This window comes from Gordonia otitidis (assembly GCF_020735545.1).
In the GTDB taxonomy this organism is placed as follows: Bacteria; Actinomycetota; Actinomycetes; order Mycobacteriales; family Mycobacteriaceae; genus Gordonia; species Gordonia otitidis.
The window spans coordinates 403,700-461,241 of record NZ_CP085974.1 but is presented as its reverse complement, the minus strand read 5'-3'; the positions used below and the strand labels follow the sequence as shown (position 1 = coordinate 461,241).

The 57,542-nt window shown below is 65.6% G+C and carries 51 protein-coding genes and 1 riboswitch (1 of these 52 cut by a window edge); of the genes, 24 read left to right on the top strand and 27 right to left on the bottom strand.

The features are described from left to right. From LK459_RS02020 to LK459_RS02010, 3 genes are all read right to left on the bottom strand, one after another. Positions 1 to 473: the 5' end (the start) of an FtsX-like permease family protein gene (locus tag LK459_RS02020; protein WP_227921470.1), read on the bottom strand. 613 nt of this gene lie to the left of the window's left edge; 473 of the gene's 1,086 nt are visible here — the first part of the coding sequence; the start codon lies at positions 471 to 473; the stop codon falls past the left edge of the window. 116 nt (positions 474 to 589) lie between these two features. After that, on the bottom strand, positions 590 to 1,177 hold the full coding sequence (locus tag LK459_RS02015) for a TetR/AcrR family transcriptional regulator (protein ID WP_227921468.1): 588 nt from the start codon (positions 1,175 to 1,177) through the stop codon (positions 590 to 592). Further along, positions 1,170 to 1,817, bottom strand: a complete 648-nt coding sequence (locus LK459_RS02010; protein WP_007238737.1) for a TetR/AcrR family transcriptional regulator — start codon at positions 1,815 to 1,817, stop codon at positions 1,170 to 1,172. The genes LK459_RS02015 and LK459_RS02010 overlap by 8 nt, the downstream gene beginning before the upstream one ends. Before the next feature lie 117 nt (positions 1,818 to 1,934). On the opposite strand from LK459_RS02010, the gene LK459_RS02005 reads away from it, so the two are divergent. The 4 genes from LK459_RS02005 (at position 1,935) to LK459_RS01990 (ending at position 8,382) form a co-directional block, all read left to right on the top strand. Next, complete coding sequence (locus tag LK459_RS02005; RefSeq protein WP_227921467.1) at positions 1,935 to 5,027, top strand: MMPL family transporter; 3,093 nt, start codon at positions 1,935 to 1,937, stop codon at positions 5,025 to 5,027. Next, positions 5,024 to 5,770 (top strand): dienelactone hydrolase family protein, encoded by a 747-nt coding sequence (locus LK459_RS02000; RefSeq protein ID WP_007238735.1) that lies wholly within the window; start codon positions 5,024 to 5,026, stop codon positions 5,768 to 5,770. Before LK459_RS02005 ends, LK459_RS02000 begins: the two co-directional genes overlap by 4 nt. Positions 5,771 to 5,950: 180 nt before the next feature. After that, a complete protein-coding gene (locus tag LK459_RS01995; protein WP_007238734.1) occupies positions 5,951 to 6,799 on the top strand; it encodes a hypothetical protein in 849 nt (282 codons plus the stop codon). After that, positions 6,799 to 8,382: a DNA polymerase Y family protein gene (locus LK459_RS01990; RefSeq protein WP_227921465.1), complete on the top strand. Its 1,584-nt coding sequence runs from the start codon at positions 6,799 to 6,801 to the stop codon at positions 8,380 to 8,382. The genes LK459_RS01995 and LK459_RS01990 overlap by 1 nt, the downstream gene beginning before the upstream one ends. Before the next feature lie 479 nt (positions 8,383 to 8,861). Here the strand turns inward: LK459_RS01990 and LK459_RS01985 are convergent, their stop codons facing one another. Together LK459_RS01985 and LK459_RS01980 are read right to left on the bottom strand one after the other, a co-directional pair. Then, the gene (locus tag LK459_RS01985) at positions 8,862 to 9,932 is read right to left on the bottom strand and encodes an alanine racemase (RefSeq protein ID WP_227921463.1); all 1,071 of its coding nucleotides are present in this window, start codon (positions 9,930 to 9,932) and stop codon (positions 8,862 to 8,864) included. Beyond that, positions 9,929 to 11,848, bottom strand: coding sequence for an SDR family oxidoreductase (locus LK459_RS01980; RefSeq protein ID WP_227921462.1), 1,920 nt, complete (start codon positions 11,846 to 11,848; stop codon positions 9,929 to 9,931). Before LK459_RS01980 ends, LK459_RS01985 begins: the two co-directional genes overlap by 4 nt. 168 nt (positions 11,849 to 12,016) lie before the next feature. On the opposite strand from LK459_RS01980, the gene LK459_RS01975 reads away from it, so the two are divergent. The 3 genes from LK459_RS01975 to LK459_RS01965 are packed head-to-tail and all read left to right on the top strand — an operon-like array spanning position 12,017 to position 14,445. After that, the gene (locus tag LK459_RS01975; protein ID WP_227921460.1) at positions 12,017 to 12,445 is read left to right on the top strand and encodes a MarR family winged helix-turn-helix transcriptional regulator; all 429 of its coding nucleotides are present in this window, start codon (positions 12,017 to 12,019) and stop codon (positions 12,443 to 12,445) included. Between the two features lie 24 nt (positions 12,446 to 12,469). Then, positions 12,470 to 13,045 (top strand): cysteine hydrolase family protein, encoded by a 576-nt coding sequence (locus tag LK459_RS01970; protein WP_007238729.1) that lies wholly within the window; start codon positions 12,470 to 12,472, stop codon positions 13,043 to 13,045. Between the two features lie 5 nt (positions 13,046 to 13,050). Further along, on the top strand, positions 13,051 to 14,445 hold the full coding sequence (locus LK459_RS01965; RefSeq protein ID WP_227921459.1) for an MFS transporter: 1,395 nt from the start codon (positions 13,051 to 13,053) through the stop codon (positions 14,443 to 14,445). A gap of 31 nt (positions 14,446 to 14,476) precedes the next feature. Here the strand turns inward: LK459_RS01965 and LK459_RS01960 are convergent, their stop codons facing one another. Continuing rightward, positions 14,477 to 15,670, bottom strand: a complete 1,194-nt coding sequence (locus LK459_RS01960) for an MFS transporter (protein ID WP_227921457.1) — start codon at positions 15,668 to 15,670, stop codon at positions 14,477 to 14,479. A 25-nt stretch (positions 15,671 to 15,695) separates the two neighbouring features. Here LK459_RS01960 and LK459_RS01955 point away from each other — a divergent pair, with 25 nt between their 5' ends. The 3 genes from LK459_RS01955 to LK459_RS01945 are packed head-to-tail and all read left to right on the top strand — an operon-like array spanning position 15,696 to position 19,892. After that, complete coding sequence (locus tag LK459_RS01955; RefSeq protein WP_227921455.1) at positions 15,696 to 16,286, top strand: TetR/AcrR family transcriptional regulator; 591 nt, start codon at positions 15,696 to 15,698, stop codon at positions 16,284 to 16,286. Positions 16,287 to 16,342: 56 nt separating this feature from the next. Continuing rightward, positions 16,343 to 19,609: an error-prone DNA polymerase gene (locus LK459_RS01950; RefSeq protein WP_227921453.1), complete on the top strand. Its 3,267-nt coding sequence runs from the start codon at positions 16,343 to 16,345 to the stop codon at positions 19,607 to 19,609. A gap of 55 nt (positions 19,610 to 19,664) precedes the next feature. Then, positions 19,665 to 19,892 (top strand): DUF167 domain-containing protein, encoded by a 228-nt coding sequence (locus LK459_RS01945; protein ID WP_005174076.1) that lies wholly within the window; start codon positions 19,665 to 19,667, stop codon positions 19,890 to 19,892. Between the two features lie 121 nt (positions 19,893 to 20,013). Here LK459_RS01945 and LK459_RS01940 read toward each other — a convergent pair whose 3' ends face one another. Next, complete coding sequence (locus tag LK459_RS01940; RefSeq protein WP_227921451.1) at positions 20,014 to 20,478, bottom strand: tRNA (cytidine(34)-2'-O)-methyltransferase; 465 nt, start codon at positions 20,476 to 20,478, stop codon at positions 20,014 to 20,016. A 188-nt stretch (positions 20,479 to 20,666) separates the two neighbouring features. Next, the gene (locus tag LK459_RS01935; RefSeq protein WP_227923533.1) at positions 20,667 to 21,593 is read right to left on the bottom strand and encodes a serine/threonine dehydratase; all 927 of its coding nucleotides are present in this window, start codon (positions 21,591 to 21,593) and stop codon (positions 20,667 to 20,669) included. Between the two features lie 85 nt (positions 21,594 to 21,678). Here LK459_RS01935 and LK459_RS01930 point away from each other — a divergent pair. The 4 genes from LK459_RS01930 to LK459_RS01915 all read left to right on the top strand — a co-directional run bounded on the left by LK459_RS01930 (position 21,679) and on the right by LK459_RS01915 (position 25,986). Beyond that, positions 21,679 to 22,823, top strand: a protein-coding gene (locus LK459_RS01930; protein WP_373279128.1) for an IS3 family transposase whose coding sequence is annotated in 2 segments (ribosomal slippage) — positions 21,679 to 21,946 and positions 21,946 to 22,823 — 1,146 coding nt in all. Because the reading frame shifts where the segments join, the coding sequence is not laid out codon by codon here. A gap of 178 nt (positions 22,824 to 23,001) precedes the next feature. Next, on the top strand, positions 23,002 to 23,898 hold the full coding sequence (locus tag LK459_RS01925) for a bifunctional methylenetetrahydrofolate dehydrogenase/methenyltetrahydrofolate cyclohydrolase (protein ID WP_007238721.1): 897 nt from the start codon (positions 23,002 to 23,004) through the stop codon (positions 23,896 to 23,898). Then, complete coding sequence (locus tag LK459_RS01920) at positions 23,895 to 24,218, top strand: DUF3017 domain-containing protein (RefSeq protein WP_227921450.1); 324 nt, start codon at positions 23,895 to 23,897, stop codon at positions 24,216 to 24,218. The genes LK459_RS01925 and LK459_RS01920 overlap by 4 nt, the downstream gene beginning before the upstream one ends. A gap of 244 nt (positions 24,219 to 24,462) precedes the next feature. Next, a complete protein-coding gene (locus LK459_RS01915; RefSeq protein WP_227921448.1) occupies positions 24,463 to 25,986 on the top strand; it encodes a hypothetical protein in 1,524 nt (507 codons plus the stop codon). A 65-nt stretch (positions 25,987 to 26,051) separates the two neighbouring features. Here the strand turns inward: LK459_RS01915 and metX are convergent, their stop codons facing one another. Beyond that, positions 26,052 to 27,200 (bottom strand): homoserine O-acetyltransferase MetX, encoded by a 1,149-nt coding sequence (gene metX / locus LK459_RS01910; protein WP_227921447.1) that lies wholly within the window; start codon positions 27,198 to 27,200, stop codon positions 26,052 to 26,054. Positions 27,201 to 27,232: 32 nt separating this feature from the next. Further along, positions 27,233 to 28,555, bottom strand: a complete 1,323-nt coding sequence (locus tag LK459_RS01905) for a bifunctional o-acetylhomoserine/o-acetylserine sulfhydrylase (RefSeq protein ID WP_039993966.1) — start codon at positions 28,553 to 28,555, stop codon at positions 27,233 to 27,235. 63 nt (positions 28,556 to 28,618) lie between these two features. Then, positions 28,619 to 28,740, bottom strand: a riboswitch (SAM riboswitch). Positions 28,741 to 29,043: 303 nt separating this feature from the next. On the opposite strand from LK459_RS01905, the gene LK459_RS23130 reads away from it, so the two are divergent. Beyond that, the gene (locus LK459_RS23130; RefSeq protein WP_265416854.1) at positions 29,044 to 30,867 is read left to right on the top strand and encodes a cutinase family protein; all 1,824 of its coding nucleotides are present in this window, start codon (positions 29,044 to 29,046) and stop codon (positions 30,865 to 30,867) included. A 112-nt stretch (positions 30,868 to 30,979) separates the two neighbouring features. After that, complete coding sequence (locus LK459_RS01895; RefSeq protein WP_227921445.1) at positions 30,980 to 32,257, top strand: MFS transporter; 1,278 nt, start codon at positions 30,980 to 30,982, stop codon at positions 32,255 to 32,257. Between the two features lie 12 nt (positions 32,258 to 32,269). Here the strand turns inward: LK459_RS01895 and bfr are convergent, their stop codons facing one another. Both bfr and LK459_RS01885 read right to left on the bottom strand, forming a co-directional pair. Beyond that, complete coding sequence (gene bfr, locus LK459_RS01890) at positions 32,270 to 32,755, bottom strand: bacterioferritin (protein ID WP_007238714.1); 486 nt, start codon at positions 32,753 to 32,755, stop codon at positions 32,270 to 32,272. A gap of 95 nt (positions 32,756 to 32,850) precedes the next feature. Continuing rightward, positions 32,851 to 33,042, bottom strand: a complete 192-nt coding sequence (locus tag LK459_RS01885; protein WP_083835901.1) for a (2Fe-2S)-binding protein — start codon at positions 33,040 to 33,042, stop codon at positions 32,851 to 32,853. Positions 33,043 to 33,185: 143 nt separating this feature from the next. Here LK459_RS01885 and LK459_RS01880 point away from each other — a divergent pair, with 143 nt between their 5' ends. The 3 genes from LK459_RS01880 (at position 33,186) to LK459_RS01870 (ending at position 36,257) form a co-directional block, all read left to right on the top strand. Continuing rightward, a complete protein-coding gene (locus LK459_RS01880; RefSeq protein ID WP_227921440.1) occupies positions 33,186 to 34,031 on the top strand; it encodes an exodeoxyribonuclease III in 846 nt (281 codons plus the stop codon). A 45-nt stretch (positions 34,032 to 34,076) separates the two neighbouring features. After that, positions 34,077 to 35,129, top strand: a complete 1,053-nt coding sequence (gene trpS / locus LK459_RS01875; protein ID WP_227921438.1) for a tryptophan--tRNA ligase — start codon at positions 34,077 to 34,079, stop codon at positions 35,127 to 35,129. A 69-nt stretch (positions 35,130 to 35,198) separates the two neighbouring features. Further along, the gene (locus LK459_RS01870; RefSeq protein WP_007238711.1) at positions 35,199 to 36,257 is read left to right on the top strand and encodes a YhjD/YihY/BrkB family envelope integrity protein; all 1,059 of its coding nucleotides are present in this window, start codon (positions 35,199 to 35,201) and stop codon (positions 36,255 to 36,257) included. A 41-nt stretch (positions 36,258 to 36,298) separates the two neighbouring features. On the opposite strand, the gene LK459_RS01865 is transcribed toward LK459_RS01870, so the two are convergent. The 3 genes from LK459_RS01865 to LK459_RS01855 form a co-directional block, all read right to left on the bottom strand. Then, positions 36,299 to 37,636, bottom strand: coding sequence for a D-alanyl-D-alanine carboxypeptidase family protein (locus LK459_RS01865; protein ID WP_227921436.1), 1,338 nt, complete (start codon positions 37,634 to 37,636; stop codon positions 36,299 to 36,301). A gap of 75 nt (positions 37,637 to 37,711) precedes the next feature. Continuing rightward, positions 37,712 to 39,085 (bottom strand): aspartate aminotransferase family protein, encoded by a 1,374-nt coding sequence (locus LK459_RS01860; RefSeq protein ID WP_227921435.1) that lies wholly within the window; start codon positions 39,083 to 39,085, stop codon positions 37,712 to 37,714. Continuing rightward, positions 39,082 to 39,534 (bottom strand): Lrp/AsnC family transcriptional regulator, encoded by a 453-nt coding sequence (locus LK459_RS01855; RefSeq protein WP_227923531.1) that lies wholly within the window; start codon positions 39,532 to 39,534, stop codon positions 39,082 to 39,084. The genes LK459_RS01860 and LK459_RS01855 overlap by 4 nt, the downstream gene beginning before the upstream one ends. Before the next feature lie 116 nt (positions 39,535 to 39,650). Here LK459_RS01855 and LK459_RS01850 point away from each other — a divergent pair, with 116 nt between their 5' ends. Together LK459_RS01850 and LK459_RS01845 are read left to right on the top strand one after the other, a co-directional pair. Then, a complete protein-coding gene (locus tag LK459_RS01850) occupies positions 39,651 to 41,159 on the top strand; it encodes a gamma-aminobutyraldehyde dehydrogenase (protein WP_407648698.1) in 1,509 nt (502 codons plus the stop codon). Then, positions 41,156 to 42,577, top strand: coding sequence for an NAD(P)/FAD-dependent oxidoreductase (locus LK459_RS01845; protein ID WP_227921432.1), 1,422 nt, complete (start codon positions 41,156 to 41,158; stop codon positions 42,575 to 42,577). Before LK459_RS01850 ends, LK459_RS01845 begins: the two co-directional genes overlap by 4 nt. A 63-nt stretch (positions 42,578 to 42,640) precedes the next feature. Here LK459_RS01845 and LK459_RS01840 read toward each other — a convergent pair whose 3' ends face one another. From LK459_RS01840 to sdhC, 9 genes are all read right to left on the bottom strand, one after another. Then, entirely contained in the window at positions 42,641 to 43,561 is a 921-nt protein-coding gene (locus LK459_RS01840) for an NAD-dependent epimerase/dehydratase family protein (protein ID WP_227921430.1), read from the bottom strand. Between the two features lie 349 nt (positions 43,562 to 43,910). Then, positions 43,911 to 44,678: a type 1 glutamine amidotransferase gene (locus tag LK459_RS01835; protein ID WP_227921428.1), complete on the bottom strand. Its 768-nt coding sequence runs from the start codon at positions 44,676 to 44,678 to the stop codon at positions 43,911 to 43,913. Further along, on the bottom strand, positions 44,675 to 45,556 hold the full coding sequence (locus LK459_RS01830) for a universal stress protein (RefSeq protein WP_227921427.1): 882 nt from the start codon (positions 45,554 to 45,556) through the stop codon (positions 44,675 to 44,677). Before LK459_RS01830 ends, LK459_RS01835 begins: the two co-directional genes overlap by 4 nt. Continuing rightward, positions 45,546 to 47,051, bottom strand: a complete 1,506-nt coding sequence (locus tag LK459_RS01825) for an APC family permease (RefSeq protein WP_227921425.1) — start codon at positions 47,049 to 47,051, stop codon at positions 45,546 to 45,548. The genes LK459_RS01830 and LK459_RS01825 overlap by 11 nt, the downstream gene beginning before the upstream one ends. A gap of 675 nt (positions 47,052 to 47,726) precedes the next feature. Continuing rightward, positions 47,727 to 48,146, bottom strand: a complete 420-nt coding sequence (locus tag LK459_RS01820) for a hypothetical protein (protein ID WP_227921423.1) — start codon at positions 48,144 to 48,146, stop codon at positions 47,727 to 47,729. Positions 48,147 to 48,314: 168 nt separating this feature from the next. Then, complete coding sequence (locus LK459_RS01815; protein ID WP_005174040.1) at positions 48,315 to 49,097, bottom strand: succinate dehydrogenase iron-sulfur subunit; 783 nt, start codon at positions 49,095 to 49,097, stop codon at positions 48,315 to 48,317. Next, positions 49,097 to 50,857 carry a succinate dehydrogenase flavoprotein subunit gene (gene sdhA / locus LK459_RS01810; protein WP_005174038.1) on the bottom strand — a complete coding sequence of 587 codons (1,761 nt, stop codon included), beginning with the start codon at positions 50,855 to 50,857 and terminating at the stop codon, positions 49,097 to 49,099. Before sdhA ends, LK459_RS01815 begins: the two co-directional genes overlap by 1 nt. Before the next feature lie 14 nt (positions 50,858 to 50,871). Then, complete coding sequence (locus tag LK459_RS01805; RefSeq protein ID WP_007240753.1) at positions 50,872 to 51,330, bottom strand: succinate dehydrogenase hydrophobic membrane anchor subunit; 459 nt, start codon at positions 51,328 to 51,330, stop codon at positions 50,872 to 50,874. A gap of 11 nt (positions 51,331 to 51,341) precedes the next feature. Further along, positions 51,342 to 51,749: a succinate dehydrogenase, cytochrome b556 subunit gene (sdhC, locus tag LK459_RS01800; protein WP_083835989.1), complete on the bottom strand. Its 408-nt coding sequence runs from the start codon at positions 51,747 to 51,749 to the stop codon at positions 51,342 to 51,344. Between the two features lie 220 nt (positions 51,750 to 51,969). On the opposite strand from sdhC, the gene LK459_RS01795 reads away from it, so the two are divergent. The 3 genes from LK459_RS01795 to LK459_RS01785 are packed head-to-tail and all read left to right on the top strand — an operon-like array spanning position 51,970 to position 54,856. Beyond that, positions 51,970 to 52,371: a cytidine deaminase gene (locus tag LK459_RS01795; RefSeq protein ID WP_227921421.1), complete on the top strand. Its 402-nt coding sequence runs from the start codon at positions 51,970 to 51,972 to the stop codon at positions 52,369 to 52,371. Then, positions 52,368 to 53,675: a thymidine phosphorylase gene (locus LK459_RS01790; RefSeq protein ID WP_227921419.1), complete on the top strand. Its 1,308-nt coding sequence runs from the start codon at positions 52,368 to 52,370 to the stop codon at positions 53,673 to 53,675. The genes LK459_RS01795 and LK459_RS01790 overlap by 4 nt, the downstream gene beginning before the upstream one ends. Beyond that, a complete protein-coding gene (locus LK459_RS01785; RefSeq protein ID WP_227921418.1) occupies positions 53,675 to 54,856 on the top strand; it encodes an adenosine deaminase in 1,182 nt (393 codons plus the stop codon). The genes LK459_RS01790 and LK459_RS01785 overlap by 1 nt, the downstream gene beginning before the upstream one ends. Here LK459_RS01785 and LK459_RS01780 read toward each other — a convergent pair whose 3' ends face one another. Genes LK459_RS01780 through LK459_RS01770 form a run of 3 tightly spaced genes read right to left on the bottom strand, consistent with a single transcriptional unit; the run spans position 54,857 to position 57,472 of the window. Next, entirely contained in the window at positions 54,857 to 56,149 is a 1,293-nt protein-coding gene (locus tag LK459_RS01780) for a hypothetical protein (protein ID WP_007240758.1), read from the bottom strand. Positions 56,150 to 56,207: 58 nt separating this feature from the next. Then, positions 56,208 to 57,158, bottom strand: coding sequence for a C40 family peptidase (locus LK459_RS01775; RefSeq protein WP_227921416.1), 951 nt, complete (start codon positions 57,156 to 57,158; stop codon positions 56,208 to 56,210). Continuing rightward, positions 57,155 to 57,472 (bottom strand): type VII secretion target, encoded by a 318-nt coding sequence (locus LK459_RS01770; protein WP_227921414.1) that lies wholly within the window; start codon positions 57,470 to 57,472, stop codon positions 57,155 to 57,157. Before LK459_RS01770 ends, LK459_RS01775 begins: the two co-directional genes overlap by 4 nt. Between the last annotated feature and the right edge of the window lie 70 nt (positions 57,473 to 57,542).

Here is a 57,542-nt window from a genome sequence, read left to right as displayed (position 1 = left end):
AGTCCGACGTCGGAGTTGTCGATCCTGATGGAATCGCCGATACGAATCCCGCTGTTCGCCAAGCCCTCGGAGACCACCACCTCGCCCGGTGCCGCGACCTGCCGGCCATGGGTGGTCGCCGGAAGCAGGGGACTGTGCGGTTCGGCTCCGATCACGGCCATGTCGACCGACGAGTCGTCGGACGTCTCGCCGTGGAAGATCCCGATGCCGAGCGGGTGTGCGTTCACACCGGAGTGTCGAGCCCAAGCCGAGACCTGATCCCCGGTCAGCACGCTGCGGGTGAAATCGGATGTCCCCTTGGCGAAGACCATTGAGTCGGTGGGCATGGCCCGCAGTGCGGATACGGTGTCGTTGCCGAGGCCGATGGTGAAGCCGGAGACCATTCCGACCAGGGCGGAGACCAGGGCAATCACCACACCCATCAACATGAATCGGCCCCAGGCCGCGCGTAACTCGTGGAGAGCGACAAACATTCGGGTTCCTTCTTAGAGACATACTGTCGCTAAGTGAATCTACACATGGGGACACCGTGTCCCCAAAATTCTGTGTGCGAGATCTCCCGAGGCGCTGGGGTCGGAACGTCGAATCGTCAGTCAGGCATGCAGGCGTCGAGCACCGCGCCGACGGTCTTGCGTGCATGGTCGATGACCTCGGACACCGGTTGCCCGGCGTCGACGCGGCCGATGCAGGCGTCGACGATGGCGCCGACGGTGGCCTCGGTGAGGTCTGTGTCGAGCACACCGAGGGCGGCGATGGCCTCGTGGAGGGTATCGGTGATCTGTTCGTGTAGGGCCATGACTCTGCTACGCGCGTTGTCGGACAGGTGAATTCGAGAGATGGCGGTGCGCCAGGCGTGTCGGCCGTCAGCCGCGAACTCGAGGTTGGCCTCCGCGTAGGTGAGGATGGCTGTGCGCGGGTCGGGTGCTTCGGCCACGCGCTCCGTCACGGCGGTCGACCAGTCGGTGAACCCACGCTCGAGCACCATCTCGATCAGATCGTCGACCGAGGACACGTAGCGGTAGATGCTGTTGCGCGCGATGCCGGCCTCCGCGGCGATGCCCGCGGCGGTGAGCGTGGCATCCGGTCCGGACAAGAGGAGCCGTTCGGTGCCGTCGAGGAGCTGGGCCATGACGGCGGCGCGGTGTTCGGCGACCGACCCGGCCTTGATCCTAGGCATCAGGCAGGAGGGCTTTGGTGAATCTGCGCACGAAGTCGGTGGCGCCCTCTTCCGTGCTGAGATCGGTGCTGGTGGTGGGGTTCAATGCGAGTGACAGTGACACCCGAACGGTGATCTCGCTGACCATGAGCAGGTGGTTCCAGTCGGCCTCGGCGATCTCATCGTCGGCGGCGTACAGCTGTGTCCGCCACATCTGCGCGCAGAACTGCGTCGCGTAGGTCACGATGTCGTCGCGGGAGACCACGTCCATGAGCAACTCGCGGTCGGTCTCGCGCAGGCGTGCGATCAGTGGATTGGTGCGGACCTCGTTGATGATGTGACGGACGGCCGCTACCATTCCGGACTCGAGATCTGGTGCGGCGGAACGCAATTCCAGTATTTCTAGGAGGAACTTCTGGACCTCCCGCGCACCCACCGCGCGTCGCAGATCGTCCTTGGTTGCGAAGTGGCGGTACACGGTGGCACGGGCGACGCCTGCCCGCTTGGCGACGTCGGCCATCGTCAACCGCTGCCATCCGATCGTGAGGATCACGCCGACGGCGGCCTCGAGGACGTCGGTGACCGCGGACGGTTGTTCGGAATCGACATCGGGCGTCATGAGGAGTTGGCGTATCGCCGACATCGCATCGTCGTTGCTCATGAGCCCTTCTTGTCCTCGATTACGCACGATGCTACCGTCTCGATCAATGAGTCATTTTGTGTCTAAATGTCTCGCGAGAGGGTGGGGATGCGACGTCGACCGCGTATGGGGAGAAGCGTGACGGCACGATCGGTGCTCGCGGCCCCCGGCCGTCTGGCGGCGGCCTACCCATGGTGGGTCGTGGGTTTCTGGGTCGTCGTGGTCGGTGCCCTCAACATCGCGATACCCCAGATCGAGCAGACGGCGGCAGAGAAGTCAGCCGCGATCGTGCCTGCGGATCTGCCGTCGACACAGGCGATCGCCGATATGGCGCGTGACTTCGGCAATGATCCCTCCACGGCGGTCGGGTCGGTGGTGATGGCAGGCGATAACGTGATCGGACCTGCAGAAGAGCGCTATTACTCCGCGGTCGTGCAGCGGCTGCTCGACGACCGGGAGCACGTCTCGTACGTGCTGGACATGTTCGGGAACCCGGCGACGCGCGACTACGCGGTCAGCCCCGACGGCAAGGCGATCACGCTGCTGGTCGCCGAACGGGGAGCCATCGGTACTGCGGCGGCACATCGCGCCACCGAAGCGGTGCGTCATCATCTCGATGCTGTCGAGAAGCCCGCGGGTCTGCAGACCCATTTCTCGGGTCCCGCGCCGGTCGTCGTCGACGAGTTCACGTCCTTGGACACATCGATGGTCGTGATCACCGCGGTGTCGGTCCTGTTGATCACGGTGCTCATGGTGATGTCGTATCGCTCGGTGATCGCCGCGCTGGTGCCGCTCCTGACGATCGGTGTGTCGTTGGCGGCGTCGCGTGCCGTGGTGTCCGGGTTGGGAGACAACGGGGCACTCGCGTTGTCGACGCTGACCGTCACGTTGATGACCGCGCTGGTGTTGGCCGCGGGTACCGACTACGCCATCTTCCAGATGGCCGCCTATCACGACGGCAGACGGAAGGGGCTCTCGTCCCGGTCGGCTGTCGGGTTCGCCGGGCTCAGTGTCGGGGAGGTACTCACGGCGTCGGCACTCACCATTGCGGCGTCGGCCACGGCGATGCTCATGGCCCGCAACGGGATGTTCACCACCTCGGGTCCGCCGATTGCGATCGGACTCGTCGTCACGCTCGCTGTCGCACTGACATTCACTCCCGCGATGATGGCCATTCTCGGCCGACACGGCAGGATCGAACCACGGCCTTCCCGAGACTTCATCTGGCGCCGCCGCGGTCGCTTCATCCTGCGCCGCTCCGGCGCGTTGGCGGGAGCGTCGTTGCTGTTGCTGATCCTGCTGGCGGTACCCGTCGTGACCTTCCGCGCCAACGGCGACGACAACGCCATGCAGCTGCATCCCACCGACAGCTCCCGCGGGTACGATCTCGTCGCGAAACACTATGGCGCAAATGAAATCGTCCCGGAGTTCCTGATCATCCGCAGCGATCACGACATGCGTACCACCACCGATCTCGCCGCGCTCGATCGCGTTGCCTCAGCGGTCACCGACCTCCCGAACGTCGCGTACGTACGCTCGTTGACCAGGCCCGACGGTCGCCAACTGCCCGAATCGGCCATCGGATACCAGGCGGCACTGATCGCTGGTCGACTCGCCGACGCCGGAACCCAGATCGGAGACGCCCGACCGGATCTGGAGCGACTGACACAGGGCATGACCGCGCTTCGTGACGGTGCGGTCGAGTCGACCAAGCAACTGCCCGAGCTGGTGTCGGGCGTCAACCAGGTTGTCGACCTGTCGAACTCGGTTCTCGATCTGCTTCCCCTGGCCGACAACATCGCTACCGCCCGGACCGCTGACGGTCAGTCGTTGGCCCAGGTACTCGCGCGATTGGAACCGCAACTGTCGTCACTGCAGACGCTGGTGTCGACGCTGAACTCACAGCGGCAGGCCATCGATTCGCTCTCACGGGCGCTCGCTCCGTATGCGTCCCCGCAACCCTCCGCGCAGTGTCTGAGTTCGCCGCTCTGTATGCAGGGGCGATCGCTGTTCGCGCAACTCGACGGCATGTCGAATCATGCGCTGAGCGCGGCGTTCACGGCGGCGCAGAACGCGGCGAACCTCGATCCCGACGACCTGCGGACGGTGTCGTCGGTCATGCCCGATCTGCGCGCCGGACTCTCGGCCATCTCCACCCTCACTGCATCATTGGGCGGGCGCTCGCCGGAGTCCATCCGCTCGGACCTCACACGACTGCGCGACGGTATGGGACAGCTCACGTCGGGTATGGATCAACTGGCACAGGGGCTTTCGGAAGCCAAGACCGGGACCGACACCGTCGTGTCGATGACCGACCAACTCCGCAGCGGACTCGACGAGGCCTCCGGATATCTCTCGGAGATGGGTAAGGCGACGTCGCAGGGCCCCGGCGCGGGGTTCTATCTGCCGCGCAGTGCATTCGAGGATCCACGGCTGGTGGCGGGGTCGAAGATGCTCATGTCGTCCGACGGCCGGGTGGCTCGTATGCTTGTGATCCCGTCGGGAAATCCTTACGGTGAGCAGGCGACCAGCCATGTATCCGACATCTCGACGACTGCCGAACAGTCTCTGAAGGGCAGTGGCCTGTCACACGCACGTGTGGATGCGACCGGACTGACGTCGATCACCTCGGACCTCATCGCGCAGTCGGAGAAGGACTTCCTGATGTTCGGGATCGTTGCGCTTGCAGCGGTGTTCGTCATCCTGGTCGCTCTGTTGCGCAGCCTGCTCGCGCCCTTCATCCTGGTCGCAACGGTGTTGCTGTCGTTTCTCAGTGCCGCAGGCATCAGTGTGCTCGTGTGGCAACACATCATCGGTATCGGGCTGCACTGGTCGGTGCTACCCGTCTCGTTCATGAGTCTGGTGGCCGTCGGCGCCGACTACAGCATGCTGTTCGCCTCGCGTGTTCGGGAAAACTCCTCGAGCGGAACGACGTCGGCGATTCTACGGACGTTCGGTAGCACCGGCCGGGTCATCACCACGGCAGGGATCGTCTTCGCCGTCACGATGTTCGCGCTCATGAGCGGTTCGGTCATCCTCCTCCTACAGACCGGATTCACCATCGGCATCGGACTGCTGCTCGACATCGCCGTGGTGCGGACGGTGCTGGTCCCGTCGGTACTGCATGTGCTCGGCTCACGGATCTGGTGGCCGTCGTCCGGTGGCGGGCTCGCGGTATCCGACTCCGCCACGTCGACCTCCCCGTCTTCTCCGAAAGGAACATCATCATGACCGCGAACACCATCGTCGAGTCGCTCGTCGTCGACTGTGACGAGTCGCTGCCTGCGGCTGCGGGCGACTCAACGAGTGTCGAGGCGCTGATGGCCCGACCCGCCGATTCGGACGGTCCGCTGCCGGCTGTCCTTGTGGTGCATGACATCACCGGTGCCGAGGACGACATCGTGCGCACGCTACGTATCGTCGCCGACCACGGGTACCTGGCGCTGGCGCCGCTGCTGTTCACCGCCGGTACGAATCGTGCCGCGTGCATCGTGTCCACGATGCGGTCACTGGTCTCGGGGCGTGGACCGGTGTTCGCGATTCTCGAGAGCGCTCGACGTCGTCTGGCCTCTGACCCGCTGTCCACCGGTGAGGTGGCCATCGTCGGATTCTGCATGGGCGGCGGGTTCGCGCTTCTCGAGGGCGATGCACGGTACGTTGCGGCAGCGCCGTTCTACGGAAGCCTCACCACCTACCGTGCCGTCACGGCGGACACCTGCCCGGTGGTGGCATCGTTCGGCGCGCGCGATCCGCTGATCCCGTTCGGCGAATCGCGTCTGCGGCGTGTCCTCGACAAGCACAAGATCCCCTCGGACATCAAGACCTATTCCGGGGTCGGGCACAGCTTCGCCAATCGCATCGATTCGGTTCCCGACGCGGTGCTGCGAGTCGTCGGGATGCACTACGACGAGGATGCGGCGTCGGATGCCTGGGCCCGCGTGTTCGCCTTTCTCGATGCACGATTCTCCGCCTGAGTCGCGCTGAGTCGCGCCCCGTCTGACTGTCCGGCACCTGCGCTGTTGCGTCTTGTCGGAGGGGCGTCGTACGATCGCCGTATCGAAAAAACGTTCGATCCGACTCGGTGATCCGAGCGACCGACGGCGCAGCAACTTCCCGGCTCGCCACGCATCATCCACGCTGGCCAGGAGGTTTTCATGAGTGTTTTGCCGTTGGCTCATCCGTGCCCGTCGCAGGGCGCCGGGGAGGGTTCGGATGGCGATGATCGCGCCGATACGCTCGCCCGGTTACGCAAACGCATGGCGGTGCTGTCGGGGATGCCTGATCGCCCCTCCGCCGACCGTTCGGCTGAGGTCGACGACAGTCTCCCGCTACCCGATGTCCTCGCAGATCTGTTGCCGCGAGGCCAATCCGCGGGACGCGGGGGGATTGCACGGGGGAGTGTGGTCGGCTGCTCCGGCGCGCGTTCGCTGGTGGTCGCGATGATCGCCGCGGTGAGTCGCGGTGGTGGTCAGGTGGGCATCGTCGGACTGCCGTGGCTCAATCTGTTGTCGGCCGCCGAGATGGGCGCTGACCTCGCCCGCATCGCGACGGTGCCCGATCCGGGTGTCGATCCGGTGGAGATCGCCTCGGTGCTCCTCGACGGGATGGATCTGGTCGTCCTGGGTCTGCGCGGCGTCGACGTCGCGCCCGCGCGCTGCAGGGTGGTGAGCGGGCGGGTGCGGCAGCACTCGTCGGCGCTGATGGTCGTCGACGGGCACTGGCCGGGCGCCCAGATCCGGATGGAGGCGTCGGTGCTGACCTACCGTCACGTGCCGGGTGGTGTCGGTGCCGACCTCGCCGCGGCGCGTCGCGGGCACGGCAGGATCGGCGGACTGCGGTTACAGGTCACCGCCACCGGGCGCGACCGTCGATCACGCAGCGCCGACGTCGATCTGAGTGCCGTCGGCTCATCCGGCGGGCCGGGAGGTCTCGTGGGTCTGACACGTCCGGTCGAGCCTGCAGCGGGTGCGATGGATTCGGCACTCACCGCGGTGGCTAACTGATGGGGCGGATCATGGCCCTGTGGTGCCCGGACTGGCCTGCGACGGCAGCGGCGGCCGACGAGGATCTCCCCCCTGCGCACCCGATCGCGGTGCTCTCGGCCAACCGGGTCACCGCGTGCTCCGCCACCGCGCGTGCGGCCGGGGTCCGGCGCGGTATGCGGAAAAGGCATGCGCAGGCGGTGTGCCCGGAGATGCAGGTGTTCCCTGCCGACGTCGATCGCGACGCACGCTTCTTCGAACCGGTGGTGGCAGCGGTCGCCGAGGTGGTCGCGGTGGTCGAGGTGTTGCGGCCGGGTCTGCTGGTGATGCCGGCCGACGGGGCGGCCAGACATCACGGGGGAGAGGCGTCGCTCGCAGAACAGCTCATCGACCAGGTCTCGGTCTGCGGAGTGGAATCCCAGGTCGGTGTCGCCGACGAGATGTTCACCGCGGTGGTCGCCGCCCGTCGCGGACAGCATGTGGATCCGGGCGGCGACCGCGCCTATCTGGCGGAGCTGCCGGTGGCCGAACTCAACGCCGAACCGAGCCTGTCGTGCCCGGAACGCACCGAGTTCGTCGACCTGCTACGACGACTCGGCCTGGTCACCATCGGCGATTTCGCTGCCATGCCCGCGCGCGACGTCGCCACCCGGTTCTCCGCCGACGCCGCGGTGGCACACCGATTGGCCAACGCGCTGCCTGATCGGCGGCCCGCGGGGATCGTCGCCGCACCGGAACTGGTCGTCGACTACGTCTGCGACCCGCCGATCGACCGGATCGACTCGGCGGCCTTCGCGGGCCGACGGCTCGCCGACATGCTGCATCGCAGGCTCTCCGATGTGCCCGCGGCGTGCACCAAGCTCAAGGTCGAAGCCATCACCGAACGTGGACAACGACATTCGCGGATATGGCGGTGTGCGCAGCCACTCACACCCGACGCCACAGCCGATCGGATTCGCTGGCAGTTGGAAGGATGGTTGACCGGCGCGGGGCGTGGTAGAAACCGCGGCGACACACGTCCGGATTCGCCCATCGCGATGCTGCGACTCGAACCGGTCGAGACGGTCGATGCCGGGGCGCTGCACTACGCGCTGACGGGCGCGGGGTTACCCGGCGAATCGGAGGTCTCCGAGCGTGCCCGCAGGTCGTTGGAACGTGTGCAGGGACTGTTGGGCGGCGATTCCGTGCAGGTGCCCGTGCGCAGCGGTGGCCGCGGACCGTCGGATCAGATCACCTTGATCCCGCTGGGCGACGAGAAGATCCCCGAACACGACCCGAAGGCCCCCTGGCCCGGGCGGGTTCCCCAGCCCGCACCCACGGTGATGTCTCGTACCCCGGTGTCATTGATCGACGCGTCGGGGCAGCCGGTCACCGTCACCGGTCGTGGGGCGTTCTCCGAAGAACCCGCCGTCGTGCGTATGGCGCGCAGCGGGAAGGGTGCGGTCCTCGACACCTGGGAGCTGAGCTGGTGGGCCGGGCCGTGGCCCGCGGGTATGGACGACACCGGGATCATCGCCAGAGTCCAAGTGCTCCTGGAGGATTCGCGCGCGCTGCTGCTCTACTACCGAGCGGGCGGGTGGCTGGTCGAGGGTGTGTACGAGTAGCGCGGCCGCTTCGGCTCGTGGGCGCGCGCTGGCGGACAGAAAGTAGGGGAAGGGTTTCTTCCGCGGGTTCTTGACACAGGGTCGCGGTTCTTCCGCGGGTTTCTGACCTTTCCGCGTGTTGTTTCGCGGGGAAGGGTGCAAAACCCACGGAAGGGCTTCTTCCCTGGGTTTCTGCAGGGGGTTTGGCGAGCGGTGCGGCCGCCCTGAGCAGTGCGGGGCCTTGGCTGTCACTCTTCCGCGGGTTTTGTCGCTGGGCCGGCACTCTTCCGCGGGTTTTGTCGCTGGGCCGGCACTCTTCCGCGGGTTTTGTCAGTGGGCCGCGGTTCTTCCGCGGGTTTCTGACCTTTCCGCGTGTTGTTTCGCGGGGAAGGGTGCAAAACCCGCGGAAGGAATCCTTCCCCGAGTTTCTGCACTGCCCCGCACCACCCGAACCCCGCCTCCGCGGCACCCCCGTTCCGCGCGGCACCCCCGTTCCGCGCTCAGCTGTTGGCGCCGCGGGCGATCACCGGCCAGCGGTCCGCGGCGCCGCCGGAACGCGCCTCGTCGACGACCAACTCATCGACGAGATTGACCGCGGTGCAGACATGATTGGGTATGACGCGCACGGTGGCGCCGAGTTCGGGGACGACGGCGCTGGGCGGGTACTCGACCACGGCGTGGTGTTCGGAGAGCCCGACGATCCGCGCGTCCGGCTCGTCGAGTACCCGACCATGACCACTGGCCCACGCGGGACGGTCGGCCCCGATGATCTTGCTGCCCGCGTCGAGCACCACGCGGTGCCCATCGCGATGGACGACGCTGCTCACCGCGGTCAGCGCGACGTCGTCGAATCCGCAGACCCCGAGTTCGATCTGCTGGGCGTCGTAGAACGGGTACACGCCAGGGCGGATCTCGGTCAGGACGCCGCTGTCCCCGGCGAACTCGACCGTGGGCGTGGAACCCCCACTCCGCACACGCGGTTCGATGCCGACCGAACGCAGCCTGTCGGCGGCTTCGGCGAGCGCTGCGACCTCCTGTCGTGCCGCGTCGCTGCGTGCATCGCCGGGACCGTATCCGTGGCCCGGGAAAGTGAACACCCCGATAACGTCGAGGCCGGCGTCGCGCGCAGCGGCTGCGACCTCACCCGCGGACTCGGGGCCGACCCCGGTGCGGTGCTGGCCCGAATCCACCTCGACCAGCACCTCGACATCGCTCCTGCTCACCTCCGCCGCCATCCGCTGCGCACCCGCAACCGAGTCGGCGGCGAGCCGCAGAGCCGACCGCTGTGCCAGCGCGCGCAGGCGCGCACCCTTGTGCTCGGTCACCCACAGCGGGTACGCGATGAACAGATCAGCGAAGCCCGCCGCGGCGAAGGCTTCTGCCTCTCCGATGGTTGCCACGGTGAGACCCACTGCGCCGCTGTCGATCTGGCGGCGTGCGAGCTCGGTTGTCTTGTGTGTCTTGGCGTGTGGACGCAGGTCGACTCCCGTGCGGCGCGCCTGATCGGCAACCGCCTGGAGATTGCGATCGACGCGTGTGGTGTCGACGACGAGGTACGGGGTATCGGTCACCGCTCAACGGTACCGAGCGCAGCGGCCGACTCGTCGACGAGGAGATACTCCTGGTGCAGGATGCGTGAGGTCAGCCGTGGTGTGAACTTCCGTCCGAACTCGGCGAGCTGACCGAGGGGCGGGCTGATGCGTGCCGGATGCCGCAGAATTCCTTCCAGTACTTTCGACGCCGCCTTGTCGACGCTCCACACGCCGGCGGAGTTCTGGTAGGCCTCGGTCGGCGCGATCATGCGGGTACGTACCAGTGGCAGCCGCACATTGGTGAACGTCACATGGTCAGACAGGGTTTCGACGCCTGTCGACTCGCTGAACGCCTCCAACGCGGCTTTCGACGCCGCGTATGCGCCGAAACGCGCGCCGCGGGTCTGCACGGCGATGGAGGACACGTTGACCACACGACCGGACCGCCGCTCGATCATGTGCGGAAGCAGCGCGAGTACCAGATTGACCGCCCCGAAGTAGTTCACGGCCATGACGCGGTGGTAGTCGTGTGAGCGATCAACGGAATGAAGTGTCGAACGTCGAATGGACCGCCCGGCGTTGTTCACCAGAACGTCGACGTGTCCGTGCTCTGAGATGATGGTCTTCACCAGGGTCCGCACCGCCTCCTCGTCGGTGATGTCGCACTGATAGGCGTAGACCCTTCCTGCCGGCAGTCCTGACTTGGGTTGGGTGCCTTCGAGTTCGGTCACGGCCGCGTGCAGGTCGTCGACGTCGCGCGCGACCACGTACACGTCGGCACCCCGAGCCACACACATGCGCGCCGTCGCTTTGCCGATTCCGCTCGAGCCGCCCGTGATCAGAATGTGTTTCCCGACGAGTGGCCCGCGCGGATCGGCTCGCCGGTGACGCGATGGGTCGAGGTGCGCGGTCCAGAACTCCCAGAGACGCGGGCCGTAGTCGTCGAGGTCGGGAAGTGTGACGCCGAGCCTGCCCAGTAGGGCGAGAGTCTGAGCGGAACGGAAGTCCGCGGTCATCCGCATGCCGTCGAGTAATGCGGGCGGTATACCGGCCTGTGACGCGATGAGATCGCGTATGGGTGCGATCGGTCCGAATCCGGTCATCGCAAGAGCGGGTGCCACGATTCGATTGCTCACCACGCCAACACCTTTGGGTGACCCGATCGCAGGTGCCAGCGCGTTGTACATTCCCATGACCCCACGGTCACAGGAATCGCCGAGGTGAAACACCTGCCCACCGCGCAGTGGGTCATGGTCGACGAGTGTCACGATGGCCTCTGCAACGAAATCGACCGGAACCAGATTGAGTCGACCGAGGTCGGGCATCGGAAGAGGAAGCCTCGACGGCAACATGCCGAGAAGTGCAAGGAGCGGGAAGAAGTAGTAAGGCCCGTCGACCTTGTCCATCGCGCCTGTCCGTGAATCGCCGACGACCACCGACGGCCGGTATACCCGCCACCGCAATCCCGCACGGTCACGGACGAGTTTCTCCGCCTCGAACTTGGTCCGGTGATACGGAGTCGGAAATCCCTGCCCCAGGTCGAAATCAGTCTCGGTGAACACGCCGTCGTGATCGCCGGACACGGCGATCGACGACACATGATGCAGCATCGCGTCGTGCTCGACGGCGAAGTCGATGACGCGCGCGGTGCCATCGACGTTGGCGCGCTGCTGGCTCTCGGCGTCGGCGGTCATGTCGTAGATCGCGGCGAGGTGAATCACATGATCGATCTGGGGGAGTTCGTCGTCGGCGACTCCGAGACCGGGGGAGGTGAGGTCTCCGACGACCGGATGCAGCCGATCGGAGGCTGCATCGGAAAAGACCGCGTCGAATCGTGGTCGTGATCCCGCACGCACCAACGCGTACACCTGCGCGTCGGGATGTGTGTCGAGCAGTTTGCCGATCACTCGACGTCCGATGAATCCGGTGCCGCCGGTGATGAAGTACGTGGTCATGACAGCCTTCCGAGTCCGGGCCGCAGCCCCGGCTCACTTCTTACTACACGGTAAGGAACAGGTCTGTTCACCTTGACACTTACACCGACAGATGGCAACGACGATGTCGAACGGACACCGTTAATCAGGAAACTAATCAGTTAGCTGACTATTCGGTATGCTTAGGAGGTGTCCGAGAATCCTGCCGTGGTGGCCGCCTCGCTCCGTCCTGTGCTGGCAGCACTGAACCGCCGTCTGCGTGCACAGGGTGCAATCGGCGATCTCACCCGATCACAGACCAACGTCCTGGGCCGACTCGAGCGTGAGGGGCCGACGACGGCCAACGCGCTCGCGCGTGCGGAGGGTGTCCGCCCGCAGTCGATGTCGACAACCGTTGCCGCACTGGTCGACCAGGGGTTGGTGATCGGCACACCGCACCCCGGCGATCGTCGGAAGACGCTGCTGGCTCTCTCGGACGAGGCACGCGAGATGTACGCGCGTGGACGACTTGCCCGCGAGGACTGGCTCGCCGACCGGATCGAGCACGTCCTCACCGAGGACGAGCGTGACCAGATCGTCACCGCGACAGAACTTCTCCGTCGAATTGCGGAATCCTGACCCTCATCTGACAAGGAGTCGACAATGGCCATGACTACTCTCGACCCGCACACCGCGCTGATCGTGATCGACATGCAGCGCGGGATCGCGCTACGCGACAATCTCGCTCCGCATCCGGCATCGGAGATCATCGACAGGGCGGGCCGACTCGTCGACAGATTCCGCAAGTACGGTCGTCTCGTGGTGCTGGTGAACGTCGACGCAGTCCCGCCGGGGCGAACTGATCGCAACGCGGGTGCCCCCAGGCCACGATTATCGAAGGAGTCGACCGAGTTCATCGACGAGTTCGCACCCGAACCAACAGATCTGGTGGTGACCAAGCACTCGCGGAGTGCATTCGCCGGTACCGGCCTCGCTGACGACCTGCGTTCGCGAGGGATAACCCAGGTGGTCGTCGTCGGAATCGCCAGCGGTGCAGGGGTCGAATCGACCGCCCGCGACGCACACGAGGCCGGGTTCAACGTGACATTGCCGACGGATGCGATGACGGATTCGGTCGGCGAACGCCATGCGCACAGCGTGCGCGAGGTGTTTCCCCAGATCGCCGAGACTGGTTCGACTGCAGAGCTTCTCGGACTCCTCGACGCCGTCGCACAGTGAGCGCGGTGACCACCGGCGACGCCGGTGTGGCGCAGCGCAATCCCTTCGGCTGGCGGTTCACCGGGCCGCTGTTGATGGGGTCGACGCTCAACCCGATCAACAGTTCCATGATCGCGACCGCGCTGGTGGGGATCGGTGTCGACTTCCATCGTGGTCCGGCGCAGACGACGATCCTCATCTCGGTGCTCTACCTCTGCAGCGCTGTGGCGCAGCCGACTATGGGAAAGCTCGCGGCCGTCTTCGGTCCGCGCCGGGTGTTCGTGTCCGGGTTGGTCGTTCTGCTCGCGGCCGGGATCGTCGGAGCTGCCGCGCCGGCCTTCTGGTGTCTTCTGCTCTCCCGTGCGCTGATCGGTATCGGCACGTCGGCCGCGTATCCGACGGCGATGGCACTCGTGCGGTCGCGAGCCGACTCCTTCGGCACCGGCGTGCCGAGCCGGATACTCGGCGGCTTCTCGATCGCGGCACAGGTGATCGCCGTGATCGGTCTGCCTCTGGGAGGTGTACTGACCGGTGTCTTCGGTTGGCGCGCTGTGTTCTTCGTCAACATCCCCGTCGCACTGATCACCATGGCGTGGGCGCTGCGCAGTATTCCCCGAGACGGGGCGGTCCATGTGGGTGGTGTCCGAGGCCTTGTCCGCGTCGTCGACGTCGTGGGGGTAGTGCTTTTCGCGGTGACCGTCGTTGTGGCACTCGAGTTCTTGGCGCGGCTGACAGAACCGCGGTGGTGGTTGCTCGTCATCGTCGCCGTGTCGGGGCTGTTGCTGGTCCTATGGGAACTACGTGCTGCACAACCGCTCATCGACGTACGGATGCTCGCGTCGAATACCCCGCTTGTCCGCACCTATCTGCGGCAGGCCCTGGCCGGTCTCGGTTCCTACACGGCGATGTACGGCATCAGTCAGTGGATGGAGCAGTCCGCGGGCTACACCGCCGCGCAGGTCGGACTCATCCTCATCCCGTACTCCGCGCTCAGTGTTGTGTGCGCGCGAGTCAACTCGACGCACGGCTGGGTGCGAATTCCGTTGATCCTCACAGGTTTCTGCTTTGTCGGCGCCGGGGTCACCGCCGTGGCGATCCATCATTCCTCTGGGCTGTGGATCCTGCTCACGATGACCTTCCTGTTCGGCGTGGCCAACGGATTGAGCGGCTACGCCAACCAGGCGACGCTCTACACGCAGAGCCCGTCGGAGTCGATTGGTGTGGCATCCGGGCTGTACCGGACGTTCATGTACTTCGGGGCGATCTTCTCCTCGAGCCTCATCGGTATCGCCTTCGGGGCCCGCGCCACCGATGGTGGACTACACGTCGCGGGCTGGGCGATCGTGGTCATCGGGTCGGTGTTGATCGCCATGACGTTGGCGGATCGTCGGATTCCGAAAGCGGTGGCAGCCAACGGATGACCGAGCCGCAGATGCCTGATCGGCTGATCTTCTACACGCCGACCTCCTGAACCGTCGCAGCTGGTCGGACGGTGTGTCGTGTCGCCGGAATGATGGCCAGGGCCGAAAACGTCACGGCCACAAGGAACGCAGTCGTGTACCCGGCACTCGTGATGACGGTCCCGAGAACGGACGACCCCGCCGCCTGCCCGAGCACCAGCGCAATGAACAGGAGAGCGGTCCCAGCGGCGGCGTTCCCGGGACTCAAGGCTGTTGTCCACGAGATGAGAGCCGACGTTCCCGCGGTGAAGCCCCATCCGAACAGTACGCAGGCGATCACTGTGGCGATGGCCGAAGAGGTGGCGAGCGTGAGCGCCAAAATCGTTGCCGCGAGAACGAGACAACTGATCGTCCACGCTGTCGTCGGCGCGCGGCGTGCCATGAGTCGCGACGTCGGAATCACTGCGGTCGCGCCGATTCCGAGTGCGATCCACGCGACGATCGTGCCCTGGGAACTCTGGCCTCCGGAGTCGACGAGCAGGCTGCGGCCATAGGTCCACACCGCGCTCGAGCCTGCACCCATGCCGATCGCGGACGCGATCGCACGACGATGCATCGCCAACCATGTTCGTGACAATCCTCGCGGCCCATCGTGTGCGGTTGCGGTGCCTGGCACCGCGGCGATCCTCGCGAGTACGAACATGACCGACACGATGATCACGGTGACGCCGCCGACAAGAGTCCATGCCGTGCGCCACGCCGGTAGCAGAGCCAGCGCCAGGGCGCCCGCTGCCATCAGGCCGGGGCCGGTTCCCGCGTTGATCATCGACTGTGCGGTGTCGACGCGCACCGGTCGGATGCCGCGCTGTGCGACGGTCACCATGGCGGGTGAAGCGAAACCCGCCCCGGCCGAACTGAGTACGGCAGATAGTCCGAAGAGCGCGACGTCGTGTGTCGAGGCCATCGTCCAGACTCCGGCGACCGCGGTTATCCCGGCGGCGGCGATCAGCAGGCCGGGCTGTCGTGACCACCAGAAACCAGCCGCCGCTGCCACGCAATACACCAGCGATGATCCCGACGAGATGTACCCGGCCGTGGCGGGATCGAGGCCGAGTTCGTGCTGGATGTCGGGAAGGAACAACCCGTAGGCCAGACGCACGAGGCCGTACGTCGCGGCGATCGTGCATGTGCCTACGGCGACGATCGACGACTCGCGAATCCCCAAAAACGAAAACGATCGTTTCATGTTCACCGAGTCTAGAGTGATGTCCATGCCGGTGCGCAAGAGTTCCGAGCGCAAATTGCTCGACGCGGTCGACGAGTTGACGGCGACGCAGAGCATCGCCAGCACCCCCGTCGACGTGATCCTGGCTACGGCCGGTGTCTCTCCGGCCACGCTGTATCGCGGATTCCGCAGCAAGGAGAACCTCATCGCGGCCGCCCTCGAGCGTCGACACCAGCGATGGGTGGGGGTCTGGGACAAGGCGATCGACGCCGCGGGGGCAGATGGGACGCAACGTCTGCTTGCTGTGTTCGACGCGCTCGACGCCTTCCGTGCGCAACCGGACGGCGCGCGATGGTGTGCGTTCCTCGGGGCTGCGGCCGACTACTCCGACCCCGAGCCCGAGATCGACGCCGCGATCCGACGCGACACCGACCATCTCAGGCGCACGCTCGCGGGGCTGGCGGTCGAGTTGCCATGCGCGGATCCCGACGATGTCGCCGAGGGGTTGCTCCTGATCGTGACCGGAGAGCTCGCCATGAGGCTGCGTGAGACGGATCCGCGCGCGTCGTCGGCGACGGCGCGTCACGTCGCCGAAGTGTTCGTCGCGGCCTCGATGGCGTCAGTGCGGGCGGAATGAGCGAACCAGGCTGAACGCCAGCACCCGTCGTCGAACGTATGTTCTATGATGGACGGGTGGGTTGGAACCAGGGCCCGCCGACCTGGCGGGAGATGGAGCGGGTGCTGTCGGGGCGCTCGCCGAAAGGCGGTCGGCCGGGGGAGTTCTTCGGTCCCGAGCAACCCGGCGACGGCAGCGACAGTCCCGCCTGGTCACGAAAGCGGGGTGCCTACACCGCTCCGGAGGTGTCGCGCGAGCGCTCGTCGGTGCGCTACGCCGAGTTGCACGCGCACAGCGCCTATAGCTTCCTCGACGGTGCGTCGATGCCGGAGGAGATGGTGGAAGAAGCGGCGCGGCTCGATCTGAGCGGATTGTCGATCACCGATCACGACGGCTTCTACGGTGTCGTCCGATTTGCCGAGGCGGCAAAGGAATTCGCGATGCCCACGGTGTTCGGCGCCGAACTCTCCCTGGAACCCGACGTCACCCGCACCGGGGTGACCGATCCGGCCGGTGAACATCTGTTGATCCTCGCCCGTGACGGCGAGGGGTACCGGAGGTTGTCCCGGATCATCGCCGACGCCCACATGACCGGCGGCGAGAAAGGGTTGCTGCGCTACGACGTCGACCGACTCGCCCGCGATGCGGGTCACTGGGTCGTGCTCACCGGCTGTCGCAAAGGTGGGGTTCGGCGCGCGCTCGATCGTGCGGGAACAGGCGCGGCGGAAGCGGCACTCGGTGGATTGATCGAGCGGTTCGGCCGCGACGACGTGGTCGTCGAACTCACCGCGCAGGGACTGCCGGACGATGACGAGCGCAACGCGGTACTCGCCGAGCTCGCGCAGCGTTTCAGGCTGCCGACCGTCGCGACGTCCGGGGCGCATTTCGCAGGCCCGCGTCGTCGACGACTGGCGCTGGCCATGGCGGCGGTCCGTGCCCGCACCGACATCGAGACCATCGCGGGCTGGATGCCCGGGGTCGGCGGCGCGCATCTGCGCAGCGGCGACGAGATGACGCGGCTGCTGCCCGCACACCCCGATGCCATCGCCAACGCCGCCGACCTGGCGGACGAGTGTGCGTTCTCGCTCGGACTGATCGCGCCGCAGTTGCCACCGTTCGACGTACCCGACGGTCACACGGAGTCGAGTTGGCTACGACATCTCACGATGGCCCGCGCTCGACGACGCTACGGGACACCTGCCGAGCATCCGGCGGCGTACCGGCAGATCGAGCATGAGCTGGCGGTCATCGAAACACTCACTTTTCCTGGCTATTTCCTCGTCGTCGCCGACATCGTCGACTTCTGCAGGCGCAACGACATCCTCTGTCAGGGTCGGGGGAGTGCCGCGAACTCCGCTGTGTGTTACGCGCTGGGTATCACCAACGTCGATCCGGTGGCCAACGAGTTGCTGTTCGAGAGGTTCCTCTCACCCGAGCGTGACGGCCCGCCCGACATCGACGTCGACATCGAATCCGACCGCCGTGAAGAGGCCATCCAGTACGTCTACCGGCGATACGGCCGCGAGTACAGCGCACAGGTCGCCAACGTGATCACCTATCGGGGTCGATCGTCGGTGCGCGACATGGCGCGAGCACTCGGCTACGCGAGTGGCCAGCAAGATGCCTGGAGCAAGATGCCCGACACCGCACCCGACGACGTGCTTGACCTCGCAAGTGAGATCGCCAACATGCCAAGGCATCTCGGAATCCACTCCGGCGGGATGGTGATCTGTGATCGCCCCATTGCCGATGTCTGCCCGACGGAGTGGGCTCGCATGGAGAACCGCAGCGTGTTGCAGTGGGACAAAGACGATTGTGCAGCAATTGGTCTGGTCAAGTTCGATATGCTCGGTCTCGGCATGCTGTCGGCGTTGCACTACGCGATCGACCTGGTCGCCGAACACAAGGACATCCACGTCGACCTCGCCAAACTCGATCTCACCGAAGATTCCGTATACGAGATGCTGTGTCGCGCAGACTCAGTCGGGGTGTTCCAGGTGGAGTCGCGAGCCCAGATGGCAACCCTTCCGCGTCTGAAACCGCGTTGTTTCTACGATCTCGTCGTCGAGGTCGCACTGATCCGACCGGGGCCGATCCAGGGCGGATCGGTCCACCCGTTCATCCGACGACGCAACGGTCAGGAGGAGCCGACTGTCGAGCACCCGTCCATGTGGCCGGCGCTCAAGCGGACCCTCGGTGTGCCGCTGTTCCAGGAGCAGCTCATGCAGTTGGCCGTCGACGTCGCCGGATTCGACGCCACCGAGGCGGACCAGCTCCGTCGCGCGATGGGGTCCAAGCGCTCGCCGGAACGCATGCAGCGGCTTCGTCGACGCTTCTACGAAGGTATGCAGCGCACGCACGGTATCACCGGCGACGTCGCCGACCGGATCTTCGAGAAGATGGCAGCGTTCGCCAATTTCGGTTTCCCGGAGAGTCATTCGCAGAGCTTTGCATCGCTGGTGTTCTATTCGTCGTGGTTCAAGCTGCACCACCCGGCGGCGTTCTGCGCGGCATTGCTGCGTGCACAACCCATGGGCTTCTACTCGCCGCAGTCGCTGGTCGCCGATGCACGCCGACACGGTGTCGACGTGCATCGACCGCATATCAACGCGTCGCTGGCCGAGGCGACGTTGGAGAACGACGGACTCGACGTTCGCCTCGGGTTGGCGTCGGTGCGTGGGGTCGGAGACGAGGTCGCGGCGCGGATCGTCGAAACCAGGAATGCCGACGGCCCGTACGCGAGTATCACGGATCTCTCGCGCCGCGCCGACCTCACCCTCGCGCATCTCGAGGGTTTGGCGGGGGCGGGTGCGTTCGACTGTTTCGGGATGAGTCGACGACAGGCACTGTGGGAGGCGGGCGCTGCGGCCACCGCGAGCGTCGAGCATCTCGAATTGGAGCAATCGGCGCAGGTGCCGACACTGCCGGGATTGTCGGATGTGGAGTTGGCCGCCACCGATGCCTGGGCAACGGGGATCACCCCCTCGAACTATCCGACGCAGTTTCTGCGCCCGCGGCTGACTGCGATAGGTGTCCTGCCCGCGGAGGCGCTATTGTCTGTGCCGGATGGGTCACGTGTCACCGTCGGCGGAGCTGTCACCCACCGGCAGCGGCCGGCGACGGCATCCGGCGTGACGTTCATCAACCTCGAAGACGAGACCGGAATGGTCAACGTCGTGTGTTCGGTAGGGCTGTGGTCGCGGTACCGCGAGTTGGCGCACTCGGCGTCTGCGTTACTGGTACGCGGCAGGGTGCAGAACGCCGAGGGTGCGGTGACGGTGGTTGCAGATCGGTTACAACGTATGGATCTTCGAGTGGGTACCCGCTCGCGGGATTGGCACTGACGCCGACAACTGCGCGGAAAGCATTCGCGCACAATGAGAGCGGGGAGAGGAACACATGGCGCAACAGGTGATCGTCACGGCGAAGCCGAGTAGCCGCAAGGGGCCGCTCGTGGAGACCGGTCCGGACGGTTCCATCACCATCTACGTGCGCGAACCCGCCACCGAGGGCAAGGCGAACAAGGCGGTCGCCGAACTGCTCGCCAAGCATCTCGGCGTGCCGAAGTCGAAGGTGGCGTTGATCGGCGGCGCCACGGCGCGCACCAAGCGTTTCCGCGTCGGCTGAGCGCCGAGTGGGCGCCGTCTGCTGTCGAGTGGGCGCTCTCTGTTGTCGAGTGTGCGCTGCCTGCCGTCGAGTGGGCGCTGTATCCCGTTGTCGCCTGACTCTGTCGTCGCTTGGCCGTCCGTCACACGGCGCCGTCGAATCCGTTCTGTCGCCACGCCTCGTATACGACGATGCTTGCTGCATTCGCGAGGTTGTGTGAGCGACGCCCGGCGAGCATCGGGATGCGAAGCGAGTCGGTGATCTCGGGTTCAGCGAGCACGTCGTCGGGGAGACCCGTGGGTTCCGGACCGAACAGCAACACGTCGCCAGGGCGGTAGTCGACGTCGGTGTGATACCGCGAGGCGTGCGCGGTGAACGCGAAAATGCGCTCCGGCTTCAATTCCGTGAACGCTGTAACGAGATTCGGATGAACCGTCACGTTCGCCATCTCGTGATAGTCGAGACCCGCGCGCTTCACCTGGGCGTCGGACATCGAGAAGCCGAGCGGCTCGATCAGATGCAGTTCGCTTCCGGTGTTGGCGGCCAGCCGGATCGCGTTGCCCGTGTTGGGCGGGATACACGGCTGGTAGAACATGATGCGGAACATGGGGTCCATTGTGCAGAGCGGGAGTGGGCTGCCTATCGCGAAGGTCGGCAGTGCACGGTCGGCGGCACGGAGCGCACGGTCGGCGGCTCGGAGTGCACGGTCGGCGGCAGGGAGCGCACAGCTGGCGGCACGGAGCGCACAGTCGGCGGCAGGGAGCGCACAGTCGGCGGGGCGGCGCGGGGAGGTACTCAGAGATCGTCGAGCCGTGTGTTGGCTCCGCACAGCAGCACGCAGAGCGTCGAGTCGTGGGCGACCCTCACCTGGCCGCCGATCACGGCAGCCACCGCGGTCGCGGTGCCGTGCTCGACGACGATGCGGAACTGCCTCCACAGCATTCGACGCGCAGCGATGATCTCGTCGTCGGAGACGACGACGCTGTCGAGCGAGCTGTCGGTGATGGTCGACCAGCAGATGTCGCCGATCATGGTGGCGCCCAGCGAATCCGCGGCGATGCTGTCGAGTTCGACAGAGGTCGGCTCACCCGCCTCGATCGCCTGGTGTAAGCAAGCCGCGCCGGCGGGCTCGGCACCGACGAGATGGTCTCCTGGTCGCTGCGCAGCGGCGAGTCCTGCGAGCAGTCCACCGCCACCCACACACACGACCGTCGTGAGGGGTCCCGGAACGTCCGCCGCGAGTTCGAGTGCGATGGTCCCAGCCCCCGCGACGACGTCGGGCAGGTCGTAGGCGTGCAGTTCGAGAGCACCGGATTCGGTGGCGAACGTCGCGGCAGCCGCGGCGGCCTCGGAGTACTGCGATCCGACCAACCGCACGTCGGCACCCAACTCCCGCAGCGCAGCCACCTTCACCGGCGGGGCGTTCTCGGGTACGACGACGGTGCATCGTGCGTCGACGATGCGGGCTGCGTGAGCCGCGCCGATCGCGGCGTTTCCGCCGGACGCCACGACCACCCCTGCGTCCGGCAGCCTGTCGGCCTCGCGCGCCGCCAGCACTGTGTTCACGCTTCCTCGGGCTTTGAACGAGCCGCCGAGTTGCAGGTACTCGAGTTTGAAGACCACCGGCACGCGTCCACCGACCGTGTCGATCTCCGCACGCAGGACCGGTGTGCGTCGAACATGCGCAGCGATGCGCCCTCGCGCGCGCCTGACATCCGAGATGGTTGGCGTGTCCCCCGTGAGCCGGTCCGGGTTGTTTTAGAGTCCTGATTGCCCTGATGAGGGCGGAGAAGGGACGATGAAGAACATGGCAGGACGCAAGCGTCACTCGGCGGAGGACATCGTGCGCAAATTGCGCCGGGCCGATGAGTTGGCCGCGGAAGGCAAGACCGGCGAGGAGATCGCTGCCGATCTCGAGGTGTCGGCGGCCACGTTGTACAACTGGCGCCGCCAGTACGGCGGTATGGACGGCGACGCCGCGAAGGAACTCAAAGAGCTGCGCGAGCAGAACAGCCGACTCAAGCGGCTGCTCGCCGATGCCGAGCTCGAGAAAGACGCGCTGCGGGAGATCGCCAAGGGAAAATTCTGAGCCCGACCGCCAAACGCGCCGCCATCGACATGCTCAAGGACGTCAAGAACATGTCAGAACGCATGGCGTGCAAGGTAGTTGGGCTTTCCCGTTCCGCCTATCGACGGCTGCCGCAAGCGCACACCCCGGCCGACCCCGACGCCGCACTGCGCGAGCAGCTACGCACGTATGCCCGCAAGAACCCCCGGCACGGGTTCCGGCGCGCGTGGGCACACCTGCGCTTCGACGACGGCATCGAGATCAACAAGAAGAAAGTGCATCGGTTGTGGAAAGAAGAGGGCCTGCAAGTGCGGCGCGCTCGGCGCCGCAAACGCGCCGGCCAGTCATCGGTCCCGGTCGTTGTCGCGGACGCACCGAAAGTGGTGTGGGCATTGGACTTTCAGTTCGATTCCACCGTGGATGGGAAGAAGATCAAGATCGCGTCCATGGTTGACGAACACACCCGGATGTCGTTGCTGAACATCGTGGACCGCTCGATTCCGGCTGAGCGGTTGATCGAGGAGTTGGAGAAGACGTTCGCGATCTGGGGTGGCCCGCCGATGGTGCTGCGCATGGACAACGGCCCTGAGTTCATCTCAGAAGCCCTGCAGGCGTTCTGTGCAGGGTCGGTCGGGATCTCCTACATTCCGCCCGGCACACCGTGGAACAACGGGTTCATCGAGTCGTTCAACAACCGGTTGCGCGACGAGTGTTTGAACCGCAACTGCTGGCCCACACTGATCGAGGCCCGCGTGGTCATCGACGACTTCAAAGACGACCACAACCACCGACACCGGCACTCAGCGCTGGGCTACCAAACGCCGGCCGAGTACGCTGCCGGATGCACCCACCAACATCACCCCGTGGGCTGCGAGATCGACTGACGATCACAACAAGGAACTGGCTCTAGAACTGCCTGGACCGGTTATCGGGGACCTGCCATGGTGACCGGGCGGGTGGCGTTGATCGGCATGGCAGCACGGTACTCGGGTCGGATGCGCGGACCATGGCCCGACCTCGACACCTGACACCGCGCGTCGCGCAGGATGGAACAATGGACGGGTGAGCGCGATACGACTCGACGGCAAACTGACCCGCGACGAGATCTTTGCCGATCTCCGTGAACGCGTCGACAAGCTTCGGATGGCCGGTGTGATGCCCGGTCTCGGGACAATTCTCGTCGGCGAGGATCCAGGCTCGCAGTCCTATGTGAAGGGTAAGCACTCCGACTGCGCCAAGATCGGCATCGCTTCGATTCGCAAAGATCTTCCCGCTGACGCCACGACGGCCGATCTCAACGCCGCCATCGACGAGCTCAACGCCGATCCCGGCTGCACCGGCTACATCGTGCAGCTTCCGCTGCCGAAGCATCTCGACGAGAACGCCGCGCTCGAGCGCATCGACCCGGCAAAGGACGCCGATGGTCTGCACCCGATCAACCTGGGCCGACTCGTCCTGGGCAAGGAGTCGACGCTCCCGTGCACACCACGTGGCGTGATCCACCTGTTGCGTCGGTACGACATCCCCATCGACGGCGCGCGGGTGACCGTGGTGGGTCGTGGCGTGACGATCGGTCGTCCGATCGGTCTGCTGCTCACGCGTCGCAGCGAGAACGCGACCGTCACGCTGTGCCACACCGGCACACGCGACCTCGCAGCGGAGATCAGACGTGCCGACATAGTGGTGGCGGCCGCGGGTGTCGGGCACCTGGTGACAGCCGACATGGTCAAGCCCGGCGCAGCGGTCATCGACGTGGGCGTCAGCCGGACCGCTGACGGACTCGTGGGCGACGTCGCTCCCGACGTGTGGGACGTCGCAGGGTACGTCTCGCCGAATCCCGGTGGCGTCGGCCCGCTGACCCGGGCGTTTTTGCTCGTCAACGTCATCGAACGAGCCGAGGCCGATCTGGCCGCACGATCTGCCGCAGGGGTGTCGACTTCCGGGGACACCGGCCGGTGAACTCCGCGACGGATGCGCGGGTGCGTCAGCTTCGCCATGCCCGTCGCGTCCGCGCCGTCATCGCGCAGATCCCGTACATCCTGGTGATGCTTGGCGTGATCGTCGGCGCCGCACTGGTGCTGTTCGATCGCTGGCGACGTGGGTCGTTCGTTTTTGGAACGGCTTTGCTTCTCGGTGCATTCATGCGAGCGGTGTTGCCAACGTCACGAATTGGATTGCTGCAGGTCAGAGGAAGATTTTTCGACGTCGTGTCTCTTGCCGGCGTCGGTGCGTTGATGATATGGCTAGCCGCGTCAATAGACCCGTTGGGCACGGATTGATTACAATCTGGGCTACGCTTCGGTAAAGTGTCTGAGGACATGAGCTGATCCGGCACCCGTCTGATCAGTACACCTCGACGGTTCCATTCCGGACGCGAGTGTGAACTCCGCGAACCGAACAGTGGTGCGCGGCGGCTGTGCGCGAGCACGCCGCAACGAACGATGAACGGCGACAACGGGCAGGCAACCAATCTCTTCGACGCTGGATAGACACGGTCACACCACCCACGACGAGACGACGTCGATGGGCGTTTCGCTGGGTCAGGGCATGATTCACTTCGTTCTGCTCACACGCGACGACTCAGGACGTGAGCTCGTGGAGTCACGGGTGATCGACGTCGACACCAGCGACGGCCACGACACTTCCGGCCGCGTCAATGCAGGCATCGATCTGATGCTCGACGCCGCGCGCGACACCGATCGCCGCGTGGGACCGATCGGTGTCGCGGCAGGTGGCGATCTCGGTCGTGAACTCGTCGGTTCGACGGGGTCGGGTCCGCGACGACAGATCCACCTGGTCTCCGTCGAGCAGGCTGTGACGGCCTGTCTCATCGAGACGGGGCAGATCGGACGGTATCGGTCTGTGGTCGTCGTCGACTGCGGTGACAGCGGGATGAGCCTGTACACAGTCGACCCCGCGACGGGTGCCATTTCCGATGTCACACGCTCACGAGCGCTGTCCGGGCGCGCACTCGACGACGCGATCGTCCGCGAACTCGGCGCAGATGCAAGCGCCGTGCGTGGTTCGTCGACCAACAAGCTCAGTCGCAACGCATTGCGTGGCGCGGTACGAACCGCGAAAGAGGAGCCCGGTGACAGCAATTCGGCCGACTCCGCCAGCCGCTTCCGCATCGGCAGTGCGACACTCGCAGCTGCTTCCCGTCCGCTCCTCCGTGGTGCCCGCGAGGAGTTGAGTCGTTATCTCGCAACGCGTTCGACGTGTGCGGTCGTGCTGGTCGGAGGGCTCGCCAATCTGCCGAGTATCGCCGACATCGTGCCGCAGGTCGACGGTCCGGACGGACCAATCGATGTCGTCATCCCGGCGAGTCCCGAGCAGACGGCTGCCGTCGGCGCCGCGATGCTCGCGTCGGAGGAGGCGTCCGCGCCGAGTCGACTCGCGTTCATCGGCGGCGGTCGCCGCAGGGGAGCGTTGTCGCCGCTGCCGATCGCGGTGACCGCGGTCATCATCGCAGCGGCCATGTTCACCGTGTACGCGGTGGGTTCGACACTGACAGGGAACTCCACACAGATTCCGTCGCCGTCGAGTGCGCGTGTCGCATCGACGACGACTCAGGTCGAGCAGACCGAAGCGATGCCTTCGGAGCCGACAGCGGTTGTGCCGCAGCACAGCTCGGCGTCGAGCAATGCGCCGCACACCACGCGTGAGGACGACGGGCCGGGGTGGGCAACGACCCAACTACCCCCGACGACCCCCTCGCCGACGACGTTGACTCTCTCGGCGCGTCCCGCCCCGCCGTCGACGACCCAGCCGCCGAGCGCGGAGAGCAGTCGCCCGACGCTGCCGCTGCCTCCGGGTATCACGATTCCGCCCGCGCTGCTTCCCCCGAACCTTGCTCCGCCGTCGAGGACTCCGGCTCCCGACACCGCGAGCCCGACACCGGACGATCAGCAGGCGCCGGGCGGCGAGCGTCCGAACAGCAGTGCGCCCCACGCCGATACCGGTCAGGGTTCCCATCGGCCGTCAACGCCGTCGACGACGACCACCACCACGACACCCGCTCCGGATGGGTTGCTTCCAGCGCCCTGAGCGTGGGGTCGGGTGCTGAGAGTGAGTTGCTCGCTCTGCGAGGCGTCGGCGACGGATGCGCCCGCTCAGCGGCGCGCGAGGGCGACAGTGCGCTTCAGGAGATCGCCGATCGCGTCGAACTCGGTCAGGAATCCGTCGTGGCCGGTATCAGACTGCACGACCTGCAAACCGCCGACGCAGTTGCCGAGCTCCTCGGCGAGTTCCACCTGTAACCGCAACGGGTACAGGCGGTCCGAGTCGATGCCGCCGACGATCACGGGTACCTCACAGGCGTTGAGTGCCGCCTGCACGCCACCGCGGTCACGGCCGACGTCGTGGTTGTTGAGCACCTCGGTGAGAATGACGTAGCTCCCGGGGTCGAAGCGCTCGACCAACTTGCCCGCCTGGTGATCGAGGTAGCTCTGCACCGCGTAGCGTCCGCCGGCGAGCGGATCCTCTTCGCCTTGAGGGTGATTCGCGAAGCGCTCATCGAGTTCCGGTTCGCTGCGATAGGTAAGGTGCGCGATCCGTCGAGCGATTCCCAGCCCGGTCGTCGGCGACTGGCCGGTTCCGTGGTAGTCGCCGCCGTGCCATGCGGGGTCGGACGTGATGGCGGCGATCTGAGTCGTCTGGATGCCGATCTGATCTGCCGTCGCACGCGCCCCGACAGCGAGTACGAGCGCGCTCCGGACCCGTTCGGGATACTCGATGATCCATTCCAGCGCTCGGGCACCACCCATCGAGCCGCCGACGACGGCCCCGATGCTCTCGATTTTCAGATGGTCCATCAGGGCGACCTCTGCGCGTACCTGATCGAGCACGGTGATCTGAGGGAAGCGCGAACCCCAGGGGCGTCCGGACGAATCCAACGATGCGGGGCCCGTCGAGCCGCGGCATCCGCCGAGCACGTTGGCCGAGATGACGCACCATTCGTCGGTGTCGATGGCTGCGCCGGGACCGATCAGGCCGTCCCACCAACCGGGAGAGGGATGATTTTCGTCGGCGGAGCCGGTGACATGTGAGTCGCCCGTGAGTGCGTGCAGGGTGAGGATCACATTGTCCCGAGACGGCGACAAGCGACCCCAGCGCTGGAAAGCGATGGTCACGTCGTCGATCTGCTGACCGTTGTCGAGTGAGATCGACCCGAGACGGGCGCTGAGCATCTGGCCGTCCGGGACGTTCTCCCAGTTCGGCCGTTGCTCGGTCTCCGTCTGCGGGTCGATACTCACCGACACAGGTGTCCTCGCTCCTTGGTGCGCGTCCGTCGTTACTTGGCTGCTTCGAATCCTCGGTCGAGATCGGCGAGGATGTCGTCGATCCCCTCGATGCCCACTGCGAGGCGAACGAGGCCAGGGGTGACGCCCGCGGCGAGTTGCTCGTCGGGAGTCAGCTGGCTGTGGGTGGTGGATGCGGGGTGGATCACCAGGGAGCGCACATCACCGATGTTCGCGACGTGGCTGTGCAGTGTGAGTGCCTCGACGAATCGCTTGCCCGCGTCGACACCGCCGATGATCTCGAATCCGATGACCGCGCCCTGTCCCTTCGGCGCGAGTTCCTGGCCGCGCTTGAACCACGGAGACGACGAAAGACCCGCGTAGGCGACCGACTCCACCTGCGGGTGGTCGTTGAGGTACTCGGCGACCCGCTGGGCGTTGGCCACGTGACGCTCGACCCGAAGACTCAGCGTCTCGAGTCCCTGCGCGAGTAGGAAGGCGTTGAACGGAGAAATCGCCGCACCGGTGTCACGCAGCAGTTGCACACGAGCCTTGAGTGCGTACGCGGGGGCGCCGAGGTCGGCGAACACCGCACCGTGGTAGCTCGGATCGGGCGTCGTGAAGCCGGGGAAGAGGTCTTCACCGTCGCGCTGCACCCGCCAGTCGAAGGTGCCGCCGTCGATGATCACGCCACCGATTGCGGTTCCGTGTCCACCGATGTACTTGGTGGCCGAGTGCACGACGATGTCGGCACCGTGCGCCAACGGGTTGAGCAGGTACGGGGTGGCGACGGTGTTGTCGACGATGAGCGGAACCCCGTTGCGATGCGCCACACCGGAGATGCCCTCGATGTCGAGGATCTCGTTGTTGGGGTTGGAGATCGACTCTCCGTAGAACGCACGTGTGTTGTCGCGTACAGCGGCCTGCCATGAGTCGAGGTCTTCCGGGTCCTCGACGAAGGTCACCTCGATACCGAGCTTGGGCAGCGTGTAGTGGAAAAGGTTGTAGGTTCCGCCGTACAGCCTCGGACTCGACACGACGTGTCCGCCGTTTTCGACGATGTTCAGGATCGCGTACGTCTCGGCGGCCTGGCCGGAGGCGACGAGCAGCGCGGCGACACCACCCTCGAGGGCGGCGAGGCGCTGTTCGACGACGTCCTGCGTCGGGTTCATCAGGCGGGTGTAGATGTTGCCGGGTTCGGACAGTCCGAACAGATTGGCTGCATGCGTCGTGTCGTTGAACGTGTACGACGTGGTCTGGTAGATCGGCAGCGCGCGGGCATTGGTGGCCGCGTCGGCCGTCTGGCCGGCATGGATCTGCTTGGTTTCGAAACTCCAGCTGTCCGCTGGATTCTGGTCGACGTCGACGTCAGACATTGGAATATGCATCACTTTCTACGGTCGGCAGGGCACGACGACCCTGTTGGGGTCCGACCTTCGGACCCGCGCTTGCCGGGGACCCGTTTCCGCTGTCCCTCAACCCGGTCATCACCCGGAGCACCCCACCGCGGTTGGAGGGTTGCCGATCAGCAAGCCGGGGCTTTGCGCTGATACTCATGACCTGGCGTCAAGGATATAACACGTCCGAAATGATGTGAGAACCCTCTGACGCAGCCTGGTTCTCGGGCTGGACAAGCTGCGTTTTCCAGGTGGGTCGCGACGTGCTCTGCCGGGCGCAAAATCATCCGGGTGTGTAGTCCGATCGGGGGAATTCGACGCTCTGTCACCGCGAGTTCGCCTGCTGATCAGGAATTCGACGGTGCCGTCGTCGTGCCGCTCCTACCATCCGATCATTCGTATCGGACCCGGGAACTTCGACGCCGCATAGCGGTGCACACCGGCCGAGCTGGATAGGTGGAGACGGTATGGGTGCTCATTTCGGTGTCCGGCGATCGATCACGGCCCTGAGCACACTGGGCCTCGCCTTTGTTGCCGCGGTACTGCTGACGATCGGGCAGACCTCAGGCGCCGGTGTGGCGCGCGCCGGTGCCGTCGACACCGAATGTGGCAGCGGATCGCTCGTGCTCGTCGGGGGTACCTGGGATCCCGATGCCCATCTGCTCGACGGTGTCACCCGTCAGGACAAGTACGCCGGCTACACGGTTCAACGCGTCGAATATCCGGCATCCATCTGGCCGATGGGTTCCTTCGGGTTCGACGCCAGTCAGTCCGAGGGCGTTGCGGCGACGCTCTCGACCGTCGAGCGCTATCAGGCGTCGTGCGAGGGTAAACCGGTCGTGATCGTCGGCTACTCGCAGGGCGCGGGTATCGCAGGCGACGTACTCACTGCCATCGGTACGCGGCAGACATCGGGTTACGACATCTCGCGCGACGAGGTGTCGGGGCTGCTCTATTCCGATCCGCGGCAGGCCGGGAACCTGTACGGAGAGGGCATCGAACTCGTGATGGTCGGCGTGCTCCCCGGTCTCACGATGGCCGGCGCGCGAAGCGTCGACGACTTCGGTGGTCTTCCCGTGACCACCGTCTGTTTCAGCGGAGACCCGATCTGCGACCTGCCCGACCCGCTGCACGATCCTCTCGGCGCGCTCGACGGGTTCATCGGCTACTGGGCCAAGCACGGCCTGTACCCGCTGTACATGTATCTCCCGACCACCGACGGCGCGCTGTGGGATGCGTGGGGTGTGAAGCCACTCGATTGTGTCGAGACCGGTCAGCTCACGAGCTGTGTACTGGTGGTGCCGTCGTCGATGTGGGTTCGTACCCAGCAGTTCGTCGACAAGCTCGGCATCGATTGGACCGTGCCCGATCTGATGGGGGACAGACTCACGCTCCCGAACATCCTCGGCATCACACTCGCGACGTTTCAGCCACCGATCAGGTGGGCGATGGGATGGTTCCCGCAGTTGCCCGACCTCGGCTACGGCGGAGTGCTCACGGACGTCTTCGCACTGCAGGACATGGCCAACGGCTTGAGGACCTGGAACCCCGACCTCTGGGCGAAGGGCGTCGACTCGTTGAGTGCCAGCGTGCGGAGTATCGCGCAGATGCCGGTGAACTTCGCCAGGTTCTGGGCGTACACGCTCACCGGCCGCGATGTCAGTGGGATTCCGGGCCCCGCGTACCGGCCGTCGCTGGTGGCGTTCGAAGAGTGGCTCGCGTCGCTCCGCGCCCCCACAACTGCGGGCCAAACCCCATCCGTCGACGCACTGTCGGCGTTGGGGCAGGGCACCACCACGCAGGGAGACCGGCTCGACGAGAGGGCTCTCGGTAACGATGCTGCCGTCACCGAGGGGGAGAGCGCGGAGCACGGCACAGACGCTCCGGCGACCACACCCGGCGAAAACCACGGTGGTGGGGGAGAACGTGGTGGCACAGCAGGTGGTGGCACAGCAGGTGGCGGCGCGGTAGGTAACGAGCCGGGAAATGGTGAGCCCGGAAGTGGTGGCGCAGCAGATGGTGGGAACGTCGCCGGCGCGACGTCGCCACTACCCGCTCCCACCGGCGACGGATCGCCGCAGCCGGGCGAGGGATCTCCGCAGCCGCAGCCGAACGAGGGATCTACGCAGCCGCAGCCGGTCGACGGATCCAAGCAGCCGCAACCGGGCGACAGTGCGCAGGCGGGGACGCCGCAGCGTGAGGACCCGGTACCCGAGCAGTCCGCGCCTGACGCGTCATCGAATGAGGTCGCGAGCACGAAGCGGGAAACGCAGGGCGCACCGGCCGCCTGACTCGCACGATTGCCGCTTCCGACGTCGACAGCTGGTCCCGACGTCGACTCGTGTGAACGATCTCACCGTCGAAGGTGGAATCGCGCCAACCGGCGTCCTCGTTGCAGCGTGAATGCCGTTCACCAGCACCGACAAGAATCCGACAGGCAGCCGCGCCGCGACGGTGGCGACCCCGACCGTCGTTCATTCGGACGCCACTCGTCGGTTCGCCATGCTCGCGATGGCGCTGGGTGGATTCGGGATCGGGACCACCGAGTTCGTTGCGATGGGGCTTCTGCCGAACATCGCATCGTCGGTGGATGTCTCTGAACCGACGGCAGGTTATGTGGTGTCGTCGTACGCGCTGGGTGTGGTGGTCGGTGCGCCGCTCATCGCCGCACTGACCGCGCGAATGTCTCGACGCACGCTGTTGATCGGGCTGATGGTGGCGTTCACCGTCGGCAACGCCGCGACCGTGTTGGCGCCGAACTTCGGGACGCTCATGGTCGCCCGATTCGTGGCGGGTCTACCGCATGGTGCCTACTTCGGTGTCGCGGCCCTCGTGGCGGCGCACCTCGCAGGACCCCGACATCGTGCGAAGGCTGTCGGGCTGGTTCTGCTCGGGCTCTCGGTGGCCAATGTCGCGGGGGTCCCGATGGCGACCTGGCTCGGCGAAAGTTTCGGCTGGAGAGCTGCTTTCGTCGTCGTCGTGATCATCGGTGTCGTGACGATCGGTGCGCTCTACGTCACGCTCCCCGCTCTCGACGACATGACGGTCACCAATCCGCTCACCGAGCTCGGCGCGCTGACGCGGTCGCAGGTGTGGTTGACGCTCGCGATCGGCGTCGTCGGTTTCGGCGGGATGTTCGCGTTCTACACGTACCTGAACACCGCGCTGACCAGTCTGTCGGGCATCTCGGTTGGTTGGGTTCCGGTGGTGCTGATGGTGTTCGGTGTCGGCATGGTGGTGGGAAATCTCGTCGGCGGTGCGGCCGCGGATTCGAGCGTGCCGCGAGCCATCCTGGTCGGGCTCATCGCCACCGCCGCCGTGCTCGGGCTGTTCGCGGCGTTCGTGACCTCGGCATGGGCCGCCGTGCCTCTGACGTTCCTGGTCGGGGTCAGCGCCACGGCGATGGTGCCCGCGCTGCAGACGCGGCTCATGGACGTCGCCGACGACGCCCAGACGCTCGCCGCGGCGCTCAACCACTCCGCACTCAACATCGCGAACGCGCTCGGGGCATGGCTCGGTGGCGTCGCGATTGCTGCAGGTCTCGGGTATCGCGCACCGTCGGTACTGGGTGCGGGTCTCGCACTCGCGGGGATAGTCGTACTGGGCGTGGCGTTGACTGCTGCCAGGCGTACGACGACGCCGACCCCGGCACCGTCAGATGCCGGGGTCGGGTCTCGATGAGCGACAGTCCGCTCAGCCCACCTCGGGGGGCGTGGCGATCGTCTTCGACAAGTAGAGGGGCTCACCGAGCTTGTCGAGCAGCTCGAGCTGTGTCTCCAGGTAGTCGATGTGGTGCTCTTCGTCCTTGAGGATCTGTTCGAAGAGCTTGGCTGTGGTGATGTCCTGCTTCTCGCGGCACAGCGAGATACCCGGCTTCAACCGGTCGACGACCTCGAGCTCGATCGCGAGGTCGGACTCGAACTGCTCGCGAATGGTCTGCCCGATGCGCAAGGGCAACAGCTTCTGATAGTTCGGCAGACCCTCGAGGAAGAGGATGCGATCGGTGAGGATCTCCGCATGGGTCATCTCCTCGATCGATTCCTCCCGCGTCTTCGCGGCGACCTCGGTCAGGCCCCAGTTGGCCTGCATCTTGGAGTGCAGGAAGTACTGGTTGATGGCGGTGAGTTCACTGGTCAATTGCTCGTTGAGTAGAGCGATGACCTCATCGTCACCACGCATGGCATACCTCCGGTTCGGACTGTTGGTGACAGTGAACCTAGCACGCCAAAAGACCCCGTGGGCGCTATCCCCACGGGGTGTTCGTGCAGGTCAGGCTAGGCTGCGCTAGTTGTGGCGACCCTTCCGGCGCATCGTGAACTGACGATCTGGGTGAGACGTTCGATGCAAGTTCCGCAGCCCTCGCCTGCGCCGCAGCGCTCACTGACGGCATCGGGAGTGTCGGCCCCCGCGTCGCAGTGTTCGTGGACCTCGTCCACAGTGACGGCCCGGCAAATACACACGAACATCTCGCACCTCGCAATCTATTAGGCAAGGTTTACATAAAAGCCGACGGACTGCAAGGGTTGCCTTACCTTTTGGACTGATTCCGAACAACGACGACAGGGTGCGTCGACGTCGGTGTCGGTGCCCCGCCGTACCCTGGTGCACCGTGCCAACTGCGATCACCACAGTGAATGTGAACGGCATCCGTGCGGCGACGAAGGTGCGCTCGGATAGCAACCCGGGATTCGTCCCGTGGGTGCGCTCGGCCGGAACCGACATCGTTCTCCTCCAGGAGGTTCGCGCCACCGAAGACCAGACCAGAGACGTCCTCGCGCCGCTGCTCGACGACGGTTGGCACCTGGCGATGACCGAATCGGTCGTCAAGGGCCATGCGGGCGTCGGGGTGCTCAGCAGGATGGAGCCCTCTGCGGTCCGGGTGGGATTCGGTAGCGACGAATTCGACTCCACCGGAAGGTATCTCGAAGCCGATCTGGATACCGAGAGCGGTGCGGTCACCGTTGCGAGTCTCTATCTGCCCAAGGGTGCGGCGGTTCCGACGTCGGCGTCGTCGGAGAAGGAGGCGGAGAAGTTCGCCGAGAAGAAGCGCTTCCTGGACGCCTTCGGTTCCCACCTCGGATCGCTGGCTCGGAAGAGGCGTCCGGTGATGGTCGGCGGCGACTGGAACATCGCATATGCCGAGCACGACATCAAGAACTGGAAGGGCAATCTGCGGAGCCCGGGGTTCCTGCCCCATGAGCGCGAGTGGGTCGGCGGGCTGCTCGCGTCGGGATGGTCCGATGTGATGCGAGACCTCCATCCGGACGTCGACGGGCCGTACTCGTGGTGGTCATGGCGCGGAAAGGCATTCGACAACGACGCCGGTTGGCGGATCGACTATCACCTCGCCAACAAGGCGATGGCCACGCGTGTGTCCAAGGCCTTCGTCGATCGCGCCGATGCCTACGACCGACGGTGGTCCGATCACGCCCCGGTGACCGTCATCGTCGACTGACGCCTGTAGAAAACTCAGGTGCGCCCGTCTGAGACACTGGAGATCATGAGCGACGTCGAGAAATCGCCTGCGTCGAGTACGCGGCGGCGGGTGTTGTCGGGTATCCAGCCCACCAGCGACTCCTTCCACCTCGGTAACTACCTCGGGGCCGTACGCCAGTGGGTTGATCTGCAGGACGAGTTCGACGCCTTCTACTTCATTCCGGACATGCACGCATTGACGGTGCAGTTCGATCCGTCGGTGCTCGCGGAGCGCACCCGGATGTCGGTGGCACAATTGCTGGCCGTCGGTGTCGATCCGGCGCGCTCGACCGTCTACGTGCAATCGCACGTCCCCGAGATCGCCCAGCTGACCTGGGTTCTCAACTGCATCACCGGGTTCGGTGAGGCGAGCCGGATGACCCAGTTCAAGGACAAGACCGCCAAGCAGGGCGTCGAGTCGTCGAGCGTCGGGTTGTTCACCTATCCGATTCTGATGGCGGCCGACATCCTCGCGTTCCAGGTCGACCAGGTTCCCGTCGGCGAGGACCAGCGACAGCATCTCGAGTTGACCCGCGATCTCGCTCAGCGATTCAACAAGCGGTTCGGCAAGGCGTTCACTGTGCCGCAGGCGTACATCGTCAAGGAGTTCGCGAAGATCTACGACCTGCAGAACCCGACGGCGAAGATGAGCAAGTCGGCGGAGACCGACAAGGGACTCATCAATCTGCTCGACGACCCGAAGCGGTCGGCCAAGAAGATCCGGTCGGCGGTGACCGACACGGGCAGCGAGATCGCGTTCGACCCCGAGAACAAGCCGGGTGTCTCGAATCTGCTCACCATCCAGTCGGCGCTGTCGGGTGTCGAGATCGCCGATCTCGTCGCCAAGTACGAGGGCAAGGGATACGGCGATCTGAAGGTCGAGACCGCCGACGTACTCAGCGACTTCGTCACGCCTCTTCGTGGACGAGTCGACGAGTACCTCGCCGACCCCGCATATCTCGACGGCATCCTCGCCGACGGCGCGGACCGCGCACGCTCGGTGGCGTCGTCGACGCTGCGCGATGTCTACGACAAGGTCGGGTTCCTCGCGCCGCGCGTGTCAGAAACCAAATCCTGACCTCCCGCCGTTGTTTCCGGTAGACACGGAGTGCAGGGAACAACATCGACCGAGCGGAGACGAGAGCCCATGGCTTCGGTGATCGATTCGGGCAAAGCGCTTGTCGCCCGCGGCAAGGACGAGTTCGAGTCGGCAAGGCAGCGGTGGGGCTGGCTCGACCACATCCTGCGGACTCTCGAGCGATACAACGATCGTCGCGGCAATCTCTACGCCGCGAGTATCACATTCACCGGCATTCTCTCTATCGTGCCGATCATCATGGTCGCCTTCTCGGTCGGCGGCTTTGTCCTCGCCGCTCATCCGGAATGGCTCGACAGCATCAAGGACGAGATCGTCAAGGCGATGCCCGGTGAGCTCGGCACGACGGTGGAGAGCGCTATCGACTCGGCCATCCAGTCGCGCGCGACCGTCGGCATCATCGGTCTCGTCGGTGCGGCGTTGACGGGCATCGGCTGGATCTCCGGGGTGCGTATCGGAATGACCGAGATGTATGGGGGACGCGTCGAACGCAACGCGGTGAAGTCCAAACTCAGCGACCTGGTGATCTTCGTGTTGCTCGGCATCGCGTTCCTGGTGACCCTCGGTCTCACAGCGTTGGGCAACAGCGGCCTGATCAACAAGATCCTCGAGTGGACCCACGTCGACGGCTTCACCGGCTCCACGGTGTTCGTCCGCATTCTGGCGATCGCGGTATCGCTGGCCGCGACGTGGCTGCTCTTCGTCTTCGTGTTCGCTCGACTTCCGTTGAATCGGCTGCCTTTTCGCAACGTACTGAAAGCTGCCCTGTTGACCGCGGTCATCTTCGAGGTCCTCAAATCGGTGGCTGGGATCTACCTGAAGTCGGTACTGAGCAGCCCGGCGGGCGCCGCGTTCGGTCCCTTGCTCGGCATCATGGTGTTCGGGTACCTCGCATCGCGAATCGTCCTCTACGCCACGGCATGGTGTGCCACCGACACCGCGAACGAGGCATTCCAGGTGGTCGACCCCACCGAACAGCCCGAGCCGCCCACCGTCGTGGTGCGTCCGGTCTACGAGGTCAATCCGGTTCCCAAGCCGGGGGCCCTCGGCGCAGCGGCGGCGGTCGGTGCCGCCATGGCGCTCGTCGCCCGACACAAGAAAAGCGACTGAGCGTCACGGCTTTCGACGGTGTGGCTTCGTTGGTCGTGAGATCAGCGTCGTCGGAAGAGTCGCAGCGCAACCAACAGCAGGAGAAGCGCCACCAGCAGTCCGACCAGCCCGACGAGGATTCGGACCGACCACGGCGACGCCGGGTCCTGTTGCGCGGCACCATGCTGAGCCGACGTCTCAGCGGTGGTGACGTCCGAGCCCGTGGTGGCCCCGGTTCGGGTGCCGTCGCCGCCCGTCGCGGCCGGCTCGTCGGGGGACGCGAGCTCGCCCACCTGCACCTCGCGTGGAGCGTGTGCGCCGTACGCAACGAGTGAGCGTGCTTGGTCCCAGTAGTTGTCGTCGGCGGTCGACAAACCGTACATCTGGACGATGAGGACGGTCCTACCGTCACGCTTGGCTGCGCCGACAAAGGTCTTCTGCGCGTCGTCGGTATAGCCGGTCTTGCCGCCGAGTGCACCCGGATCACCGTCGAGGAGAAGGTGATTGGATGTCTGCATCAGGTATCCGGGGTGGTCGACGTCGCCCGGGACATCCGCTCGCTTCGGGTAGCCGGGAAAGGTGTGGTTCGGCATCGCGATGATCTCGCGAAAAGTCGAATTCTGCATGGCGGCACGGAAGATCAGTGCGAGATCGTACGGCGACGTCGACATTCCGGCAGCGTCGAGACCCGATGGTGTCGTCGCCCGGGTGTCGTCGGCGTTGAGGCTGTGGGCGAGGTCGTTCATCTTGCGCAGCGTGGTGTCGACGCCGCCGAGCTCGCGGGCGATGACGTGCGCGCAATCGTTTCCGGACACCATGAGCAGTCCGATCATCATGTCGCGCATGGTGTATCGGCCACCCGGCCCCATGCCGCACGCGTCTCCCTCGACGCTCCAGTCCTCCGGTGTGGCGGTCACCGGCTTGTCGAGCGGGGCGCCTGCACGCAGCGCGGTCAGTGCCAACAGGACTTTGATGGTCGACGCCGGGCGGTAGCGCCCGTGCGGGTCCTTGGCCGCGATCACCGCGCCACTGTCGAGATCGGCGACGAGCCAGGCGGCAGAGGTCAGCCGGCCGGGGACAGGTCCGGCTGCAGGGTCGGCAACAACGCCGCAGGCGCCGAGCTTGTCCCCGCCGACCGGTGGGGAATGCACGGGCAGTGGTGTGGGAGTCGTCGAGCCCGGTGCAACGACCTCCGATTCATCGACCGGGGCAGGCGGCGTGACCCGCTGCGGGCAGTGGTCGGTGTTCGGCGTTGTCATCGCAGGCGGTGACAACGGAGCGGCATTCAGCGGAGCGTCGGACATCCCCACGACGACGCCGACCGTGACGATCGACGCGAGAATGCCGCGTGCCGCGAGTCGGCGGAGGGAGCGTCGAGCCGGCGCTGCGAAGGAGTGCATCGCTGAGCAGGCTACCGGCCGCAGCATGCAGCCGGTAGCCTGCCTCGCGGTGATCCGTCGTGTCGGGGCCCGTGGTCAGAGCAGCGCGTACGCGTCGGTCAGGACTCCACGCAGGATCTGTTCGATTTCGTCGAACTCGGCCTGTCCGCAGATCAGCGGCGGCGCGAGCTGGATGACCGGGTCTCCGCGGTCGTCGGCCCGACAGTAGAGACCGGCGTCGAAGAGTGCGGTCGACAGGAATCCACGCAGGATGCGTTCGGACTCCGTCTCGGTGAACGTCTCCTTGGTGGTCTTGTCCTTGACCAGCTCGATGCCGTAGAAGAACCCTTCGCCACGCACATCGCCGACGATCGGGAGGTCGTAGAGCTTCTCCAGCGTCGAGCGGAACGCCGGTGCGGTGGACTTCACGTGGTCGTTGAGTCCTTCTCGTTCGAAGATGTCGAGATTGGCCAGGGCCACCGCCGACGACACGGGGTGTCCGCCGAAGGTGTAGCCGTGTGCGAAGGTCGTCGTGTTGTCGTTGAACGGCTCGAAGAGCCGTTCACTGGCGATCATCGCGCCGATCGGGGAGTAGCCGGAAGTCATGCCCTTGGCGCACGTGATGATGTCGGGTGTGTAGCCGAAGTCCTGGCAGGCGAACATCGATCCGATGCGGCCGAACGCGCAGATCACCTCGTCGGACACCAAGAGCACGTCGTATTCGTCGCAGATCTCGCGCACGCGTTCGAAATAGCCGGGCGGCGGCGGGAAGCAGCCGCCCGCATTCTGGACGGGTTCGAGGAACACGGCGGCGACGGTGTCCGGGCCTTCGAATTCGATGGCTTCGGCGATGCGGTCGGCCGCCCAGCGGCCGAACTTCTTCGGGTCCGCGGCCAGCTCCTCGTCGGGGGCGCGATAGATGTTGGTGTTCGGTGCGCGGAACCCACCGGGGGTCAGCGGTTCGAACATCTTCTTGAGGTCCGGGATGCCGGTGATCGCCAGGGCTCCCTGCGGGGTGCCGTGATAGGCGATCGAACGTGAGATCACCTTGTGCTTCAACGGCTTTCCGGTGAGCTTGAAGTACTGCTTGGCGAGCTTCCACGCGCTTTCGACGGCTTCGCCGCCACCGCTGGTGAAGAAGACGCGGTTGAGATCGCCCGGGGCATTCGCCGCGAGCCGTTCGGCGAGTTCGATCGCGGGAGGAGTGGCGTAGGACCACAACGGGAAGAACGCCAGCTCCTTGGCCTGCTTGGCCGCCGCCTCGGCGAGTTCATCGCGGCCGTGACCGACCTGGACGACGAACAGTCCCGCGAGGCCGTCGAGATAACTGCGACCGCGGTCGTCGAAGATTCGCGCGCCCTCACCCCGGGTGATCACCGGTGGCGTTATCTCGTCGCCATGGCGGGAGAAGTGCCCCCACAGGTGCGCCGCGCTGCGCTGCCCGAGGGATTCTGTTGTGGATGCGGTCATCGTGTACCCCAATTGTATTGCTGTTTCACTAGTTTCAGATAAACGAGGGTCTCGGTCGAGTTCACCTCGGGATGTGTTCGAACCCTGCGGTTGATGATGTCGAGCAGATGGTCGTCGTCCTCGCAGACGACCTCGATCATGATGTCGTAGGTGCCCGCGGTGAGCACCACGTAATCGATCTCGGGGTGCTCGGCGAGTTGGCGTGCCAATCGCTCCGTGTCTCCGGTGCAGCGGATGCCGATCATGGCCTGTCGGGAGAAACCGAGTTTGAGAGGATCGGTCACCGCGACAATCTGCAACAGGCCGCTCTCGCTGAGCTTCTGCACCCGGTTGCGCACCGCTGCCTCAGACAGGCCGACGGATTTGCCGATCGCCGCGTACGAACTCCGACCATCGGCCTGGAGCTCTTCGATGATCTTCTTCGCGATGGCGTCGAGGTGTGTCGGCATTGGTTCGGCCACACGTCGATGGTGGCGGATTCAGCAGATATTGGCAACCGAAACCACGGTTTCGGTATCAGATTGGCTCTTCAAGTCGTGAATCCGTTGTCCACGCAGTATCGTCAGTGGTCGTGTCAACCATCACGACAGTTCCCAGCGGTTGGGTCGACGGTGCTCCGTACAGCGGATCGGGCAGCGACCACACTGTGATCGATCCCGCCACCGGCGCCACGGTGGCGCACCTCGCGCTCGCCTCTGCCTCCGACGTTACCTCCGCGGTCGCACATGCCGCGCGTGCACAACACGACTGGGGTGGGGCAACGCCGGCCGAGCGGTCTGCTGTGCTGCACACCTTCGCGCGCCTACTCGACGCCAACGCCACACTGCTGGCGAACGAGGAGGTGTCGCATACCGGCAAGGCGATCCGCCTCGCCACCGAATTCGACGTCCCCGGCAGCATCGACAACGTCGACTTCTTCGCCGGCGTTGCCCGCAACCTCGACGGGAAGGCGAGTGCGGAGTACTCGGGCGAGCACACATCGTCGATCCGACGCGAACCCGTCGGGGTCGTCGGCTCCATCACCCCGTGGAACTATCCGCTGCAGATGGCAGTGTGGAAAGTGCTGCCCGCGTTGGCCGCCGGCTGCTCGGTGGTTCTCAAACCCGCCGAGATCACCCCGCTCACGACGCTCACGCTGGCACGCCTGGCCACCGAGGCGGGCGTGCCCGACGGCGTCTTCAACGTCGTGGTCGGCACCGGAGCGGACGTGGGAGCTGCGATCGCCGGGCACCCCGACATCGACATCGTGACCTTCACCGGCTCCACTCAGGTCGGTCGCATGGTGATGTCCCAGGCCGCGACGAACGGTACGCGCGTACAACTCGAGCTCGGCGGCAAGGCTCCGTTCGTCGTGTTCGACGACGCCGATCTCGATGCCGCGATCCAGGGTGCCGTGGCCGGAGCCCTCATCAACGCCGGTCAGGACTGCACGGCAGCCACACGCGCGATCGTCGCGCCGTCGCTCTACGACGACTTCGTGTCGGGCGTCGCCGACGTCATGGCGTCGGTGCGGGTCGGCGATCCCCGCGATCCCGAGACCGACATGGGCTCACTCATCTCGCTCGCGCACCGCGACAAGGTCGCGGGCATGGTGGAACGCGCACGCTCCGCCGGCGCGCGAGTGGTGACCGGTGGGGTGCTCCCCGACGGTCCCGGCAGCTTCTATCCGTCCACGCTCATCGCCGACGTTGCCGAGGACTCCGAGATCTACCGCGACGAGGTCTTCGGTCCGGTGCTGACCGTCTCGAGCTTCACCGACGACGACGACGCGCTGCGTCGCGCCAACGACACCGTCTACGGGCTCGCGGCGTCGGCCTGGACACGTGACGTCTATCGCGCGCAGCGGGCGAGCCGGGAGATCACGGCAGGCTGCGTGTGGATCAACGACCACATCCCGATCATCAGCGAGATGCCGCACGGTGGCGTGGGGGCGTCGGGTTTCGGCAAGGACATGTCGACTTACTCGCTCGACGAATACCTGACCGTCAAGCACGTGATGAGCGACATCACCGGTGTCGCTCGGAAGCCTTGGCACCGAACGGTGTTCACCAACACCGGAGAGGCGCAGTCATGAGTGGGGCATGGGCTACCGAGCCCACGGCGCGCGGAGCAGCGGTGGTCTCATCGGCCGCGCCGTCGTCGTATTGGCTTGATCGGGACGACCGTCCCGCGCCGCGTCCGCGCGTGCTCGGAGAGGTCACCGCCGATCTTGTCGTGGTCGGCGGTGGTTTCACCGGACTGTGGACCGCGGTGCAGGCGGCGGAGCGCAATCCGGGCCGTCGTATCGTGCTCATCGAACGCGACCGCATCGCCGAGCACGCGAGTGGACGCAACGGGGGGTTCTGCTCGGCGAGTCTGACCCACGGGCTGGGAAACGGCATGGAGCGTTTTGCCGACGAACTCCCCACGCTGTTGCGCCTCGGCCACGAGACGCTCGACGAGATCGACGCAGCGATCCGTAGGCACGGTATCTCCGCAGACGCCGAGCGGACCGGGGAACTGGACTTCGCCAACTTCGACTGGCAGGCAGCCGAATTGGCGGAGTACGCCGACTCGGCGAAGCAACTCGGCGAAGACCTGCCTCTGCTGACGCAGGCACAGGCGCGTGAGCGCGTCGACTCGCCGATGGTCGCTGGTGCGGTATTCGATCCCGACGTGATCATGCTCGACCCGGCTCGGTTGGCCTGGGGTCTCGCCGACGCCGCAGAGCGTCTCGGCGTGCAGATCTTCGAACAGTCGGAGGTCACCGGCATCACCGGTGAGGGCGAGGCGCTGCGGCTCACCACGGGCCTCGGTGAGGTCGTCGCCGACCGTGCGGTGCTCGCGACGTCGGCGAGCCCGTCGTTGGTCCGGCGACTGAGGCTCTACACCGTCCCCGTCTGGGACTACGCGATCATGACCGAACCACTGTCCGTCGAGCAGCTCGACTCGATCGGCTGGGCGGGCCGGGAGGGGCTCGCCGACGCGGGGCCGCGGTTCCACTACTTCCGACTGACGGCCGACAACCGGATCCTGTTCGGCGGGTGGGATGCGTTGTACCACTACGGCTCCGACGACTCGCCACGCCACCAGCAGGAGCCGCGCGAGTTCGCGCTACTCGGCGAACACCTGTTGCAGATGTTCCCGCAACTCGAGGGCATCCGTGCAAGTCACGCGTGGGGCGGGGCGATCGACACCTGCTCGCGGTTCTGTGCGTTCTGGGACCGCTCGTACGGCGGGCGCGTCGTGACCGCGGTCGGGTTCACCGGACTGGGCGTGGGGGCTTCCCACTTCGCCGCTGCGACGGCACTCGACCTCGTCGACGGTGCGGACACCGAGCGCACGCGCCTGAACATGGTGCGCTCCAAGCCGATCCCGTTCCCGCCGGAACCCTTGCGCGCGTTCGGCATCAACATGACCCGACGCGAGCTGGCACGCAGTGAGCGTCGTCGGGGTAAGCGTGGTGTGTGGCTGACGGTGATGGACAAGATCGGGCTGGGCTTCGACAGCTGATCGGAGTAGGTGCTGAAGGGCGTACCCGACGAGCTGCGACGACGCCGCGCCACCCGCGCGCGGCTATGTGGCAAGCAGTTGAGCGACGCCCGCGTCATAGGTGGTGACGGCGAAGTCGGGGAAAGCGCGCGTGAACTTGTCGGAGACGAAGATGGTGTCAACCGCGTAGCGCGGCAGCAACTCCCACAGTTCGCGGGCGTTCTTGCTGAACAGTCGCCCCAGAGCGAAGACGGGCACCGGTAGCACCGTGTACTTGTTCTCGTGTCCGCTCGCCCGCGTGGTGAGGTCGATCAGCTGTGCATAGGTGCGACGGTTGTCGTCGACGGGCAGATGCCATGTCTGTCCGTACGCCGACTCGGTGTTTCCGATCAGGGCCATCGCGCGGCTGGCGTCCGGAGTCCAGATGAGCGTGCGCAGTGTGTCGTCGCGGACGGGTACGAGCGCCCTCTTGTGCTGAGCGACTCGGTCGAAAACCAGTGCGTTGGTGAAACTCTGGGTTTTCCCAGGCCCGTAGAACTCGGGCGCGCGACAGATCACGGCGTCTACGGTCCCGGCATCCATGGCGTCGAGCAACATGGTTGCCGTCTTGGCGCGGGTACGTCCTTTGCTCCCCGAAGGCCGGAACGTGGTGTCCTCCGTCTGCGGCTCGCTGGTCATCGGATACATGTAGGTGTTGTCGAAGAACACGAGTCTCGTGCCGTGACGGACGCACGCGTCGATGACGTTGCCCATCATCACCGGGAACCGTCGGGCCCACATCTCCGAGTCGGCAGGGAGTCCGACCGTCAGGTAGGCGATGTCACTGCCGGCAACGGCCGTATCGGTCTGCGCCGCGTCCATGAGATCGGCGGCGACGAGTTCGTCGGAGTCGTTGACGCTTCGGGGATGTCTGCTCACGAGGCGAACGTCGCGGGTGTGGTTGCGGTGGAGTTCGCGGGCGAGTTCTGTGCCGATCTGCCCGTTGGCGCCGAGGATCGTCTGCATCGTTCGACGGTAGGCTCCAATGTAAGCACTGTCAACAACGGGTGCGGTTCGAAACCCCGGTGGGGTGTTCGGCTCTCGGTCAGCCGATCTGACAAGTGCCCGTCGCACGGTCCGACCGGCAGTCGTTCTCGGCTGGGCCAGGACGGTGGCATTCGTCGAGCTTGCCCGGCTCGAAGCGGACGCAGAGGCACTGTTTGTCGCGTGCGTACTCCACGACGTTGCGCTCGGAGTCCCCGGAGCCCCCGGATCCCCCGACGGCAGCGTCGGCTGCTCCGGGCGGAGGCACAGGTACTCCCGCGGCTACCGCGCGGCTATGGCGCTTCTCGCGGTGCGCAACCGCTCGATCGGATCACGAACTGACCTCACCGCCGCGGTCGGTGCTGATGAGCTCAACCCAGCGCGCCATCGCGGCGGCGGCCATTGACCTGGTGTCAGACTCGATCCCCGCGAGGCCGGCGATGGCTTGCTCTGGGCCCCGCGGTCCCAATGCGCCGACGATCTCCTCGCGGTAGTCGTCGTCGGCCACCCACTCGGCGAAGCCTCGTGTGTCGACCTCGAGATGGAATTGGATTCCGTAGCTCGAGCCGAGCCGGAACATCTGATTCGGGTAAGCCGACGACGACGCGAGCAGTACCGAACCCTCGGGTAGGCCGAAGGTGTCGTAGTGCCACTGCATGACGTCGAAAGTGTTGTCGCTCAGCCCCTTCCAGACAGGATCAGCCAGGCCCTGTTGGGTCCATTCGACGCTGCAGATCCCGATCTCGGCGGCGGGCCCCGTCGTGACGGCGGCGCCTGCCGCAGCGGCGAGCAATTGTGATCCGAGACAGATGCCGAAAACCGGGACGTCGGCGGCGAGCGCGCGGTGCAGGAACGTGATCTCGGCATCGATCCACGGGTGGAGTGCTCCGTCATTGGCGCCCATGGGACCGCCCATCGCCACTATTCCGTCGAAGACGGTCGGGTCGTCGGGGAGAGGTTCGCGCCATGTGCGGACGGTGTGCAGTTCGGTGGTTGCGGGAAGTCCGTCGGCGTAGGTCCCGAGAGATTCGATCTCGGCATGACGGAGCTCGAGAAGCCGGATCGGTGAGGCGGACGCAGGGGCAGACGATGCGTTCATTCTGTGGTGGAGCGGGGCACGACGATGACCGGCGCGGTTGTCCACTTCAGGATCCGAGCCGCCGTCGGACCGAGGAACACGCGGTTCTCGCTACCGAGATGTCCGGAGCCGACCGCGATGATGTCGTTGTCGTCCCACGGCAGATTGGCCAGCGCCTCGTCGAGCGTGTTCCCGTCGGCGACGAGTACCTCGATGTCAAGGTCGGCGTCGACGTGGTCGCGGGTTTCCTCGAGCAGTGTCCGAGCCGCCTGGACCTGCTGCTTGCGCACCGCGAGGCTCTCGTCGTCGGCGCCGGGAATCTCCAGCGACACGAGTGACAGGAGTCGGAGGTCGATGGACGCGAGTTCGGCGAATCCGATCGAGAATGGCAGCGGATCGGAATCGGAGTGTTTCGTCGACACAGCCACGGTGAGCAGGTCGATCACGACGTCCTTGCGCTTGGTGTAGCCGCGAGGTGCGAGTCCGACCGGGATGGGCGACGAGTGCAGCAGTTCGGTGCTCACTGTTCCGAGCGAATGACGCGAGAAGATGCCGTCGCCGGTACCGCCGATGATGATCATCGACGCCCCGGACTGCTCGGCGACCTCGACGAGTCCTTCGGTGAACGATTCGTTGACCGTGACGACCGTCCGGACCTCGATACCGTCGGGGACACGCGCGGCGCCTTCGGCGAGCCATTCCGACGCCTGGTTCTCCAGCCGCTCCATGTACTGCTCGAGGCCGGGCTGGCCGTCGTAGGGGATCGGCCGGATCACGCAGATCAGGTCGAGCGCGGCTCCGATCTTCGCAGCGATCGCCGACGCGAGCGCAACGCCGTCGTTGCCCGACGGTGTGGCGAGATAGCCGACGGCGAGACGATTGGGGTTCTCAGTAGACATCCGGGACCTTCACTTCGGTATTTGCGTCGAGTGTCTTACCTCTGAAGAAGTCGCTGTCAGCGGCGCAGCAAGCGAGCATCAACGGGACTCCGAGGACAAGCATGCCGACACCGAGGATGAACACGCCACCGATCCCACCGACCGATGTCGAACCGTAGTCGGGATTGATCATGTCGATGGCGCTCTTGATGAACGCCCATGCCATCGCGATGCCGCCGAGAAGTGGGAAGAGCCCGCGCATGAAGAAGTTCCGTGCGGAATCGAACAGAGTTCTGCGGAAGTACCAGACGCACGAGAACGCGGTGATGCCGTAGTAGAACGCGACAGCGAGGCCGAGCGACGAGATCGAGTCGGCAAGGGTGTTCTGACTCGCGAACGACAACACGAGGTAGAAGATCAGCGCCGACGCGCCCATGACCGCGGTGCCGAACGCCGGTGTCATGTACCGCGGGTGGATGTAGCCGAAACGTTGGGGCAGCGCTTTGTACACAGCCATCGACAGGGTTCCCCGAGCAGTGGGGAGGATCGTCGACTGCGTCGAGGACAGCGCTGAGATGCAGACGACGAGCAGTAGCGCCGATGCCATCACCGCGCCCGCGACCGGCTCGCCGAGGATGGTCAGCACGTCGTCGGCGTTGTCGGGGTTGTTCAGACCGATACCGGTTGTGCCGAAGCCCGCGAACGACTCCACCGCGTAGGCGACGAGCACGTAGGTGGCCACGAGGATCAGGCAGCAGATCACAGCGGCGCGTCCCGGGGTCTTCTCCGGGTCTTTGGTTTCCTCGCCGACGGCGAGGCACGCGTCCCACCCCCAGTAGATGAAGATGCACAGGATCACCGCCGCCGCGATCGACGACTGGCTCAGGCCGGTCGGCGACAACCAGCCCCATTCCGGAGTCACCGCCTGGGGGCCTGCATGGTTGGTTGCCACTTTCACCAGCGCGATGACACTCGCCAGGATCAGGATGCCGAACTGGATGAACATCAGCACCGACTGGATGCGCTCGCTGATGACGATGCCGCGGATACTGACCCAGGTCATCACGATGATGAAGAAGCAGCCGAGGGTGACCTTGGCCCAGAGGCTGTCGGCGAGTGAGTCGAGGTGCAGGAAGCGTAAGAGGTACACCGCCGCGATCTCGGCGACGTTGGCCAGCACGATGATTGCAGAGACCGCGAGGCCCCAGCCGCCGATCCACCCGATCCACGGGCCGAAGGCCTTGGTGCCCCAGGTGAACGTCGTGCCGCAGTCGGGGGTATCGCGCGAGAGCTCCCGGTAGGCAAACGCCACGAGCAGCATCGGGATGAACGCGATCACGAACATGGCGGGTGCCTTGCTGTGCACGGCCACCACGACGTAACCGAGCGTCGCGGCGAGGCTGTAGGCGGGCGCGACGGCCGACAAGCCGATGATCACGTTGCCGAGCAGTCCGATCGACCCGGCGCGCAGTCCCTTGTCACCCGACTGGATCTCGGCGTGAACCTTCTCTGCCATGCCCTCGATCACCCCCTACCTCACTCTGTGGTGGGTCAAGACTATGGTTCCCGCAAGCTTTGCGCTCGGCGACGGACGAAACAGTCAGCCGAAGGCCTCGAACGCTTCGAAATGCGCGGTAAATGACCGATTCAGTGTACTGAAAACAGTTAGGTTCGCTCACTTCTTGCGGCGGTGCAGTCGGTTGTGATGTGGGCGTGCAGTCTGCGGGCGGTGGCTGGAAGTGGGGGAAGAGTGTCGACGCCGTGCAGGAAGTGGAGGAAGGGCTCTTTCCGCGGGTTGTGTGCGTTTCCGCGGGGAACTTCTCGGGGAAAGAGCAGAAACCCGGGGAAGAGTTGCGGCGCGGTGGCTGGAAGTAGGGGAAGAGCGTGGGCGCGGTGGCTGGAAGTGGGGGAAGGGCTCTTTCCGCGGGTTGTGTGCGTTTCCGCGGGGAACTTCTCGGGGAAAGAGCAGAAACCCGGGGAAGAGTTGCGGCGCGGTGGCTGGAAGTAGGGGAAGAGCGTCGGCGCGGTGCAGGAAGTAGGGGAAGAGCGTCGGCGCGGTGCAGGAAGTAGGGGAAGAGCGTCGACTCGGCGCAGGAAATAGGGGAAGGACTCTTTCCGCGGGTTTCGTGCGTTTCCGCGGGGAACTTCTCGGGGAAGGGGCGAAAACCCGAGGAAGGGTTGCGGCTCGGGCTCAGCTGTCACGACGTGAGAGCGGACGGTCGCACGTCGCGAGAGCATGGGCGCCGCGGGCCGAGTCGTCGCGGACCCTCACCTCTCCGACCCAGATCTCGCAACGCGCGAAGCGGCCTGCCGAACCGAAGGTGACGTCGACGTTCTGGACGCGAGACCGGCTCACGAGGGTGAGCGTCGCCGACCACAGTCCGTTCGCGTCGTCGTGACGGCTGAGTCGGACGTCGGACTGTCTGCGGAGCCGGTTGTTCGCGTCGAACCACACGAGTTGTTCGTTCCACTCGCGGTCGGAACTCACCACGATGGTCACGACGTCGCCGGTGCTCGGGAATCGGGTCGACGCCGCGGCCGGCGTTGCGGTGCTCACTAGCGCACCGCACACGAGAACCAACAGGCTGACGAGTGTCGATCGCAGGGTCATGGGTAGCTCCGTTCGTCGTGTCGAGTCCACGGCTGTGGCCTTGTGGACTTGGACGCGCGCGAACGCCGATCGGTTGCATCGGAGTCGAAAAAACAGCGAACCCACCATCCGCAGGAGATGGTGGGTTCGCCGGGGCTGCAGAGAGAGTCTGCGTCGGTGATGCCGGGATCAGCGCGAGAACATGAGCGCGCGCTTGACCTCCTGGATCGCCTGGGTCACCTGGATGCCACGCGGGCATGCGTCGGTGCAGTTGAAGGTGGTGCGGCAGCGCCACACGCCGTCGGAGTCGTTGAGGATGTCCATGCGCTCGACGGCGCCCTCGTCACGGCTGTCGAAGATGAAGCGGTGGGCGTTGACGATCGCGGCCGGACCGAAGTAGCTGCCCTCGTTCCAGAACACCGGGCAGCTCGTGGTGCAGCACGCACAGAGGATGCACTTGGTGGTGTCGTCGAAACGCGCGCGGTCCTTCTGGCTCTGGATGCGCTCACGGGTCGGCTCGTTACCGGTGGTGATCAGGAACGGCTTGATCGCGCGGTACGCGTCGAAGAAGGGCTCCATGTTGACCACGAGATCCTTCTCCACCGGCAAGCCCTTGATGGGCTCGATGGTGATGGTGATCTCCTTGGACTTGTCCTTGGGCAGGAAGTCCTTCATCAGCATCTTGCAGGCCAGGCGGTTGACGCCGTTGACGCGCATCGCGTCGGACCCGCAGACGCCGTGCGCGCAGCTGCGTCGGAAGGTGAGGGTTCCGTCGAGGTAGCCCTTCACGTACAGCAGCAGGTTGAGCAGACGATCGGTGGGCAGCGCCGGAACCCGGAAGCTCTCCCAGCCCTGAGCGTCGGGCTCCTCAGGGTTGAAGCGCATGATCTTCAGCGTGACCATGGTCGCTTCGTCGGGAACTTCTGGCAACGGCGGCTCGTCTGTGTGCGGCGCCTCAATGGTGGCGGTCATCAGTACTTACGCTCCATCGGCTCGTAACGGGTCTGGATGACAGGCTTCCAGTCGAGCTCGATGTCGGAAAGGAGCTTGTCACCCTTCTTGTAGGCGATCGTGTGGCGCATGAAATTCACGTCATCGCGATTCGGGTAGTCCTCGCGGGCGTGACCGCCGCGAGATTCCTTGCGGTTGAGCGCGCCGACGACGGTCACCTCGGCGAGTTCGAGCAGGAAGCCCAGCTCGATGGCCTCGAGCAGATCGGAGTTGAAGCGCTTGCCCTTGTCGTGCACCCGGATGTGGTCGTAACGCTCCTTGAGTGCATGAATGTCGGTCAACGCCTGCTTGAGCGTCTCCTCGGTGCGGAACACCGACGCGTTGTCGTCCATCGTCTGCTGCAAAGCGGTGCGGATGTCGGCGACGCGCTCGTGACCGTGCTCGGACAGGATCGTCTCGAGCCACCCGGTGACCATGTCGGTGGGGTTCTCCGGCAGGTCGGTGAAGTCGTGGCTGTTGGCGTAGTCGGCGGCGGCGATACCCGAGCGACGACCGAAGACATTGATGTCGAGCAGTGAGTTGGTGCCGAGGCGGTTGGCCCCGTGAACCGACACGCAGGCGCACTCGCCGGCGGCGTAGAGGCCGTGAACCACGTCGTCGTTGTTGTTGCTGCGCAGAACCTGGCCCTCGATGTTGGTCGGGATGCCACCCATCAGGTAATGGCATGTCGGGTAGACCGGCACCCACTCCTTCACCGGGTCGACACCGAGGTAGGTACGGGCGAACTCGGTGATGTCGGGGAGCTTCTCGTTGAGCACATCCTCGCCGAGGTGGGTCACGTCGATGTAGACGTAGTCCTTGTTCGGGCCCGCGCCGCGTCCCTCGAGCACCTCGAGGACCATCGACCGCGCGACGATGTCACGTGGGGCGAGGTCCTTGATGGTGGGCGCATAACGCTCCATGAAACGCTCGCCGTCGGCGTTGCGCAGGATGCCGCCCTCACCGCGGACCGCCTCGGAGATGAGGATGCCGAGGCCTGCGAGACCTGTCGGATGGAACTGGTGGAACTCCATGTCCTCCACCGGCAGGCCCTTACGGAACACGATGCCGACGCCGTCGCCGGTCAGCGTGTGCGCGTTCGACGTCGTCTTGTACATACGTCCCGATCCACCGGTGGCGAAGATGATCGACTTCGCGTGGAAGACATGAAGTTCGCCGGTCGCGAGCTCGTAGGCGACGATTCCGGTGGCCACCGGTTCACCCTTCTCGTTCTCGCTGAGGCAGAGGTCGAGCGCATAGAACTCGTTGAAGAACTCGACGTCGTGCTTGACGCAGTTCTGGTAGAGGGTCTGCAGGATCATGTGGCCGGTGCGGTCGGCGGCGTAGCAGGCACGACGCACCGGCGACTTGCCGTGGTCACGGGTGTGACCGCCGAAGCGGCGCTGGTCGATCTTGCCCTCGGGCGTGCGGTTGAACGGCAGACCCATCTTCTCCAGATCGAGGACGGCGTCGATGGCTTCTTTGGCCATGATCTCCACCGCGTCCTGGTCGGCGAGGTAGTCGCCGCCCTTGACCGTGTCGAAGGTGTGCCACTCCCAGTTGTCCTCCTCGACGTTGGCCAGTGCGGCACACATACCGCCCTGCGCCGCGCCGGTGTGGCTGCGAGTGGGGTACAGCTTGGTCAGCACTGCGGTGCGGGCGCGGGGCGCTGCCTCGATCGCTGCGCGCATTCCGGCGCCGCCTGCACCGACGATGATGACGTCGTAACGGTGTTCCTGCATCTTCAGTGGTCTCCTTAGTTGACGCTGTTCACGTCGAAGGTGAGCAGCGCGTACGTGCCCAGCGTCAGCACGAGGATCATCGAGATCCCGAGCAACACGTTCAGCCAGAAGCGGGTGGAGTCCTTGCGCGAGTAATCGGCGATCACCGTGCGCACGCCGTTGCCGCCGTGGAGTTGGGCGAGCCAGAGCATGAGCAGGTCCCAGATCTGCCAGAACGGCTCGCGCCAGCGGGCGGCGACGAACGAGGCGTCGATACGGTGCACGCCGTTGTCCCAGGCCAGCATGATGAACATGTGACCGATGGTCAGGATGATCAGCGCCAGGCCCGAGAAGCGCATGAACAGCCATGCCCACTTCTCGAAGTTGCCACCCTTCGGCTTGCGGGGCGAGCGGGGATTGTCGAGGCTGGCAGGCCGGTCGTACTGCGTACCCAGCGTCTTGGCGATGTTCTGCGAAGCAGGAGATGTGGTCATTGTCTGATCTCCTAGAACGAGTACTCGATGAGGATCTGCAGGAGACGGACGGCCGCGGCGGCGAACACAACCACGAACAGTCCGAGGATCACCCACAGCATCTGCCGCTGGTACTTGGGCCCCTTCGACCAGAAGTCGATCAGGATGATGCGCAGGCCGTTGAGTGCGTGGTACAGCACGCAGGCCACGAGCGCGATCTCCATGAGACCGATGATCGGGGTCTTGTAGGTGTCGATGATCTCCGAGTACTTGTTCGGGTCGATGCGGATGACCGCGGTGTCGAGCACGTGGACGAACAAGAAGAAGAAGATCGTGACGCCGGTGATGCGGTGCAGCACCCAGGACCACATGCCTGGATCGCCGCGATACAGCGAACGTTTGCGCACCGGCTCCGGTGCGACCTCGGTCTCGGAACTCATCGGGGAATTGGCCTCCAACATCGTCGATGGACGCGGTGGCACCGGCTGGGTGTCACCTTGGACCCATGCAAGAGACTTTAAACCTATGCTGAGTGAGTCGTTAAATTGCCCGAACCGATCTGCGGGACAAGGCATTACGAATTAGGTTTGCCTTACCATTCTTTCGGGGGCGGCCATCATCACATCGACCCCGATCACGACCGTCCGGCAGGAGGGCGACTTGAGCCACGACATCGAGTGGAAGCTGTTGCGGGACAGCGCAACCGGCATGATCGAGCACGCCTACGCGCCCTATTCGAGGTTTCCCGTCGGGGCGTCGGGACTCACAGCCGACGGCCGCGTCGTGGTTGGTTGCAATGTGGAGAATGTCTCATACGGACTCGGAATCTGCGCCGAGGTCGGGCTCGTCGCATCGCTGGTCGCGACTGGCGGCGGCCGACTCCGCGCGGTCAGCGTGTGCGACGCCGCAGGCTCGATTCTGATGCCCTGTGGACGGTGTCGGCAAGTCCTCTACGAACACGGTGGTGGTGATCTGCTCGTCGACCATCGCGCAGGACCGACGACGCTCGCACGGCTCCTCCCCGATGCATTCGGTCCCGACGACCTCGACGCCGTCCGGTGAGCGAGATCATCCACGCGACGTCGGTGATCGCGACCAAACGCGACGGCGCCGAATTGACGACGGCGCAGATCGACTGGGTCGTCGACGCCTACACACGCGGTGACGTGGCCCCCGAACAGATGTCGGCCCTGCTGATGGCGATCGTGCTGCGGGGTATGGACCGCAGGGAGATCGGCGACTGGACCCGCGCCATGATCGACAGCGGAACGCGCATGGACTTCTCCGGGCTGCACCGCAACGGCGTGGCGTTGCCGACCGTCGACAAGCACTCGACCGGCGGTGTGGGCGACAAGATCACGTTGCCGTTGGCGCCGCTGGTGGCCTCCTTCGGGGTGGCCGTGCCCCAGTTGTCAGGGCGAGGCCTCGGTCACACCGGAGGGACACTCGACAAACTCGAATCGATTCCCGGCTGGCGCGCCGATCTGTCGACGGCTCAGATGGTCGCGCAACTCAGCCGCGTCGGCGCCGTCATCTGTGCCGCAGGCGCCGATCTGGCGCCCGCCGATCGCAAGCTCTATGCGCTACGCGACGTGACGGGGACGGTCGAGTCGGTGCCGTTGATCGCCAGCTCGATCATGAGCAAGAAGATCGCCGAGGGGACCGGCGCGCTCGTCCTCGACGTGAAGGTCGGGTCCGGCGCGTTCCTGCCCGACGAAGCCGTGGCCCGGCGGCTCGCCGAGACGATGGTGTCGCTCGGTGCCGATGCGGGTGTGCCGACGACCGCGCTGCTGACCGACATGGACAGTCCCCTCGGATTGACAGCGGGCAACGCCGTCGAAGTGGTGGAGTCACTCGAGGTGCTGGCGGGCGGCGGTCCAGCCGACGTGGTCGAGCTGACACTCGCACTCGCGCGCGAGATGCTCGACGCCGCGGGTCTTCCCGATGCCGACCCGGCAGCCGCGCTGAGCGACGGCACCGCGATGGACACGTGGCGGGAGATGATCACCGCCCAGGGCGGGGACCCCGACGCTCCGCTGCCTCGCGCGCGGCACACCGACGACGTGACCGCCACGACGACCGGGTACGTCCGGCGACTCGACGCGCGGGCGGTCGGCGATGCGGCCTGGCTACTCGGTGCCGGACGATCTCGTCCCGGCGAGAGCGTGCAGGCGGGCGCCGGCGTGGTGCTGCACGCGAAGCCCGGCGACCGGGTCTCGGCGGGTGCGCCCCTGTACACATTGCACACCGACGCTCCGGCGCGATTCGACGGCGCGCGGCGGGCATTGGAGAACGCGGCTGTGATCGTGCCCGAACCGCCGTCGGATACCCGACCAGTTGTGCTCGATCGCGTTAGGTTCGAGTGATGACGCCAGCGACGGACAGTGCAGTGACGGGCAGCGCAATCAACACAGAAGCAGGACTCCCCGGTACCGGTGGACAGCCACTCGATCTGAGCACGCTCGCCCTCGCGCCCAAAGTCCTGCTCCACGATCATCTCGACGGCGGGCTGCGACCGTCCACCGTGCTCGACCTCGCCCGTGAGGTGGGCTACGACGATCTGCCCGCCGACGACGCGGGCTCACTCGCGCGGTGGTTTCGCGAGGCGGCAGACAACGGATCGCTCGAACGCTACCTGGAGACGTTCGCGCACACCGTCGCAGTGATGCAGACCGCGCCCGCACTCGAGCGGGTGGCCCGCGAATGCGTCGAGGACCTCGCCGCCGACGGCGTGGTGTATGCCGAGATTCGTTATGCACCCGAGCAGCACCTCGAGCAGGGACTGACGCTCGACGAGGTCGTGGAGGCGGTGTTGCGAGGCTTCGCAGAAGGCGAGGCTGTCGCCGCGGCAGGTGGGCGACCGATCACGGTGCGATGTCTGGTGACCGCGATGCGTCACGCGGCGCGTGCGCGTGAGATCGCCGAGCTCGCGGTCCGTTATCGCGACGACGGCGTCGTCGGTTTCGACATCGCGGGCGCCGAGGCGGGCAACCCGCCCACCCGGCATCTCGACGCGTTCGAGTACATGCGGGCCAACAGTGCGCCGTTCACCATCCACGCGGGCGAGGCGTTCGGGCTACCGTCCATCCACGAGGCGATCGCGTTCTGCGGTACCGACCGACTCGGACACGGTGTGCGTGTGATCGACGACATCAAGTTGCCAGACGGTGTCGATCTCACGGCATCGTCGTTCGCAGGCGCGGAACTAGGCGAAATCGCGAATGTCGTGCGCGACAAGCGGATTCCGCTGGAACTCTGTCCGAGCTCCAATGTGCAGACCGGTGCGGTGGCGTCGATGGCCGACCATCCGTTCAAAGCACTCGCGCGCCTGCGTTTCCGTGTCACCGTCAACACCGACAACAGGCTGATGAGCGACACCACCATGAGCAAGGAGTTCTACCGGCTGGCACAGCAGTTCGGTTACGGCTGGGCAGATTTCGAGCGCTTCACGGTGAACGCGATGAAGTCGGCGTTCATTCACTTCGACGAGCGGCTGGCCTTCATCGACGAGGTGATCAAACCCGGCTACGCGGTTCTGATCGGGTGATCAGCGCTTGATCTCCAGGCGGTCCTCGAAGTCGTGCTCGAGGGCTCGCCATGCCTCGGCCTCGTTGTCGAAGGGCGCACTGGGAGCCAGCCGCTTCGGGTCGGGGTTGATCGCATAGTCGACGAACCACCCGAGCGGCGTGGTGCTGGCCAGCGCTTCCGACACCGCGTCGTCATCGGCGTAATCGGCGGCGTCGGAGAACAATTCGACCGCCAGGTCGAGCTGGTTGCGGTCGATGCGACGGGGACCGTCGATGATGTCCTCGGCCAACCCCGGCAGGACGTACACGTTGTCGTCGATGACGTCGAACTCAAGTGCGCCATCGGTCGCTTCGGTGCGGACGTCGGTGAACGTCGACAGATCGGCGAGGTCGTGGTCGGAGTTCTCCGCCAGGAACTTCGACAGCGTGCGAGTGGAGGCGAAGACGAAGATCCTGCCCCGTGAACCGAGGAAGACCGGATCGTCGCCGAGATAGCATCGCAGCGAGTAGTACTCGCCGGTGCCGGTGACGATCTTGATCGGGTCGATGCCGACGGTCGCCCAGAAATCGTCGTCGTCGATCTCGTCCTCGTCGAGCTCCTCGTCGGTGTCGTCGATCGTCGACGCCGCAACAGCCGAGGACTCCGCCACGTCGGAATCCTCGTCGAGCAGATCGATGTCGTCGTCCTCGGGCTCGTCCTCGTCTTCTGCGGACGCCGCGGCTTCGAGTTCGTCGGCGGCGATCGCCACCGTTGCCGCGTCGACGTCGGGAGTTGTGATGACGTCGTCGATGGCGTCGAGGACGTCGTCCCAGTGCTTGGCGATCAGACGGCCGATGCGGACCCACAGGTCGACGCCGTCGCGGCCCTCGAAGTTGCGGGTCCCCGTGGTGACCGCACCGAGGATCGGGTTGCCGTTGAAGAACTTGGTGATCGTCACCAGTTCGCAGACCTCACCGAGGATGCGGACGATCTCGAGTGCGTCCTCCAGCTCGGCGATGACCTCGGGAGTCGGGTCCTCGGCCGCGAGTTCCGGCACACCCACGAGGTCATAGGTGTGGCGATCGTCGGGAATCAACTCGTCGGCGGAGACCTGCTTGATGGTGTCCCACGCGGGATGCTCGACGAGATCGTTGTCGGTGTCGGTCCGGACGAACCCGGCGAGCTCGGCGACACCTGGGAAAACGTAGAGATCCTCGTCGAGTCCGAGGAACGCCTCCCACTCGTCGTCTCCCTCGCGCCACCGGGGCGCCCACAGGGTGAAACCGTTTCCGTTGGTGAGTCCGAGTTCGATGGGAACGATGTCTCCGGCCATGAGGCAACAGCGTAGCGATGATCACTGTGAACCCGGTACCTGCCCCACATGGCCGTGATCACCTCGGCCGGAAGAAGCCCTGGAATCCCTGACCGGCGTTGGTGGTGCGCAGCGGTGACACCCCGACCGGGTCGCCTGCCTCCACGAGTTGGTCGTTGCCGATGTACATCGCGACGTGCCCGTCCCAGACGGCGAGATCTCCCGGCATGAGTTGATCCTGTGTGACCGCCACTCCCGCGGTGTCCTGGTCCTGTGCGAGACGGGGAAGCTCGACTCCCGCCTGCCGGTAGGCCCACTGGGTGAACCCGCTGCAATCGAAGCCGTCCGGGGTGGTGCCGCCCCAGACGTAGGGCACCCCCTGCTGGCCGAGCGCGGCGCGGACAGCGGTGGCTGCGCGCTCGTTCGGTGCGTAGGCGACCGAGCCGTCGGGGAGGGTGACCGCCACGCCGTTGCCGGCCGGAGTGGCTGCAGGTCCCGGCGGGGTCGGCGGCGCTACCCGGGCTGGTGTCTCGTGACGCGCGAGCTCGGTCATGGCGCGGGTGTCGTCGGCGAGATCGGCCTGCGCCCGCTGCACGATCCTGAAACCCCGTTCGACGTGTTCGACCGCGACGGGGACGATGGCCAGCAGCCCCGCGGGCGTCGACAGTGCGGGCCCCAGCGCGGTGGCAGCCCGTTCGAAGGAATCGACCACCTCGCGCAGTTGGCGGGCGGCGAGGTTGACCCGAGCGCTTGCAGTCTCCACGAGCATCGCGATCTGTCGGCTGTCGTCGTCGACGTCGAGTGCGGCTCGGGCCGATCGCTCGTCGGCTGCACCCGCTCCCGCGGCGCCCACACCCTGCCACTCACTGCGTACCGATGCTGTCGCCGTTGCCGCTGTGGCACGAACATCGTCGAGATCGGTGCCCGCAGAGCGGATCGTTGCCGCGGGATTGTCCATCGGCAGCACGCCGGTGCCGAGCGCGGTGATGAGGATTCGCAAGGGTGCGATGAGGATGTCGACGGTGATCATGGCAGCCGCAACTGCAGGTCGGCGGCGTCGGCATCGGCGTCGGAGTAGGCAACTGCGGCGGTCGTGGTGTGTGTGCCGATCCGACCATGCGTGGCGGCGAGTGAGTCGAGGCGATCGGCCCGTGACTGCATGGTCGCGGACAGTGCCGCGAGGAAGTCGGCCCCGATCACACCGAAGGTCGGCGTCAGTGCGGTGAGATCACGGCGACTGCTTGCCGCGTGGGCGGTCACGCGCTGTGCTGCAGCCTCCTGTACGCGTGCGTACGAGTCGAGAGCGTGCGGGGACAGGGAGGTGGAATAGGGAGTGAGCTCCATCATGCGAACTGAGACGGCGCGGAAGCCGGTTCGGTTCCATCTGTTCGACGATGATCTGCCGCGACACCAC

Coding starts and splice junctions, on each gene's coding strand:
- LK459_RS02015 (WP_227921468.1), bottom strand. CDS start 1,177: ATGCCTAGGATCAAGGCCGGGTCGGTCGCCGAACACCGCGCCGCCGTC.
- LK459_RS02010 (WP_007238737.1), bottom strand. CDS start 1,817: ATGAGCAACGACGATGCGATGTCGGCGATACGCCAACTCCTCATGACG.
- LK459_RS02000 (WP_007238735.1), top strand. CDS start 5,024: ATGACCGCGAACACCATCGTCGAGTCGCTCGTCGTCGACTGTGACGAG.
- LK459_RS01995 (WP_007238734.1), top strand. CDS start 5,951: ATGAGTGTTTTGCCGTTGGCTCATCCGTGCCCGTCGCAGGGCGCCGGG.
- LK459_RS01990 (WP_227921465.1), top strand. CDS start 6,799: ATGGGGCGGATCATGGCCCTGTGGTGCCCGGACTGGCCTGCGACGGCA.
- LK459_RS01980 (WP_227921462.1), bottom strand. CDS start 11,848: ATGACCACGTACTTCATCACCGGCGGCACCGGATTCATCGGACGTCGA.
- LK459_RS01970 (WP_007238729.1), top strand. CDS start 12,470: ATGGCCATGACTACTCTCGACCCGCACACCGCGCTGATCGTGATCGAC.
- LK459_RS01960 (WP_227921457.1), bottom strand. CDS start 15,670: ATGAAACGATCGTTTTCGTTTTTGGGGATTCGCGAGTCGTCGATCGTC.
- LK459_RS01955 (WP_227921455.1), top strand. CDS start 15,696: ATGCCGGTGCGCAAGAGTTCCGAGCGCAAATTGCTCGACGCGGTCGAC.
- LK459_RS01945 (WP_005174076.1), top strand. CDS start 19,665: ATGGCGCAACAGGTGATCGTCACGGCGAAGCCGAGTAGCCGCAAGGGG.
- LK459_RS01940 (WP_227921451.1), bottom strand. CDS start 20,478: ATGTTCCGCATCATGTTCTACCAGCCGTGTATCCCGCCCAACACGGGC.
- LK459_RS01915 (WP_227921448.1), top strand. CDS start 24,463: ATGGGCGTTTCGCTGGGTCAGGGCATGATTCACTTCGTTCTGCTCACA.
- LK459_RS01905 (WP_039993966.1), bottom strand. CDS start 28,555: ATGTCTGACGTCGACGTCGACCAGAATCCAGCGGACAGCTGGAGTTTC.
- LK459_RS23130 (WP_265416854.1), top strand. CDS start 29,044: ATGGGTGCTCATTTCGGTGTCCGGCGATCGATCACGGCCCTGAGCACA.
- LK459_RS01895 (WP_227921445.1), top strand. CDS start 30,980: ATGCCGTTCACCAGCACCGACAAGAATCCGACAGGCAGCCGCGCCGCG.
- bfr (WP_007238714.1), bottom strand. CDS start 32,755: ATGCGTGGTGACGATGAGGTCATCGCTCTACTCAACGAGCAATTGACC.
- LK459_RS01885 (WP_083835901.1), bottom strand. CDS start 33,042: ATGTTCGTGTGTATTTGCCGGGCCGTCACTGTGGACGAGGTCCACGAA.
- trpS (WP_227921438.1), top strand. CDS start 34,077: ATGAGCGACGTCGAGAAATCGCCTGCGTCGAGTACGCGGCGGCGGGTG.
- LK459_RS01870 (WP_007238711.1), top strand. CDS start 35,199: ATGGCTTCGGTGATCGATTCGGGCAAAGCGCTTGTCGCCCGCGGCAAG.
- LK459_RS01865 (WP_227921436.1), bottom strand. CDS start 37,636: ATGCACTCCTTCGCAGCGCCGGCTCGACGCTCCCTCCGCCGACTCGCG.
- LK459_RS01860 (WP_227921435.1), bottom strand. CDS start 39,085: ATGACCGCATCCACAACAGAATCCCTCGGGCAGCGCAGCGCGGCGCAC.
- LK459_RS01855 (WP_227923531.1), bottom strand. CDS start 39,534: ATGCCGACACACCTCGACGCCATCGCGAAGAAGATCATCGAAGAGCTC.
- LK459_RS01845 (WP_227921432.1), top strand. CDS start 41,156: ATGAGTGGGGCATGGGCTACCGAGCCCACGGCGCGCGGAGCAGCGGTG.
- LK459_RS01840 (WP_227921430.1), bottom strand. CDS start 43,561: ATGCAGACGATCCTCGGCGCCAACGGGCAGATCGGCACAGAACTCGCC.
- LK459_RS01835 (WP_227921428.1), bottom strand. CDS start 44,678: ATGAACGCATCGTCTGCCCCTGCGTCCGCCTCACCGATCCGGCTTCTC.
- LK459_RS01830 (WP_227921427.1), bottom strand. CDS start 45,556: ATGTCTACTGAGAACCCCAATCGTCTCGCCGTCGGCTATCTCGCCACA.
- LK459_RS01825 (WP_227921425.1), bottom strand. CDS start 47,051: ATGGCAGAGAAGGTTCACGCCGAGATCCAGTCGGGTGACAAGGGACTG.
- LK459_RS01820 (WP_227921423.1), bottom strand. CDS start 48,146: ATGACCCTGCGATCGACACTCGTCAGCCTGTTGGTTCTCGTGTGCGGT.
- LK459_RS01815 (WP_005174040.1), bottom strand. CDS start 49,097: ATGACCGCCACCATTGAGGCGCCGCACACAGACGAGCCGCCGTTGCCA.
- sdhA (WP_005174038.1), bottom strand. CDS start 50,857: ATGCAGGAACACCGTTACGACGTCATCATCGTCGGTGCAGGCGGCGCC.
- LK459_RS01805 (WP_007240753.1), bottom strand. CDS start 51,330: ATGACCACATCTCCTGCTTCGCAGAACATCGCCAAGACGCTGGGTACG.
- sdhC (WP_083835989.1), bottom strand. CDS start 51,749: ATGAGTTCCGAGACCGAGGTCGCACCGGAGCCGGTGCGCAAACGTTCG.
- LK459_RS01785 (WP_227921418.1), top strand. CDS start 53,675: ATGACGCCAGCGACGGACAGTGCAGTGACGGGCAGCGCAATCAACACA.
- LK459_RS01780 (WP_007240758.1), bottom strand. CDS start 56,149: ATGGCCGGAGACATCGTTCCCATCGAACTCGGACTCACCAACGGAAAC.
- LK459_RS01775 (WP_227921416.1), bottom strand. CDS start 57,158: ATGATCACCGTCGACATCCTCATCGCACCCTTGCGAATCCTCATCACC.
- LK459_RS01770 (WP_227921414.1), bottom strand. CDS start 57,472: ATGGAGCTCACTCCCTATTCCACCTCCCTGTCCCCGCACGCTCTCGAC.